This is a genomic window from Streptomyces sp. WI03-4A (genome assembly GCF_033792105.1).
Classification (GTDB): domain Bacteria; phylum Actinomycetota; class Actinomycetes; order Streptomycetales; family Streptomycetaceae; genus Streptomyces; species Streptomyces collinus_A.
The window spans coordinates 109,724-165,802 of the sequence record NZ_JARAUO010000008.1 but is presented as its reverse complement, the minus strand read 5'-3'; the positions used below and the strand labels follow the sequence as shown (position 1 = coordinate 165,802).

The following is a 56,079-nucleotide window of genomic DNA, read 5'->3' as shown; positions in this document are numbered from 1 at the left end:
CGGCCGTCCTCACCGTCGCCGGGGACCTGGACCTGCACACCGCACCCACCCTGCGCGCCCGCGCCCTGACCGTCGTCACCCGCGACGTCCCGCACCTCGTGATGGACCTGACCGGCGTCGACCACGTCGACTCCACCGGCCTGAGCACCCTGATCACCCTGCTGCACGCGACGCGGGAAGCGGGCGGCTCGCTCCGCCTCGCCCAGATCCCCGGCCGCCTGATGCGGATGGTGACCCTGACCGGCATCTCCCACCTGCTGCCCGTCTACACAACCGTCGCCGACGCCCTCACCGACCCCACCGGAGCAGCCGCCCCCGAGGCCGCGGCCGAAACCACCCACGGCGGCGCGGCCCAAGCCGCCGGCCTGCCCGGCTGACACCAGGTCACCTCACCGCCGCGACGCGCCCTCGCACGGCGGCAGCCGGGGCGCCGGCTCCGTGTCCGCGATGCAAGACCCGCAGGGGAAAACGTTGACCGGCGCGGTGGACCTCTGCTGAACTCTCGTCCCATGAACCCGCGCGTGGACCTCACCCGGCGGCGCCACATCGATCTGGCGCACGTCTCCAGCGCGTTTTGTTGTCGCTGACCCGGCACACGGCCCCCGGCACCGCCGTCCCGGCAGGCTGAGCACCCGCCCGGCACGCCCTCGCACGCGGTGACCCGGCAGTCCTCGCAGTCTTCGGGCGGCTCGATCCGCCCGGCCCCACCTTCCGCCTGATCCCCGCTGATCTGCGGCCCCTTGCGCCGCTGACCGGCGGGGCGATCGCGCGCCGCGACCGACTGCCCCTGCACCGCGGACGGCACCGCCCCGCCAACCGCCCCCTTTTGCCCGGCCTCTGAGCCGCACGCTCACGCCGACTCCCCACCCCTCAGCACCCGGTGGCGCGCCCGCGCCCCCTGCCTCCAGGAGGACTTCTTTCATGCCTGTGTCCCTCCGCAAGCTCACCGGCCGTATCGGCGCGGTCGTCGAGGGTGTCGACCTCGCCGCGACGCCCGACCCCTCGACGGTCACCGCGCTGCGCGACGCCCTGAGCGCGCACAAAGCGCTCGTCTTCGACGACGTCGACCTCGACAACGCCGGCCACGAACGCGTCGCCGGCTGGTTCGGCGACCTCACCACCGCCCACCCGAACGTGCCGGCCGCCGACGGCACCGTGAACGTCCTCGCCGTCGACAGCGAGACGTCCAAGGCCAACGAGTGGCACACCGACGTCACCTTCGTCGTCAACCCGCCGCAACTCACCACGCTCCGCACCCTGGTGAGCACGCCGTACGGCGGCGAGACCCTCATCGCCAACACCGCCGCGGCCTACCGCGACCTGCCCGCACCGCTGCAGGCCTTCGCCGACTCGCTGCGCGTGGTGCACACCAACAGGTACGACTACGCGCGCCCCGCCGCGGCGACCACGCAGCGCCAGGAGTACGACCGCGTCTTCGTGGCGACACCGTACGAGGCGGAGCACCCGCTCGTGCGGGTGCATCCGCTCACCGGCGAACGCGGCCTGTTCATCGGCGCCTTCGCCAAGCGGATCGTGGGCCTGCCGCCCGCCGACTCGGCCGACCTGCTGCGCCTGTTCCAGTCGTACGTGACGCGTCCGGAGAACATCCTGCGCTGGACCTGGTCCCCGAACCAGCTGCTGATCTTCGACAACCGGATCACCCAGCACTACGCGGTCGACAACTACGACGACCACCCGCGCCGCCTGAACCGGGTGACGGTCGCCGGCGAGGTACCGGTCGGCACCGACGGCCGCCGCAGCGAACAACTCATCGGCGATGCCTCGCACTACACCAAGGTCCTCGCGGTGGCGGCGTGAGCGACGTCCGTATTCCGGCGCCGGCCCTGGCCAAGAACCCGGACGCCCTAAGACCGAAAGAGCCTGAGCGTGAGGTGTTCGTGCCCGACGGCGCCCGCCGCCGCACACCGCTCACCGCGCTGCGCGAGCGGCTGCGCTGGCCGCTGGGCATCTACACGATCCCGGTCGTGATTCTCATCGCCTGGGAGGTGCTCGCCCGGGCCGGAGTGCTGCCCGCCACCAGTGCCCCGGCACCGACGTCGATCGCCGACTCCGCGGTCGACCTGTGGCACCAGGGTGTCCTGGGCCCGGATCTGGCCATCTCGCTGCAGCGGGCCGGCACCGGACTGGCGCTCGGCCTGAGCGTGGGCATCGTCGCCGGGGTGCTCGGCGGGCTGCTGCGCAGCGGCGAGTACCTGTTCAACGGGATCGTGCAGGTCTTCAACACGATCCCCCTCCTCGCGGTGCTGCCGCTGATGATCGTGTGGTTCGGCATCGACGAGCTCACGAAGGTGCTGCTGATCTCCTTCGGGGCCGGTGTCCCGATGTATCTCAACCTGTTCGCCGCGATCCGGGCCGTCGACCAGCGCCTGATCGAGATGGCCCGCACCACGGGCGCAGGCCGGCTGCGGCTGGTGACCCGGGTGCTGGTGCCCGGAGCCCTGCCCGGATTCCTCGTCGGCCTGCGCTTCTCCCTCGCCTACAGCCTCCTGGGCCTGGTCGCCGCCGAAACGGTCAACGCCGACAAGGGACTCGGCTTCCTCATCACCCAGGGACAGACCTACCTGCAGACCAACCAGGTCTTCGTCGGCCTGGTGATCTACTCACTGCTCGGCCTGCTCGCCGACCAGCTCGTCCGCGCTCTGGAGCGGCTGCTGCTGCGCTGGCGGCCCAGTTATGAGGCGTCATGAGCAGCACGACCGTGACCCAGCGCCGTGGCACCGGGGCCGTCGTCGAGCAGGTCGTCCGCCGCTTCGGTGAGCGGACCGTCCTGGACCACCTCGACCTCACCCTCGCCGACGAGGAACTGGTGATCCTGCTCGGCCCGTCCGGCTGCGGCAAGAGCACCCTGCTGCGGCTGCTCGCCGGACTCGACCGGCCCGACGCGGGACGGGTCGAGGTCCCGGCCAAGCGGGCGATCGTCTTCCAGGCCGACCGCCTGCTGCCCTGGCAGCGCGTCCTGCGCAACGTCACCCTCGGCCTGCACGGCGCGGACGCCGAACAACGCGCCCGCGACGTGCTGGCGGAAGTCGGTCTCGCCGGCCGGGAGAAGGCATGGCCCAAGGAGCTCTCCGGCGGCGAGGCCCAACGCGTCTCCCTCGCCCGCGCCCTGGTCTCGGAGCCCGAACTCGTGCTGCTCGACGAGCCGTTCGCCGCCCTGGACGCCATCACCCGGCTGCGTATGCACGACCTCGTACGGGGACTGCGGACCAGACACCACGCCGCCATGCTGCTCGTCACCCACGACGTCGACGAGGCGATCGCTCTCGCCGACCGCATCGTCGTCATGAGCGACGGCCGTATCGGCGCCTCCCACGAGGTCCACCTCAGCCCCGCGGACCGGGAAGCGAGCACCGCCCGAGAAGACCTGCGCGCCCGGCTCCTTCGCGACCTCGGCCTCGCCGGCCGGCACTGACCTCCCCGCCAGCACCCACCCCAGCTCAAGAAGGCACGAAACCCCATGCATGACACAACCAGCCGCGTCATCGGCGCCGCCGCATCGCTCACCCTCGCCGGTATCCTGGTCGGCTGCGGCACGCAGTCGCACACCGCCGCACCGCTCAGCGACGCCGCCCACGCCGGCGACACCAAGCACCCCGAGTGGAGCAAGTACACCTTCACCGTCGGCGACAACGGCGGTGACGGCAGCCAGGCCCTGGCGAAGCTGACCGGCGTGTTCGACAACGCCCCCTACAAGGTCAAATTCGCCCGCTTCACCTTCGGTCCGCCGCTGGTGCAGGCCGCCGCCTCGGGCGACATCGACCTCGGCAGCGTCGGCGACGTCCCCCCGATCACTGGCGCCGCGAAGGAGTACGGCTTCAAGATCGTCGCCGTCAACCGCTCGCTCACCCCCGACCAGGCACTGGAGAACATCATCGTGCCGAGGGGGTCGAAGCTGAAGACGGCTGCCGACCTCAAAGGCAAGAAGATCGCCATCCCGCAGGGCAGTTCGGCCCACGGCCTGGCCCTGAACGCCCTCACGAGCGTCGGCCTCACCCCCAGGGACGTGAAACTGGTCTTCCTCGACCCCGCGGCCGGCGCGACCGCGTTCAACACCGGCAAGGTGGACGCCTGGTCCATCTGGAACCCGCAGTCGGCGATCGCCGTCAAGAACGGCGCACGCGTCCTGGTCAAAGGCATCTCGCCGATCGACCAGACCAGCAACTACTACATCGCCAACGACAAGCTGCTCAAGGACAAGACCCGGCGGGCGGCCCTCACCGACGTACTCAAGCGGCTTTCACGGGAGTTCGCCTGGGCGGTGAAGAACCCCGACCAGTACGCGCAGGCACTCTCCCAGGAACAGGGCATCCCGCTGTCCGACGCCAAGGCGGAACTGGCCGCCTACTCCAACCGGCTCACCCCCATCAAGCCCTCCGACATCCAACTCGAGCAGAAACTCGCCGACGCCTTCCACGAAGCCGGGCAGATCACCAAGAAGGTCGACGTCACGTCGATCACCGACAACCTCCTCCCGGCCGGCTACGACAGCTCCCAGCTGAAGGTCACCTCATGAGCACCACACGACCCCAACTCCACCTCAACGCCTTCCTCATGGAAGCAGGCCACCACGAAGCAGCCTGGCGGCTTCCGCACAGCAACCCCCGCGCGGACTTCGACCTCACGCACTGGATCGAGCTGGCCCGGCTGGCCGAGCACGCCAAGTTCGACTCCCTGTTCCTCGCGGACGGCCCCGCCCTCATCGGCACCGGCGAATTCCGCCCCCCGGGCCAGCTCGAACCCCTCACCCTGCTGACCGCCCTGTCCCAGGCGACCAGCAGGATCGGCCTCATCGCGACCGTCTCCTCCACCTACAACGAGCCCTACAACCTCGCCCGCCGCCTGGCCTCCGTCGACCACATCAGCGGCGGCCGCGCCGGCTGGAACATCGTCACCTCGGCCGGAGCCGACGAAGCCGCCAACTTCGGTCTCAAAGACCGCCCCGGCCACGCCGAACGCTACGCCCGCGCCGATGAGTTCCTCCGTGTCGCCAAGGCCCTGTGGGACAGCTGGGAGACCGAAGCCGTCCTCGCCGAGCAGACCACGGGACACTACGCCGACCCCGCACGGCTGCACCGCCTCGACCACGACGGCACCTACTTCAAAGTCGCCGGCCCGCTCAACGTCGAGCGCCCCCCACAAGGCCACCCGCTCCTCGTCCAGGCCGGCTCCTCCGAGGACGGCAGGAACTTCGCCGCCCGCCACGCCGAGGCCATCTTCACCGCCCACACCGTCTACGAGCGCGCCGCCGCCTTCTACACCGACATCAAGGCCCGCACCAAGGCCGCGGGCCGCGACCCGGACACCGTCATCGTCCTGCCGGGCATCGTCCCCTACATCGGCTCCACCGAGGCCGAAGCCCGCACACTCGCCCGGGAGTTCGACGAGCTGCGCGTCCCGGAGTACGGACTGCGGCAGCTGGCCGCCGTGTTCGAGACCGATCCTGCCGTCTTCGCACTCGATGGGCCCCTGCCCGACTTCATCCTCGCCCGGCCCAAGCTCGAAGGCGCACAGAGCCGCTCCGACCTGATCATCGACCTCGCGGTACGCGAACGGCTCACCGTCCGCCAGATCATCTCCCGGCTCGGCGGCGGGCGCGGCCACTTCGAGTGCGTCGGCACGCCCGAGCAGATCGCCGACACGATCATCGCCTGGTTCGAAGGCGGTGCCGCCGACGGGTTCAACATCATGGCACCCGCCCTGCCCTCGGGCCTGGCGGCCTTCGCCGAGCACGTCCTGCCGATCCTGCGCGCCAAGGGCCTGTTCCGCGAGGAGTACGAGGGCACCACCCTGCGCGAGCACTACGGGCTCCCCGTCCCCGCCAACCAGTTCCACAGCTGACCCGCCCGCCCCCGGCCGCCCTCCCAGGGCGGCCGGCGGGACGGCCACCGCCCCGGCTCCCCCCGTGCCATCAGCGCATCTAGGCTGGCGCGGTGACCGAAGACCAGGAGCAGGAGCAGGAGCCGGTGCAGCCGTCGGGCGTGTGGGCCACGGCGGTCGGGGTGGCCCGGGTGCGGGCGCTGGAGACCGAGCGGGCGAACCCGCTGTTCCGCGATCCACTGGCCCGGGCCTTCGCCGCCGCGGGCGGCCTGTGGCCCTCCTCGCCGCCACCGCCCGAGGGCGACGAGGCCGCACGCCGCCGCCGGCTGGCCGTGGCGTTCTCCATCGTCATCCGGACGAAGTTCCTCGACGACCTGCTGCGGCAGGCCTCCGCCTCCGGAATCCGCCAAGTCGTGCTGCTCGGCGCCGGCATGGACAGCCGCGCCTTCCGCATCGACTGGCCCGAGGGGACCCGGCTGTTCGAGGTCGACACCGCCGAACCCCTGGACTTCAAGGCCGCGGTGCTGCGCCGGGAGCGGGCCGTCGCACGCTGTCAGCGGATCCCCGTCGCGGTGGACCTGCGCGAGGACTGGCCGGGCGCGCTGGCCGCCGCGGGGCACGACCCGGCCGAGCCGACCGTGTGGATCGCCGAGGGGCTGCTGATCTATCTGCCCCTGGACGCGGTGGACCTGCTGCTGGCCCGGATCGGCGGACGGTCGGCGCCGGGCAGCCGGATGGGGCTGACGCTGGGCTCGCGCGGCGTCATCGAGCGCTTCGGCGCGGACGCCGTATCGGGATCGGCGGCCTCCCTGTGGGTCTCGGAGATGCCCGACGACCCGGTGGGCTGGCTGGCCGGCCACGGCTGGCACGCCGAGACCCACACCCTGCGCGAACGCGCCGCCGCCTACGGCCGCCCGGCCACCACCCCGCCGAGCCACGAGGAAGGGCCCGGCGGGCTGGTCTCGGCGGTCCGCCGGTAGCGCGCCCTCCCGCCCGTTTCCCACAGCACCGGGTGCTCAGCCGGGAAAGACGGCCCCCGCATCCGCCGCGCCGTGCCGCCGCTCGCGCGCGTAGCGGCGGGCCAGGGCGTGGAAGGCCTCCTTCGGCTCCCAGTGCCAGCCGGAGGCGGGGTCGAAGGGGCGGTCCCGGAGGGTCTTGGTGATCGAGTAGCTCGCCAGATCCAGGTCGTGCAGCGGGTCACCGGGGCGGTGCGGGGCGTCGGGCGTCACGAACTCGAACGCCATCGCCGCATACAGGCCCAACGAGGAGAACACGTCGAGGAGTTGCATGAGGTAGGCGGCCTGGGTGCGCTCGCTGCGCACCAGTTGGCCCTTGATCTCCTCGGGGTTCTTGTCGTGGTCGACCACGTCCCAGCCCATGCCGGCGGTCTCGGGCGCGCCGGCGTAGGCGCAGGTGCCGAACTCGGTGACGGCCAGCGGCTTGCCCCACCGCAGATACCGCCTCAACTCCCGCACATAACCGGCAGGGTCGGGAAAGAACGAGTAGTAGTCGATGCCGACGATGTCGAACAGCCGCCAGTCGACCTCGTCGTCCTGGGCCGCGGCATAGCTCAGCCGGCCGCGGAACACGGATCGTCCCACCGCGGCGGCCTTCGCCGTGAACCGGTCGAGGCGGCGCTGCATCGCGACGGGGTCCACCCGACCCGCCTGGAGGTTGCGGATCCGTTCGAAGACGTTCGCGCCGGGCACGATGCCCGGCACGAACAGCCAGAACTCGCAGCCCACGCTCAGCTCCACGACGGCCCCCTGCCGGCGCAGCCGCTCCGCGAGGCGGCCGGTCTCGGCGAGGTGTTCCAGGATGTCCCGCCCGGGCACGTCCCCGAGCGTCGGCTGCAGCCAGATACGCAAGCCCCGCTCCGCGGCCTCACCAGCGGTGGCCGTCAGCCGTTCGACGCCGTCACCGGTGACCTCCACGGTGTCGGCGTGCAGCCGGTCGCGGATCACGGCCATGTCCCGCCGCATCCGGGCCGCAGCGAACGCCGTGCCCGGCGTCTCGCCCTCGCCGACGGTGTAGACGACGCCGCGGTGCCCCAGCCCCGGCCGCGGCCGCGCCCCCACCCCCGCCCCCGCCGCCCGGGCGGAACCCGCCGGGAGCCCGCCCGCGGCCACCCCCACGCCGGCCATGCCGGCGAGGAACCGGGCCCGGGTGAGCCCCCGCCCCCTGTGCACACGCTCATCCGGCTTCCGCATACGGCCAACCGTGCCCGGACCCGCCCCACGACGCCGTCCGCCGACGGTCTACGGCACCGGGCCCGCCGGTCTAGGGCCCGTCAGCCGAAAGGCGACCACCGGGCAGCCGAAGGAGGGATTGCTCGCGCAGCCGAACGTCGAGGCCCCGCGGGCAGATGCCCCGATCCGGCGAGCCACCCGCGGCAGGCTTAGCCCAACAAGATGGTGACATGGGAGTGTCTGTGCTGCTGTCCGGGCGTGTCCAGCGCACCATGAGGCAGGCGCCCCGCCCGGGTTGCCACGGCTCCTTATCCCAGTACGCAGTTCGCCACAGAAAGCAGGTCAGCATGCGCGCCGGACGCCGCTTCAGTCCGCTTCCCCGCTACCGAGGCGTGTGGGCCGCCGGCCTCGCGGCCCTGCCGGCCCTCCTCGCCCTGAGCACGGCCACGCCCGCCGCGGCGGCCGATCCCGCTCACCACAAGGCCCAGCAGCCTGCCCGCTACGTGCAGGTGTCCAACACCCAGACGTGCAACCCCGACGGCTTGTGCACCATCACCGCCACCTGTCCCTCCGGGACGGTGGTCACGGGCGGCGGTGTCTCCGAGACCCCCCTGATCAGCAGCGGCGTGTACCTCATGGAGACCGAGCCGACCGGCAGCCGCACCTGGCGAGGCACCCTGCGCAACGCCAGCCAGTTCCCCGTCCAGGTCACCGTCACGGCCGTCTGCGCCCGCATCCCCGGCGTCTGACCCGGCCCCGAGGAGCTGATCAACCTCGCTGAGAAGTCGTCTCACCGCTCCTGCGGCCGGCAGTCCGCGTCAGGGTCCCCGACGCGGACTGTGGGCTGTGACGGGCGGACGGTCACCTCGCAGCCGGCACGCGCCCAGCCCACGTCGCCCTTCACGTCCTCAACTTCCCAGGCTCCCACAGCCGCAGGCACTGGCCTCGGGCTTCGGGGTACACGCTGGTGGTGCGCGGCGCCCGACACGCGCGCAAGGGGTGCGAGGCGCCGTGGCACGGTCCGTGCGGGAACGACCGGAAGGCCAGGGGTATGGCGCGTACGCGGGCACAGGCCAGTACCAGGCATCCCAGGCATGAGCGCAGGGGAGAGGCACGGCTTCCGGCGGTGGTCGCCACCCTCGCCGCGATCGCCCTGTACCTGGTGCTGCCGCAGCAGCTGCTGATCGCTCCTCGCTACGTGCTGCCCGCCCTGGAATGCCTGCTGCTCATCCCGCTCATCGCGATCAACCCCAAACGGCTGACCCGGCAGACGAAGACGTTCCGCGTGCTGTCGCTGACGCTCGTGGGCGTCATCGCGGTCAGCAACCTCGTGGCGCTGGCCATCCTCATCCATGAGCTGCTCTACGCGGGGGTGAAAGACGGCCGGTCCCTGCTGGTGGCCGCACTGCAGGTGTGGCTCACCAACATCATCGTCTTCGGGCTGGCCTACTGGGAGCTGGACCGGGGCGGCCCGGTCAGCCGCACCCAGGCACCCCGCTCCGCCCTGCCCCTGGCGGACTTCCGCTTCTCCCAGGACGAGAACGACGACGCCGTCCAGGAAGTCGCCGACGGTGCCAGTGCCACCTCGGACTGGGTCCCCACGCTGATGGACTACCTGTACGTGTCCACCACCAACTCCACCGCCTTCAGCCCGACCGACACCATGCCGCTGTCGACCCGGGCCAAGGCCATGATGGGCATCCAGAGCATCTCCGCCCTGCTGACCTCGCTCCTGGTGATCGCGCGAGCCGTCAGCATCCTGCACTGAAGGCGCCGCCCACCGGTGGCGCATCCCCTTGCGGCGTGCAGGCACCGCACATTCGGCGTACCCGCCCATCCTCAGGGCGCCGCTCCGTGCCGCTCCGTGTTGCTCCCCGATGCCCGGTGAGGACACTGAAGACAAGGCGAGGGGCAGGAGGTGCTGTGTGGCCGCCACGCGGTACAGGGCGGCGGGTGCTCCTGGCGGCGTTCGCCCTCCTGGCGCTGCTCGCCTGCGGCGTCGGCGGGTTTTCGCTGCTCGGGTTCCCCCTGCCGGACGCCGTCTACATGACGGTGATGACGCTGACCACGGAAGGGTTCTCCGGCGCCGACCGGCTCACCGAGGCCGGCAAGCTCTTCACCGCCGCGCTGGCGGTGGTGGGTGTCGCCGTCTTCGTCGCGGTCCTGGGGCTGATCGGGACGGCGCTGGTGGAAGGGCGGTTCGGGCCTGCGGGAAGGAAGCGGCGCATGCAGCATCGCATCGACGCGCTGCGGGACCATTTCATCGTCTGCGCCTACGGGCGGGTCGGCCAGGCCGTGGCGCGCGAGTTCGAGGCCGAGGGCGTCCCCTTCGTCGTGATCGAGAACAAGGCCGCCCTGGAAGAGCAGTTGCAGCGGGAGCGGGTGCCCTACCTGATCGGCAACGCCGCCTCCGAGCAGGTGCTGCGCCGCGCGGGCATCGACCACGCCCGCGGCCTGGTCTGCGCGGTCGACTCGGACGCCGAGAACGTCTACATCACCCTGATCGCCCACTCCCTCAATCCCTCTTTGGCCATCGTCTCGCGCGCCTCGGAGGCGGCGTCGGCCGAACGCCTCACCCATGCCGGCGCCAGCAGCGTGGTCTCTCCCTACATCACCAGCGGCCGGCGGATGGCGCTGCTGGCGGTCCGCCCGCACGTGGTGGACTTCCTGGAGTTCACCCGGGCCGGCAGCTCCGATGTCCGGATCGAGGAGATCCGCCTGGATGCCGGCTCCCGCCTGGTGGGCAGGCCTCTGCGCCAGGCCTGCGGGGGAGCGCTGCCCCTGCTGATCCGCCGCGCCGACGGCTCGCTGGAACCCCACCCTGATCCCGAGACCGTCGTGCAGGCCGGCGACACCATGATCGTGTTCGGTGACCCCGGCGCCCTGCGCCCCATGGAGGACGAATAGGCCGGGGGAGTCGGGAGGCCCGGTAGCCGGGGGAGGGCTGCTAACTCGCCGCTTTCCTCCGGCTCGTCGCGGGGGCGCCTGGTCGCGCGGACGGGTTCCGTGATTGCGCGTCGGATCGAGCGGCGTTGAGCGGCGGTTGTGGCGCCCCAGATGCCGTCGTCCTCACCGTGGTCGAGTGCCCAGGTGCGGCAGTCGATGATCACAGGGCAGCGGCGGCATATGGCTCGGGCCAGGGACGCCTCCGCATCGGGAGCCAGGAGATCCGAGAGCGGGAAGAAGATGTCGGGGTCCTCTCCGACGCAGGCCGCACGATCGCGCCAGTCAGGCCTTGCCGGATCTCCGCTGGATGTGCAGGTCACTACAAACCCCTTCCCGGCTGTCTGCGGGCACGACGGATCATCGCTGCGGCGCACGCAGCGCCGCAGTTCCGGCAGGGGTTTGGAGAATATTAAACAGGTTGCGACCGGTTTCGTCATGACCGGGTGCCCTGAGAGTCTCCCGGGCCGGGGCACCAGGGGGAGTGCGGGGGCTGAAGCCAGGGGCGCCCCGCGCTCAGCATCCACAGGTATCCGGGTGTGCCGTTGGGCGACCTGTTCGGCGCCCGTGCCGGGCGCGGCGGCAGGGCAAGGCCCGGCTGGGTCAACCGTTCGGCTGGACTGCCGCGTTCCCGAACGCCGCCGCGGTGCCGCCTTCGTCCCTGGCGGACGCGATGCCGGCGCACCGCATCGGCAGGACCACGCCATGGGTTCCGGCTTCGTCCGGTACGCGCTGGTGGGCGAGCAGATCAATGATCCCGTAGACGTAGGTGCCCGTCCGTCATTCCTCTCTCCTGCGCGGGGCCCGCTCACCTTGCCGCTCCCGGCCCTCGCCACGTGCCTGGTTGAAGGCGTCGGACATGGTCTCCGCGGCGCCGGAGAGTGCGCCCTTGGCCTTGCCCCGGCTGCCGGACTCGGACAGCTGTCCGTCCCCGGACTGGGTGAGCTTTCCGGTGAGATCCGTGAGCCCGGCCGGCTTGTGGGGCCCGGCTTCCAGATCGAGGCGGTTACAGGCCTCGGCGAAGCGGAGGTAGGTGTCGACGCTGGCGACCACGACCCGAATGTCGATCTTGAGTATTTCGATCCCCACCAGGGAGACCCGCACGAACGCGTCGATCACCAGCCCGCGGTCGAGGACGAGTTCCAGGACGTCGTACAGGCCGCTGGAGCCGCCTCCGCCGCCCTGCTGCGTGGTCACGGTCATCGCGACCATCCCCTTGCCTTCTGTCGGTGGCCCCCCTCGGCACGCACTGCTTCGGCAGCAAGACCGCCCGCCTCGCTGCCGCCGGCCGCGGCGCGGCTTTCGCCTGCGAGTAGCCCCCACCACCCGGGGCGAAACGCCGGTACGCGGCCGGCGGAGCGGGCCGTGTACCCGCTGTTCAGCCGGGGCGACGCTGCTCGGTTCGCCTGTCCTGGACCGAGGACTGCGCGAACAGTCGCTGGGCCACGGCTGCCGGTGCTCCACGCTCGTACGGTACGAAGCCCCGTACCGCGCGTCGTACCGCGCGGTACGGGGCCCAGGCCGTGTCAGGGGTGCTCTCTCGGCGACGCTGCGCTGTGGTGCGCGGATGCTTCCGCAACCTGCCTGAGCCCCCGGGTCGTGGGAGCATCCCCGACTTTGGCGGGCTGCTCGTGTACGTGGCCCTCACGGTGGTGGAAGTGGGAGGGCGGGAACCTGTCGCCGGCACCCGAGCGGGCGCCGCTGGATTTCGCCCCGGTCGGGCCGGGAGCGCCCGGGGTGGGGGTCTTGTGCTCCGTCACCGTCTCCCCAGCCGCGGCTGTTCCGGCACGGGGCTGCGCTCGCTGATCGCGCTGCGCTCGCTGTTCTGGCTGCGCTCGCTGTTCGGGCTGCGCCTGCTGTTCGGGCTGCGCTCGCTGATCGCGCTGCGCCTGCTGTTCGGGCTGCGCTCGCTGTGCTGGCCGCGGCTGGGTCAGCCATGCGACGGCCGCGCCGGTGAGAGCGACCGGCCATTCCACCACCCCGGTCACGCCGAGCACTCCGGCCCCGGCGTAGACCGCCATCCGGCGGCCTGCCGGGGAGATCGCGCCGATCTGGTCCAGTGCGTTCTCGGCGGCCCTGCTGACCTGCTCGGCCCCGGGCAGGCGGCACAGTGCGGAGGTGAGTGTGCGCCCCCACTGGGGAAGATCCGGCCAACTCGTTCTGGCCTGGCTCATCGTGGACTGCCTCCTCACGCTTTTGAGTTCGACGCCCGCGTACGGGGCCGGATGGTGGCACCGGCAAGAACGGCCTAGCTGTGAGTCCAGGACGAGCGGGTCGCCGCTGCTCCCCGGTGCATGCGGGACGATTCGGCTGCTCGGGCGGCGGCGCTGGCGGCCAGGGCGAGCAGGAGTGCGACGGCGCCGGTGATGACGTTGTTGGTGATGGTCTTGGTGGTGCTGACGTCGCCGGCCACGACCCAGGGCGCGATGATCGTCCATGCACCCAGGGCGCAGGCTCCCCAGGCCATGCCGTGGGTGCGTTCGTAGGCCCGGCCGAAGCCGCCGCTCATCAGCAGGGCGTAGGCGAGGCCCACGAGGAGGTTGTTCACGGCAAGAGTGGACAGGCCGTTGAACCCGGTGATCCACGGCGATGCTGCCAGGTAGATGCCGGTGAGGAAGGCCAGCGTGCCGACGGCCTGGCCTTGCGGGGTGCTCGTGGCGCGTTCGGCCGTTTCGTGCCGGGCGCGCATGTCGACGATGTCGGGGTGGGTCTCCATGGCCGGCCCGCGAGAAGTGGTCATTTCCAGTCACCTCGGCATGAGAGCGGATATTCCGCCCCCGGGTACCCAGTGGCCGTGGGACAACCGGTGCGCAAAGGGTCCCATGTCGCCTGGTTCGGCGGCACCGCCCGCTCGGCGCACGTCGTCCCCCTGCGAGACCGGCGCCCTCGCCCACAGTGTGACGGCGCTTAGCCTGCCCTGCGCTCGAAGGGGAGCTCCGACCGTACCCGGCAGCGAAGGGGCGGCCCGCACGATCTGCGCCGGGGACTGGCATCCAGGACGGGCTCGCCGGGAATCCGGGACGGGTGGGAGGTGCCTGTGCTGGACGGTGAGGGGTTGGGCCTGGATGAGGTGCTGCGGGCGGCGGAGGACGCCGCGCCGGTGGAGTCGGTCGACGTGGTGGCCCGCAATCTGGAGAAGCGGTTCTCGGCGAGCGAGGTGTCGTTCTGGCTCGTGGACATGATCGGGCAGGAGGCCGTACGGCTGCCCAGAGCCGGTACGGCCGCCCAGAGACGCGGTGAGACACAAAGACGCGAGCTGTCGGGCAGCGTTCACGAGCAGGTGCTGCGCTCCCAGCGCCTGCACCAGGAACCGGACGAAGAAGGCGGCTTCCGGCTGGTGGCCCCGGTGACCAACCGCGGCGACTGCCTCGGCGTCCTGGAGATGGTCGTACCCGAGGCGGACGACGCGGTGCGAGACGGGGTGGCGCAGGCCGCGCACGCGCTGGCGTACATCGTGGCCACCGACCGCCGCTTCACCGACCTCTACCACTGGGGCCGGCGCACGACCACGATGAGCCTGGCCGCGGAGATCCAGCATCAGCTGCTGCCCTCGGCGTCCTGCTGCGAGGCGGCGCACTTCACCCTGGTCGGCGGCCTCATCCCGGCCGACGAGATCGGCGGCGACACCTATGACTACGCCCTCGACCAGGACGCCCTCTACCTGTCGATCACTGATGCGATGGGGCACGACACAGCCTCCGCGCTGCTGGCCACGCTGACCGTGAACGCCCTGCGCGGTGCCCGCCGTGCCGGGCGCGGCCTGATCGAGCAGGCCTACGCCGCCCACCGGGCGATCACCCGTCACGGCCGCGGCATGACCACCGGCCAACTGCTGCGCGTCCAGCTGGAAACCGGCATCTGCGAACTGGTCAACGCCGGCCACCCCTGGCCGCTGCGCCTGCGCGGCGGGAGTGTGGAGGAGCTGACCCTCAGGGTGAACATGCCGTTCGGAGTGCCCGCCCCGGTCGCCTACCAGGTACAGCAGCTGCGTCTGGAGCCCGGTGACCGCCTGATCCTGCTCACCGACGGCATGCGGGATCGCGCGGCCGCCGCCGTCGACCTGCCCGCCCTCGTCCACGCCACCCGCGACGAGCACCCCCGTGACGTGGTCCGGGCCCTGACCTCGGCGGTGAACACAGCCTGCCGGGGATCCCTGTCCGACGATGCCACCTTGATGGTCCTCGACTGGCACGGCAGCGGTACGGGACAGCGCCACACCAGCGGCGGCTCCAACGGCACCTGACACCGGCCGGCGGCCCGGCCGAACGATGCGCGCCACATGAGCCGAACGGTGCGCACCACATCAGCGTTCTGCGTGCTTTATCCGTTTCCGGGTAGGTGGTGCTCCAAGGCGATCTGGGGCCAGGTCGCCCGCACATTCCGGCCGCTGCTGTCGTGCTGCCTTGTCTCTGTGCGGTGGCGGACGGAGCCGCAGATGACCACCGTTGTCCTCTGCGTCGTGGCAGGGGAAGCCTGCCGAGGACGAACTCACCACAAGGGGCATCGACCGGGATCTGTGCCTGTGCTCCCGCGCCGGGGAGGTGGCGACAGTGATACGACGAAACGCCTTGACGGGGGGGCTGGAACAGCAGATCGGCTCGCCGGGCGCTGGCGAGCACGTCGAGCGCAGGGCGATCGTGCGGATCCTGGAGGCTCGGCTCGACCAGCTGTCCGTACGCGCCCACCGCCTCACCTCACGATCGACGGACAGGGCCCAGGCCCGGAAGAAAGCGGAGAGGAACGAGCCCATGCCGCTTCCTCGCGAGCCCAGTCGAACCCCGCAACCCGCCCCGGGCCGTGGGGTGAGCCCTGGCGAAACCCCTCCCGCTGAGGCGAGCGCCACCTCCGCGATCTCCTATTCGGAGCCTGAGCTGCGCGTGGGGTGGGGGCCAGTACCGCTCGTACTGATCATGCTGGTGGTGGCGCTGATGGTGGTCGGGTTGATCGCCATGGCGGTGGCATTGATGGCCTAGACGCCCACTGCGGGCCTCCCACGGGTCTGATGCTCCTCTGGAACGGCCGGATGCCACGTCGTCGGCCATGACGATCTCCAGGCCGTGCCGGCCGACCCGGCCGGCGTCCGCGGCCCGGACGATCGGCAGCACCGGGTGCCGGCATCACGCCCAGCAGGGGCTCCGCACCGGTGGAGGTGCGGGTCAGCCGGTGGGTGGGCCGGTCGGGGGACGTACGGGAGCGGCCGGGCGGGCTGAACTGAATACACGAAAGGCCGACCGGCCCCAGTCCCCCCGAACAGCTTCCGAAGGATTTCTCATGCTGAACGCCCGTCGTCACCTGGCCGCCCGTATCGCCGGTATCTCCTGCATCGCCGCTATCGCCGCCGGAACCCTCGGTGTCGCCAGCGCGGAGGCCGCGCCCATGATGCAGCACCACAGCGCCTCGCACGCCAGCCACCACCAGCAGCACCACGGCAAGAACAACACCAGCAACAGCAAGAACAGCAACAGCAGCAAGAACGCCTCGTCGAAGAACGCTGCTGCCATGCCGAAGGGCGGCAACACCCAGGGCGGCACCCAGGGTGCCGGTAACGGCAACACCCAGGGCGGCACCCAGGGTGCCGGTAACGGCAACACCCAGGGCGGCACCCAGGGTGCCGGTAACGGCAACACCCAGGGCGGAACCCAGGGTGGCGGCTCCGGCAACACCCAGGGCGGCACCCAGGGTGCCGGTAACGGCAACACCCAGGGCGGCACCCAGGGTGGCGGCTCCGGCAACACCCAGGGCGGAACCCAGGGCTGATCACTGACAGGCCGGTGCCCCGCGGAGACAGTCTCCGCGGGGCACCGGCCTTCTCGTCGCGTGTCGACGATGGGTGCAAAGGGCCGCCCCGGGCTCGCCCCCTGCGGGTCAGTGCATGAGCGGGACGGCGGAACGGGCGCGGTCCCACATGCCGTGCAGCTGTTCGAGGGGCCGCTGTTGTTCGCCCTGCAGGGCGTTGAGAACCACCAGGCATCCGGTGAGAGCGGGCACCACCCACTGCACGCAGGCGAGGTGGCGCTGGGCTCTGTCGGCGTCGAAGGGGTGCTGGGCCGCCTCCGCGAGATCCTGGGGGTCGACGGAGGTGGCCAGTTCGATCTGTCTGCCGAGGACGCGTGCGTAGGCGGTGGCGGCCAGTGCCGCGGCGGTGACGGCCGTCTTCGCCGCCGAGGAGGCGGCAACGCCTTTCTGCTTGGCGAGGCGGTGGGCGTTGACGGCGAGCAGGCCGCTTCCCCCGTACAGGTGGGCGCCGATCGCGGCGGCGCTGACCGGCATCCACTTGGCCCAGCCGGCCGACGCGATCCGTGCCCTGGCCGCATCCGTGGCGCCCTCCTGACGTGCCGCGCCGTTGAGACCGACCGCGCCCATCAGGGAGCCGCCGAACCATGCTGCCAGTCCCAGATCGTGCAGGCTGCGGATGGCGGTGTGGCGTCCGGACATCGAGGTGCTCCCTTAAAGGACGGCAGAGGTGACGAGGTGTGTCCACCCTCACCCGGCCCTGGGCCGGTCGCTATCACTGATGGCCCGGACGGGCGCACCCGTAGGCCGTTGGACCCGGGTGATCCGGCTGCGTCCCGAGTGATCGGACGCATGACTGCTGGCAGAGCTGGCCATCTGGGGACCGCCCACGGCCACGAGTCGTGCGCGGCCGTGGTGGCCCAAGTCCTGCTACAGCTCGAATTCGAGGTCGATCAGGTCGGTGAGTTCGACTTCGAGTCCGTGGGCGCGGCGGCCGTTGTCGCGGAAGTAGACCTCGCCCAGGGCTTCGGCGGCGATCTGGCGGAGCCGGTCCTCGGTGAGGCCGGCTTCCTGGGCCTGGAAGAGGCGTGCGGCGTGCCCGGGAGGCAGGGCGAGGGTGAGGTGGCGTGTGCGGGCGTCGTCGGTGCTGCCGGGGGCGGCGGTGTAGCCGAACCGGGCGCGGACGTCGATCATGATGCCGCCGGTGGTGGCCGCGGCCTGCTTCGCCTTGGCCCTGATCTGCGGCTGCCAGCGCACGCGGACCTCACGCTGCAGGCGGTCGGCGAGCTCCGGCCGGGGCTTTTTGATCTGGTTCTTCACATAGCGTTCGACGGTGCGCTGACTGATCCCGAGCAGCTCGGCCACGCGCCGGGTGCTGCGCCGGTGCTGCCTGACCAGATAGCGCATCTGTGCCCCGGCGGTCTTCGGGATGGGGCGCGTGAACGCGCCCTGGACCGCCTTGTCGAGTCCTTCGCCGACCGTCGCCATCGCCGTGACCGTCCTATTCTCCGGTGTCCTTGGCGGTGACCTCGCCGGTCTTGATGTAGCGGGCGAGGTTCGCGACGTGGCCGTCGCCGGCGAGGCGCTCGAGCACGTCGGCGCCCCACAGCACGCTCTGGGTGCCCTCGTGCTTGACCATCCCGGGGGAGACGCCGAGCCGGAAGCTGCCGGGTACGGTCTTGCCGTCGGCGCCGTAGGGCAGGACGTCCAGCGGGCCGGGCCCGTCGGCGGCGTACACGGCGCAGTCCGAGAGGACCGCGACCGGATAGCGGCCGGTGGCCGCGGCCAGGGCGGCCATCTTGCGGTGCATGTTGATCCGGGCCCGGGAGATCACGGTGGCCCGGATGTCGGGGCGCCAGGTGGGCCGTGCCAGGGCGGGCCACGCCTGCCCCGGCTTCCAGCCGCCGCCGCGCGCCCTCTCCTGCAGCTTGCCGATGCCGCCCTTGACGGTCATCTTGACGGCGCCGAGAACGAGCGCCAGCTCCGGGTCACGACTGCGGTAGCCGTCCATCGCCTTGAGGAACTCGGCCGGGGACAGCTTCTCGCTCACTCCCAGGTCCGCCATGGTGGCGACATAGGCGTCGCGCAGCCGCTTGTACCAGCCGTCCAGGAACCGGCCGCTCTCGCGGCGCACCCACGCCTCGAGAGGCGCGACGTCGTAGCCGAGTTCGACGGCGTAGGCCACGGTGGGCGTGGCGTACCAGGCGGGGCCCTCGGGCGGCCGGCCGGTCGGCGTGAACGGGCTGGGGAGCAGGGCGCCCTCGAGGTCGCGCCACTGCTTGCCCACCTTCACCCGGTTCAGGTCGACGTGGGAGAGGTCGACCAGCCAGGAGCCGGGCAGCGCCGCATCGAACGCCGGGTCGGTGACGTGCACCGGTGGCGCGGCCAGCCCGACGACAGCGCCGTTGGCGGCCGCACCGAACGCCAGGTTGACGTCGATCCCGACCAAGTGGCGTCGCATGCACTCCTCGTCGGTCATCTCCCGCGCCCAGTCGTAGGCCTCCTCCAACAGCTTCTCGCCGGGGCCACGTACATGGAACCGCGGAAGGTCGGCGAGGACCGGGTGTCCGTCGGGCGCCTCGCACGGCGCCGGGTCGAGGGGCTGCGTTCCCAGGGAGCCGGGCCGGTGCTCGCGGTGCCGCTTGCCGTCGGCGTCCGGGGCGCCGGCGCGGGTCGGCGGGTTGAGCGCCGTCATCAGATGCAGCCCCGTTACCGCGGTGGACCCGACCGGCGTCATCACCCTGGACGCGTACACGCCCAGCACCCGCGCAAGCTCCGCGGGCTCCAGCTGCGCGGCATGGCCCCACGCGCGGTCGTCGAGGGCGTGCCAGGAGGGGATGCACACCTGCACGCACCGCCGTCGGCCGCCCTGGGCGGGGCGGTAGATCCGCGCCCACGGTCCCAGCCCCCGCTTGGTCAGCTGCCACTCGGCCCGCTGCAGCTGCTTGACGACCTTGTGCCCCTCCGGGAGCCGCCCGGAAAGCCGCTCTTCGTGCGACAGCTCGGCGGGCAGGCCGTAGCGCTCGCACGCCGCCTTTGTGAGCACCAGCAGGGGATCGGCGTCCTTGCCCGAGCTGTGCAGCCGCTCCGCCCCGAGCCGGCCTTCTGCGAGCGTCCATTCCACCAGGGCGGGCAGGGACTTGGCGGGCACGTCCACGATCAGGCCGCCGACCCCGTAACCGGTCACGTTCCGCTCGGCGTCTGCGTCGAGGACGAGCAGCGGACCGTGCGCGTACGCGCCGCCGGGCACGGAGGCGTGCGCCGGGGCGGCCTTCGCACCCGACGGGCGACGTGCGGCGGATGAGGGCCGGGCAGAAGGCGCCGGACCTGACGTCGCAGCCGGTGCGGGAGCAGCAGCGCCGCCCGCGGGCGCGGAGGCGGCGGGCGGGGCGGAGGCGTCGGGCGGGGCCGGGGCTGCGGTCTCAGGAGCCGCTCCCGTGGGTGCGGACGGCGCGCTGAGCGCTGGACTGGTGTCCTTTCCTGACGCACCGGTGCTCTCAGGGGCGGGATAGAGCTGCGTGAGCTGCTTGAGCAGGCGCGCGTACGCCTCCCGCTGCGGCGGCCGCGGCTCGGTCTTGCCCATCTCCCAGTCTCCGACGGTCGCGCGTCGCACACCCAGGGCGGCGGCCACTTCGTCAAGGGTGAGCGCATGCGCCTGGCGCAACCGCCTGCGCTCCGCCGGCGGGGGCAGCGGGGACCGTGACGCCACCAGCGCATCCACCGCGTGGAACAACTCGGACATGAAGCACCTCCGCGACGCCTCTCGTAACCCCGATCCTAACCCTCCCAACCGTACCTACGGCGTACGTAGACCGTGCGAAGCGAGGGTGTCCGCCCGCGGGCCCGCTCCCTCCGGCCCGGTGTGCCGTGGGGGACTCCGCCGCGGTGACCGCCCCCTACGGGGGCCTCGCGCCCGGTCGTCGTCTCGCCGCCGGCGTCTGCTCCCCTTCACCGGCTTCCCGGGCGCCCAAGTGCCCCGCCCCGCTGGCACCTTCACCGGCTTCCCGGGCGCCCAAGTGCCCCGCCCCGCTGGCATCCTCGACAAAGCCGTTTCCTGACCGCGCCGGACGAGGGGCACAGCCGATGCTCGACCACGACAGTCTCCGCCGGCGACGGGCCTGTGCCCAGGCCCTGGCCGGCGGGGTGCGGGAGGCTTCGGCCGAGGCGGTCCTCCGGCGGGTCTGCGCCCTCCAGGCCCAGGACGCCATGGCCGCTGACCTGGGCATCCGGGTGAGGGGGCGGGACATCACCGCATCCGCGGTGCGCACCGCGTACGAGCAGGAGCGCAGCATCGTCCGCGGCTGGTACCTGCGCGGCACCCTGCACACCGTCCGCGGCGAGGACGCCCGCTGGATCCTGCGGCTGCTCGCCCCCCGGATCCTTGCCGCGACCGGCCGCCGCTACCACCAGCTCGGCCTGCACGAGGATCTGCGCCGGCGCGCCGACCACCTCCTGCGGCAGGTCCTCACCACGCACGGCCCCCTCACCCGGGCCGAGCTGACCGGCCACCTCACCGGTCTCGGCATCCCGCCCGACGGGCAGGCGCCCTTCCACCTGATCCGCCACGCCGCACTCACCGGCATCCTCTGCCACGGCCCCCGGCGCGCCGGTGAGGCCACGTATGTGCTGCTCGACGACTGGCTGCCCGCCCGCGGTGGGGGCGCCCCGTGGGACGCGGACGCCGCTCTCGCCGAGCTGGCCCGCCGCTACCTGGCCGCGCATGCGCCGGCGGGCGCGCAGGACTTCGCCGTCTGGTCCGGGCTGCCGATCTCCTGGGCCCGCCGGGCCTGGGGCACGCTGGCGCGGGCCGGTGTGCTCACGTCCGACGGCGACCTCACCACGCTCGCCGGGCAGGCGGGGGAGCGGGAGCGCCCGCCCGAGACTCCCGACGCTGCCGAGGCTCCGGACGTGCGGATGCTCCCCGCCTACGACAACTACCTGCTCGCCTACCGCACCCGCGACGTCTGCGTGCCCGTGGCGCACCAGGCCCGCGTCTGGCCGGGCGGCGGGATCATCCGGCCCACGGTCGTCGCCGACGGCCTGGCCGTGGCCACCTGGGCGCGCCGCGACGCGGGGCGCTCGATCACGGTGCACCCGTTCGAACCCCTGTCGCCGCAGCTCGAATCGGCCGTGGACAGCGAAATCAGCGCAGTGAGCCGCTTTTTCACCCAGTCCGGTTAACACCCAGTCCGGTCAAGGGGAGCCCCGGCTCACCGTGCGGGAGTGGTGGGCTGGTGGCGGCACGGCCCGGGGACAGCCCGGGAAAGCCGCCGGGCGACGGCGTGGACAGACGGCTCGCGGGGGGAAGGGGGAGTACTGATCGTGGCCGGGGTATCTGCTTACTCTGGCGGTGTTCCGGAGCGGCAGGACAGGACGCATAGCGGTGGCGGGCGAGAGGGACGCGGCTCTGGCCGGGAGGTTGGCCGCACTGGCACGAACCGGTTTGTCGGCGTCGGCGGACGCGGCGATGGACCGGTTCGCGCGGCTGGTCGCGAACGTGCTGGATGTGCCGGTGGCGCTGGTGGCGCTCGCCGAGGACGGCCGGCAGGTCTTCCCGGGCATGGCCGGGGCGGGCCGGCCGTGGTCGGTGTCCCGGCAGGCCGCACTGGCCGACTCCGTGTGCGCGTACGTGGTGGAATCCGGCGCCCCGCTGGTGGTGGCCGATGCCCGTACCGATCCCCGGACGCTCAGCGGACCGGTGGTCACCCACCTGCACGCGGCCGGTTACATGGGCGTGCCGCTGACTGATCCCCGCGGTGTCGTCCTGGGCGCGCTGTGCGCGGTCGATCCCCGCCCGCGCCGGTGGAGCGAGCGGGAGGTGCAGGCGCTCGAGGACCTGGCCGCCGCGTGCGAAGCGGAACTGCGGCTGCGGATCGTCTCCCGGCAGGCCGAGGAGGCCCGCGCCGAGACCGCCGCGCTCCTGGCGCGTTCCGAGCTGGTGCTGCGGGCCTCGGAAGTCCTGGCCGACACCACCGGGGTGGAGGAGGTCCGCACCCAGGTCGGTGAGCTGATCACCAGCGATCTCAAGCCCGTCTACGTCGGCTTCAGCCTCGAACCCGTATCCCGCCCGGCCCGTGCCCGCAGGCAGCCGCGTGCCCACGCCCAGGCGCCGCAGGTCGACCCGGACGGCGGCGCCTGGCCCACGGCCCGCGCCGTGCAGGACAAGCGCCTGGTGGAGGTGCACGGCGCCGGCGAAGTCCGTGCCGCCTACGGCCGTCACGCGGCCGCCCGCTGGGAAAGCCTCGGCTTCGCCTCCATGGTGTGCCTGCCGCTGACCGGCACCCACCGCACGTTCGGAGCGCTCGCCCTGGCCTGGGACACCCCCCACCGTCCCGATGTGGCCGAACGCGCGGTCCTGTACGCCGTCAGCGGCTACGCCGCGCAAGCACTGGAGCGGGCCCTGTTCCTCGACGACCGCATCGACGTCGCCCGCCAGCTCCAGGAGGCCATGCTCACCGACCTGCCCACCGTCGACGGCCTGGAGATGGCCGCCCTGTACCGCCCCGCGGCCGCGCAGGACATGGTCGGCGGCGACTGGTACGACGCCTTCACCCTCAAGCGCGCCCCCGACGGCGAAGCCGCCGCGCTCGCGGTGACGATCGGCGACATCACCGGCCACGACATGCGCGCCGCGACCCTGATGGGACAAGCACGCAGCATGCTGCGCCAGGCCGACCACGACCACCCCGACGGCGGCCCCGTGACCGCCGTCCAGGCACTGGAGAGCGCCAACACCGCACTGGACCTCGACCTGTCGGGCACCCTCGTCCACGCCCACCTCACCCCCGCCGCCGACGGCTGGACCCTGACCTGGACCAACGCCGGCCACCCCGCCCCCCTGCTCGCCCGGCCCGGCCTCTCCTGCGAGCAACTCGACGGCCACGACCTGCTGCTCCACCCCAGCCTGCACGGCCACCACCGCACCCAGCGGCGCCTGCACCTGCCCGCCGGCGCCACCCTCCTGCTCTACACCGACGGGCTCGTCGAACGCCCCGGCCAGGACATCGACGCCGGCATCCAGCGCGCCTGCGCCCTCCTGCGCGAGGGCAGCGGCCGCCCGCTGGAGGAACTGCTGGAGACGATCGTGGACCGCGTCGCGGGCGACGCGCCCGGCGACGACGTCGCCCTCCTCGCCCTGCGTGTGACCCACCCGCACCACGCCGATCCGGCATAGTGCGGCCCCCACGATTCGGCCCGGAGCAGCGGGGCGTAGCTGCGGGGATCGCAGGTAGGGTTGCTGCCGTCACGCCGGGAGGTGTGTGGTGTGCCGGGAAGTCTGGTCGGCGATCTGACCGTCATGCCGGAAAGGCCACGCCGTGCCGCCTCAGTGTCCTGCCTCGAACGATCTGATCGAGGAAGTCTTGCGTCGTTTCGAGCTCTATGCACGGATTCGTGCCGGGCGGGACAGCCTGCTGCATACGCAGCGCAGTTCGGCCCAGGACGAGGACATGGCCTTCCAGGAGCTGGAGGCCGCCATGGTCCGGCTCCGTGAGAGGCAGGGCTGAAAAAAGAGGGGGCGCACAGGCAGCCGTGTGGACCCTTGGTGCGATCCAGCGCCGTCGGACATCCGCCGCCGCATGAACCGCGACTACCCGGGTACACGCGCGGGGATGTTGTGATTGGGGGGGGGCGAATGACGCTCGTAAGGAAACCGGACCCGGCGTCGGCGGACGGCGCGGCGCCGGACAGGCCGGTCATCAAGACCAGTGCCGCCCTGGTCGGAGACGGCACGGACATCGCCCAGGGCCGTCACCTGGCAGCCGCCTTCCTCACCCGGGTCCAGGCCGAACACGGCCTGCCCGTCTCCCAGCGCGCCATGGACCTCACCCAGCTGGTGGTCAGCGAACTGGTGACCAACGCCCGTAAGTACGCTCCGGGACCGGTGCTGCTGGACCTCAAGATCACCGGTGGCACGGTCGAGGTCGTCGTGTGGGACTCCGAGCCGGTGCTGCCGGTCGCCCGGGCCGCGGACGCCGGCCGGGTCGGCCAGCACGGCCTGGAGATCGTGATGGCCGTCGCCCAGGGCTTCGAAGCGCAACGCGAGCCGGTCGGCAAACGCATCACCGCCCGCATCGCCCTGGCGGACGACCCGGGCGGCGCCCTCTCCGGACGCCGGCCCCTGTAGCATCCGGCCGCTTTTCAGAAGGGACGCGAGTCGTCACGCGCCGGACCGGGGCGGCGGAACGGTTGGCCCGGCTGATGCCGGGGAGTTGAGCTGCTCGGGCGTGCCGAGGGCGCGGTTCGAGGATTGAGAGACTGTGGTCATGGACATTGCCCGAAGGAACCATGTGACCGTCACCGGCAACCCCGAGGGGCGTGCGGTGGTGCTGGCGCACGGGTTCGGCTGTGACCAGAACATGTGGCGGTCGACGGTTCCAGCGCTGGCCCGGGACTACCGGGTGGTGCTGTTCGACTACGTGGGCTCGGGCCGTTCGGAGCCGACCGCCTTCTCGGAGGAGCGCTATGCGTCGCTCCAGGGGTACGCGCGCGACGCGGTCGAGGTGTGCGAGGCGCTCGACCTGCGCGACGCGGTGTTCGTCGGGCACTCGGTCAGCTCGATGATCGGGGTCCTCGCCGCCGGCATGGCTCCGGAGCGGATCGGCGCGCTGGTGATGGTCGCGCCGTCTCCGCGCTACATCGACGACGACGGTTACCGGGGCGGGTTCAGCGCCGAGGACATCGATGAACTGCTGACGTCGCTGGAGTCGAACTATCTGGGCTGGTCGGCGGCGATGGCCCCGGTGATCATGGGGAACGCGGAGCGGCCGGAGCTGGGTGTGGAGCTGAAGAACAGTTTCTGCGCCACCGACCCCGACATGGCACGCGTCTTCGCCCGGACCACGTTCCTGTCCGACTCACGCGACGACCTGAAGAGCGTGCGGGTGCCGACGCTGGTACTGGAATGCACCCAGGACGCCATCGCCCCGCGCGAGGTCGGCGCCTACGTCCACCACGCCATCGCCGGCTCCACTCTGGTCACCCTGGACGCCACCGGGCACTGCCCGCACCTGTCCGCGCCCGAAGCCACCAACGAGGCGATCCTCGCCTTCCTGGGGGACCTGCGATGATGTGCCGCGCCGACCAGCAGGGCGACCCGCAGGACGCGGACGACGGCACACTCGACACCGCGGCCTTCGCCGCGCTGCTCGAGGACAGTGCCGAGGACCTGTACGACCGTGCCCCGTGCGGGTATCTGTCGACGCTCATGGACGGCACCATCGCCAAGATCAACGGCACGCTGCTGGCCTGGATCGGCCGGGAACGCGAGACGGTGGTGGGCCGGATGCACTTCGCCGATCTGCTCACCGTGGGCGGCAGGCTCTACCACGAGACCCACTTCGCGCCGCTGCTGCGGATGCAGGGCGAGATCAGCGGGATCGCCCTGGACATCAAGCAGGCCGACGGGGGCCGGATACCGGTGCTGGTCTCCTCGGTCGTCAAACAGGGCAGCATGGGCGAGCCCCTCCTCATCCGCACCACCGTCTTCGACGCCCGGGACCGCCGGGCCTACGAAGAGGAACTCCTGCGCGGCCGGAAGGCGGCCGAGGAAGCGCGCAGGCAGGCCGAAGCCGACCGCGCGCGGCTGCAGGAAGCCCTCGCCGTGCTCCAGCAGTCGCTGCTGCCCGACACCCTGCCGAAGCTGGCGGGGATGGAGACGGCCGCCTACTACCACACGGCATCGCCCGACCGGCTGGGCGGCGACTTCTACGACGTCTTCCCCATCGACGGCAAACGCTCCGGATTCTTCCTCGGCGACGTGTGCGGCAAGGGCCCCCAGGCCGCCGCACTCACCTCCCTGACCCGCTACACCCTGCGTGCCGCCGCCTTGCACAACGCCGATCCCGTCTCCGCCCTGACCACGCTGAACACCGTGCTCCACGAGCGCTACGCCGGCAGCGGAGACCCCCGCTACTGCACCGCGATCTACGGCACGCTCGTCCCCGACGCCACAACCGGGCAGGTCGCCGTCCACCTCGCCTCCGGCGGCCACCCGCCCTGCCTGGTCCTGCGCAGCGACGGCACCGCAGGCTTCCTGCCCACCCCCGGCGGCCTCCTCCTCGGTGTCCTGCCCACGGCACGCTTCGCCACCGCCACCACCGTCCTCGGCCCGGGCGACACCCTCCTGCTCTACACCGACGGCCTCACCGAAGCCCGCACCGGCCAGGACCGCACGAGCCTGTACGGCGACGACGCCCTGCTCGGCTTCGCCGCACGGCACGCCGGGCAGCCGCCCCGCACGGTCGTCCGGGCCCTGACCGGCCTGCTGGACGGCTTCGGCGCAGGCCTCGAGGACGACACCGCCGTCCTGGCCCTGGGCGTCCCGGCAGCCGACCCGCACCCCACAAGCAGCTCATGAGCCCGCTGAAGATCACCGCCCGTGACGCCGCAACCGGTCCGGTTCTGGCGGTCTTCGGCGAACTCGACTACGCCCACGCCGACGAACTGCGCGAACGGATCTCCCTGACCACCGTGCGGCCGGGCCAGCGTCTCGTCCTGGACCTGGCAGGCATGGAGTTCTGCGACTCCAGCGGCATCACCGCACTGCTCGCTGCCCGCAACCACGCCCTCGCCGCCCAGGCGGACATCGTCCTGGCGGCCGTACCGGCCCACACGATGCGCATCCTGCACATCGTCGGCCTCGACCAGATCTTCCCCCTCGCACCCGACAGCGAGACCGTCACCGGCGCAGATGCCGGCCGGGTGTGAGAACGAGGCTCGCGGGCATCACCCGCGAGCCCTGAACCCGGCGGTCACAGCCGGCGAGCGACGACGCCCGGCCGGCGGGGAGAATCGCCCCCATGCGGATTCTGATCATCACCGCCGGCTCACGCGGAGACGTCGCCCCCTACACGGGCCTCGGCCGGCGCCTGCGGGACGCGGGCCACCACGTCACCGTCGCGGCCCACCCCTCCTTCCAGGCACTCGTCGCCGGCTGCGGACTGGACCACCGGCCGATGCCGGGCGACCCGCAACAGCTCATCCGGGACTGGGCCCGGGCCACATCACGGGAGGAGACCCGCGCGCTGACGAGGGCGTACGCGGACGGGCTCGCCGACGGAGTGGCACAGGCCGTCGCGGCCGGAGCCGACCTGCTGCTCACGGCCTCCGGCCCGGCACCGCTCAGCCGCACCGCCGGCGAAGCGTTCGGCGTCCCCGTCCTCGGCACCTACCTCGTCCCGGCCCTCGCCACCGGACGGTTCCCGCTGCCCAACGCCCACAGCACCGACGACCTGGGCACCGAGGGCAATCTCGCCGCCGGCCGGGACGTGCTCAGACGCGCGGAAGCGGTCTTCGCGGGCGCCGTCACCGCACTGCGCACCCGCCTCGACCTACCGGCCGAGTCCCCGGCCTCGGCGGACGTCCGCCCGGTCTTCCACGGCTTCAGCCCGCAGGTGGTACCGCGCCCCGAGGACTGGCCGTCCTGGGCCCACGTGACGGGCTACTGGTGGCCCGCACGCCCCGACGGCTGGCACCCACCGGCCGAACTGGCCGACTTCCTCCAGGCCGGGCCGCCCCCGGTGTTCATCGGGTTCGGCAGCATGGCGGTGGGGCAGGGAGAACGGCTCAGCGAACTGGTGGCCGCGGCGGTGAAACGGGCCGGCGTGCGCGCGGTCGTGCAGGCGGGCTGGGCCGAGGTGAGCGGCCGCGGCGCCGACGTCCTGGCCGTCGGCGACGTCCCGCACGACTGGCTGTTCCCGCGCACCGCCGCCGTCGTCCACCACGCCGGGGCGGGCACCACCGCGGCCGGACTGCGCGCCGGCGTACCCGCCGTGCCGGTCCCCGTCATGGCCGACCAGCCGTTCTGGGCGGCCCGCCTGTGCGGACTGGGAGTCGCCCCGCGCTCGATCCCGTTCCAGGACCTCACCGCCGAAGCCCTCGGCGACGCGATCACGGCCTGCGTGTCCGAGCCGTCCCACCACCGCCGCGCGGCCGAACTCGCCCGCGCCATCGCCGCCGAGGACGGCAGCGCCCCCCTGCTCGCCCACATCGCCTCACGCGGCGCCGCGTGAGGCCGGCCGGCGCGGCTCAGTCCCCGAACCCCCACACCGCGAAGTCCGTCACCTTGCGGTAACCGATCCGCTGGTACAGGGCGTTGCTCGTGGGATTGGCAAGATCGGTGAACAGGAGCACATGGGCCGCCCCGCCCGCCACGGCGGCGCGGCTCACCTGAGCGGTCACCGCACCCGCGTAGCCGCGGCCGCGCAGATGCGCGGGCGTGTACACCGGAGCCACCCGCACCTGACCCGCCGACTCGGGGGTCACCCCGGCCATGGAGACCGGCACGCCGTCCGGGGCCTCCCAGAAGGTGACACCGCCCTGGGCGATGCGGCCGTCGGCCCACGGACCCGCCCCCTGTCCGGCACTCTGCCCGACCGCCTCCTTGAACGCGTCGTACCAGCGCATCAACAACTCCCGGTCGGCCGGCCCGGCCACCCGCGCCCGCCCCTCAGGAGCCGGCTCGGGAACACTCAACTCGTCCAGTTCGTAGAGCCGCTGACGCTGAGTGAGCCTGACCGCCGCACCGGTCTGCCGCTGCCAGGCGGCGGCGAGACCGGCCGCCGTGCCCTGTTCACCGGAGACCCCCGCGAGCCGATGACCGACGCCGGCCAGACGCGCCACCAGCGCCTCGGCCCCCTCGACACCGACAGGACTGAGATGAAGCGGGAACGGCGGCGTGTGCAGGAACGCGGCGCCGATCCGCCCGTCCTCACCGCGCGCCACCCCGAACAGGGGAGCCTCGTCGCTGTACAGATGCCGCCCCCGGCTGCACAGGGCAGCCAGCACCGTCAGCAGAACCGTGTGCAAGGCAGGCCGGGACCCCAGGAAACCACCCGCCCACTCCCTGAACTCGCGCGGGTCATCGGTCAGTTGCCAGTCATCAGGACGCATACGACCATGATCCGGCCCCACGGTCCCGCCCCGACACCCGTTTTCGTTCGCCCTGGGCAGGAGGCTGCGTGTGCGCGGTGGGGGACTGAGGACCGGACGGGCGTGTCAGCGTGCTGTCAGCCGGTCCTGCCACAGTTGTTCCTGTGAACGGCGCAAGGGGGCCAGCCCCCTAGGCCGGACACAGGGAGAGGTGCCCGGAGTGGTTGATCGGGGACCAGCGAGCTCGCCTCACGGTCGGGCCCCTTTGGGGGCCCACGCAGGTTCGAATCCTGCCCTCTCCGCAACAAACCCCTTCGGGTGTCGAAGCCGGGTGGAAGGCTGCCCGGCATGAGAGCTTCCAGCCGACCCGCTGGCTCCGAGGTCGGCCCGCGACTTCGCGGCGCGCTTTTGCCCCGGTGCCCAGCTCACCTAGTCAGAAATCGTCGGGGTCCTCCTCGACCTGTAGCCGTGCGGCGATGTCGGTGGCCCAGCCCAGAGCCCATGCCCGCAGAGCGTCGATCTGATCGGGCTGGAGCCCGTAGTCGGCGTAGTCCTGGTCATCCCACCACTCAGCGCCGGCGAGACGGTCGTGCAGGTCTTCCAAGCTGAACTCGTATCGGGCGTGACGGCGGCCGAAGTTCTCGAGCTCGGCTCGGGACCGGTGCTGGGATGCGGCGTGGACGTCGATCAAATCGCGCACCGCACCTCTGTCGGCAAGGGCGCGCACCTTAGTTCCGATCACGTCATCGAGCGACAGGACGGGGCCGTACTCGCTGGATGCGGGAGGGTGCCACAGCACCTCTTTGAGGACGTCGACCTCGCACTCTTCGCCTGTATCGGGGTCGGTAACAAGGAGCCGACCGGAGAGAGCACCAATCTCAATCTGTTCGACCTGCCAACCACGTTCCGTGAGCCCCTCACTCACGACCAAGCCGTGAGCTTGGACTGCGTACCCGCCAGTGATCACCAGTGGATACGGAGTCCCGATGTCGAGGATGTCGGTCAGGAGACGACGGTGCAGGTCGGAGAGGCTCACGCGGCAGTGACGGCCTTGTCCTTGTCCGCGGGCAGCTCAGGAAAGCGGGCCTCCCAGGCGTCGCGCAGGGGGCGGCTGATCAACGTCCGCAGAATTGGCCACTGGGCGATGAGCAGGCCGCGGTTGAGGAAAGCGACCAAGTCCTGCTGTTGCCCCTCCGCCAGTACGGTGCGGTAGAGGCTCATCCGTGACCGTGGCTGGCTGAGCCCGTACGAGCGACGACCAGACCATACGACGTGCAATGGCAGATCCACCGTGCCGGTTGTCGGCCCGGCGAGCTCCTCCAAGGACGTGGGAAGCCGCGAGGCGTACTGCTCGCGCAGCATCGTGTATGCGCTCGGCGTCGAGGTGGAGGGCACGGACATGCCTCTTAGTATCGCTCCACGAGCCTCACCATGACCACGGAACCGGACAGCCCGCGTGGAATAGCGGCAATGCCTGCAGTGGGCAGATAGACGCAAGCACGAGCAACGGCTCCAGGCTCAACCGTGCGGCCCGGCAGCAAACGAGGCCGAAGACCATGCAAAACGATCACGCTCAGATCGGCAGTGAGTACCGGGCAGCCAAAATCAATGAACGCGGTCTGCGGCGTCGGGCCCGCATGCAGGGTCCGCCACGAACGAACTCAGCCGATACGTGGTCGGCTGCACCAGACGGCCACACAGCGTGTCGATCCGGAGCGTCGATTCGTCGATCTGGATCTCCCCGGCACGCAGACGGCGCATATAGGTCTGCCACTCTTCCTCGTCTTGCGTCTCGAAGACCACTTCCCACCGTCCTGCGCCCACCGCGTCACGTGCCGCGAGCTGCCGTCTCGCGGCCTCTTGCCGTCGTTTCCTCTTCCGCTGTCCTGGCACCAGACCAGAATCGGCGACCGATGCCGGCACAGCAAAGCGAATAACCCCACCGAAGCCTCGCCGCGTCAGCGCGCTGTCAGCCGGTCCTGCAACAGTTAGTCCTGTGAACGGCGCAAGGGGGCAGACCCCGGGGCCGGACACAGGGAGAGGTGCCCGGAGTGGTTGATCGGGGACCAGCGAGCTCGCCTCACGGTCGGGCCCTTTTGGGGGCCCACGCAGGTTCGAATCCTGCCCTCTCCGCAACAACCCCCCTTCGGCAGCTCAGGGAAGTGGTCCTCCCAGGCGTCGCGCAGGGGACGGCTGAGCAACGTCCGTAGAGTCGGCCACTGGGCGATGAGCAGGCCGCGGTTGAGGGAAGCGACCAGGTCCTGCTGCTGCCCCTCCGCCAGTGCGGTCCGCTAGAGGCTCATCCGTGACACTCGCGGCGCGGGCAGCCCGGCCGTAGCCCTGGCCATGATGTTCAAGCTCGTCGAGCCCGCCCAGGCTCGCTGGCCGCGATCACCGGCGCCCACCTCGTCGCTCTCGTCCGCTCCGGCGCCAGATTCAAGAACGGCGTCTTGATCGAGCGCGCCGAATCCACGGCGGCCTGATCACATGTCACCCGATGCTTGGCAGTGCGAAGCGCCGGAAGTCCGGGACCGCCATGTACAGCGCCAGCATGACTGCCACCACCAGCAGGCCCCCGCCCGTGACCGCCCACATGGGACCGACCACGGAGGCCGCTGCGCCGTGGACCAGGCCCGCAAGGCGTGGGCCGCCGGCGGCTATCACCGTGTCGGCGCCTTGCAGACGACCTCGCAGCTCGTCGGTGACGACGCTCTGAAGTGCGGACTTGCGGTACGCGCTCAGCACAGTGAGCGCAGCGCCGGCCAGGACGAGCAGGGCCGAAGCCGCCGCCAGGGACCGGACCAGGCCGAACCCGGCGATGGCCCCGCCCCAGCAGCAGACCGCGCCGCAGATCGCGGCGCCATAGCGACGGTCCCGGGTGAAAGTCCCGGACAGCAGTCCGGCCAGCACGCTGCCGACCGGGATCGCCGCATACAGCACGCCCACGACGTCAGCGCCGCGCAGTCCTGCGGCGAGCTGCGGATACACCGCGTAGGGCAGGCCGAGGAAGAGCGCTGAGAAGTCGGCGGCGTAGGTGACGACCAGGACCTTGTTCATGGTGAGCAGTCGGAGCCCGGCCAACACGCCGTTCCCGCCAAGGCCGCGTCCGCCGGAACCTACAGGCGGCAGCGGCGGGAGGCGCCACACGGCCAGGAGCGTCGCTGTGAGCGCCACGGCATCGATCAAGTAGAGCGCGGGGCTCCCGACCACAGGCAGCAGCGCGCCGGCCAGCAGCGGGCCCGCGATTCCCGCTGACCAGGAAGCCGTCGACTGCAGCGTGTTCGCCGCCGGAAGGACTGCAGCGGGTACCAGGCGTGGGACGACTGCGCCGCCTGCGGCGGCGTTCGCGCCGAAGCAGGCCTGCTGCAGCCCCACAAGGACGAGCAGTAGCACCACCGAACGAAGGTGGGCCGCGGCTTGGAACCACAGCAGCAGCGAGGCCACCCCGATCCCGGAATTGGTGCACAGCAGCACCAGACGTCGGTCGGCGGTGTCCGCCACGGCTCCTCCCCACAGCGACCCGAGGACCATCGGAACGAAGCCGACAAGACCTGCGAGTCCGACGTCTGCGGAGGAACCGGTCAGGCCGTAGATCTGCATCGGCACGGCCACCGCCGTGAACTGAGCACCCGACGTCGTGATCGCACCCGCGAGCCACAGTCTGCGGAAGTCCCTGTGCCGCAGCGGCTCGATATCCATGAAGATCCGCATGGCCAAACGCTGGGGCTTGCCCCTGCGGCAAGGTCAAGGCCTGCCCACAGGAGGTCAATGACCGTGGTCTCTGGCATCGGGCTCGCATGCGTGTCAGCGTCCTGTCAGCCGGTCCTGCGACAGTTGGTCCTGTGAACGGCGCAGGGGGCCAGCCCCCTAGGCCGGACACAGGGAGAGGTGCCCGGAGTGGTTGATCGGGGACCAGCGAGCTCGCCTCACGGTCGGGCCCCCTTGGGGGCCCACGCAGGTTCGAATCCTGCCCTCTCCGCAACACGGTGGTGCCTTTCGGGCGCGCGATGAACACCACCGATCGGCCGTAGTCGGGGCCAGGGCCGCGCCGTCCCGCACCGGACAGCACAGCCCCGACCGTGCGACCCCGACCGCAGAGCACGGTTCCGGCCTTCGCGCCCCCGCCCCTGCGGCCGGGCCCACCCCTGCACCCCCGCCCCCGACGCCGGCCGGGCACACGACCCGCCGCCCCGCCCTGACGCTGTGTGCGCAACGGCGAAATGACGAGTCGTCACCGCATCGTCCGGACCGCCCGCACGCGGACGATCCCGGCCCGGCCCTGCCCGGGCCCCTGCCCGGGCGGCACTCAGGTGAGTGCGAGCTTCAACGCCGCGACCACAGGCCCCGAACTGGTGGAGGGGACCCGCCACCGGTAGGCGTCACCCTTGCCGTCGACGTACACGAGCGTGCCGCCCTTCTCGGCGTCGGTGATGTCGAAGGCGAGGGTGTTCCTGCGGAAGGTGCCGACCGGGACGGTCGGGCCGCCGTCGGCGAAGCCCGTGGGAGCGATCCTCGCCGCGCTCCTGCTGTTCCCGGCGCCGACGGTGTGTCCGTTGGCCGCCTTCCAGCGGAAGCCACCGGTCTTGGTCGTCGCCGTGACAGGGGTCCTGGAGCGGTTCTCGGCGCTGAAGGTGACGACGGCGTACAGACCGTGCTCCGCGGTGCCGCTGCTGGTCCTGCGGAGGTAGAGCACGGTGTCGGGGGTGATGCGCATGGTCCCGTGGCCCCCGGCACCGGCGGTGTCGGCGCTCTGGTTCAGCCTGAGTGTGGTGTGCGCACCCGGCTTCTGCCCGCTGTCGTGGTCGCCGCCGGTGCAGGCGGTGAGAAGTCCGAGGCAACAGGCGGCGATGAGGGAGGTGGAGACGGCGGTGCGGCGCATGATTCCTCTCGATGGCGGGGTGGCGAGGCTGTTCGGCCCGGCCGTAGGTGGCTTGCCGGTTCAGGGTCGTTGCTTGACCTTGTCGACGATGGCATGGCTTTCGAGCGTGAAGGTGCGCTTGTACGTCTTCCTCTTCCCGCCGCTGTCGGAGGTGCGGGTGTCGGCGTAGCCGAGGAAGTCGTAGGTGTTGTCGGCGAAGATGAGGACATCGCTCGTCGGCAACTGGTGGAAGGGGTCCTGGTAGGCGATCGCGATGCTCGCCCGCCCCTCGGTGTCCGTGACGCCAGCGGTCGCGGTGACGCCGGGAACCATGCCGAGCGCCTCGAACGCGGCCGCGCGCAGCCCCGGCGGCATCACCGGCGTCCGGTGCAGGAGCCCGACGAGGCCGAACTCGATCGTCGGCCAGTCCTGCGCCCTGATGTCGGCGATCGGCGCCGGCCTGCCGCCGGTCAGCTGCTTGCGCACGGTGAGGACCAGGCCGGCGGGATCGGTGGGCAGCTTCTTCAGCTCCTGCCACCGGGCGGGCGGCCAGATCGACTCGTTGGGCTTCAGCGGCTGTGACCACCAGCCCTTGCCCACCTCCATCGTCCACCCGCGCTGGGAGCCGTCCACCGAGCGCCAGTTCTCGTCGACGAAGGTCCGTGTCCGGCCCGTCGTGGTCTCCGTCTCCCTGACGACCTCCTTCGTGTAGATGAACTGGTCGTCACGCGGGGCGAGCCGCTTCTCGTGCCGCCGCTCCGTGGCGGCGGCGGCCTTGAGGACGGTGGCGGCGCTGACCGGTCGCAGACGCGGAGAGACGGGGCCCGGCGCCGCCGCGGGCCGCTCCTCGCGGATGGCGCCGACCACCACCACCGCACCACCGACGACGGCGGCCACCACGGCGGTCGCCAGGACGGCCCGGACGACCGGCCGGCCCAGCAGACGGGGCCGCAGCGGGACGACCGGCCGGCCCAGCAGACGGGGCCGCAGCGGGCCCGTGGACACGGCGGCTCCGGCATCCCGTTTCCTCCCGCCCACACCCCCGCCCGCCCCGCGCGAGCGGGCCGGAGCGTCATCCGGCCGCTGCCCGATCCCTGCCAGCATCCGCTCCCGCCCGGCTGCCAGCCCTTGTGAGTCGGGACGGGGGATCTCGGCGCGCATCCGTCGCAGCAGCGTCATGTCATCCATCCGCGCACTCCTCGCGTACCGCGGTGGGGTCCACCCCACCAAGAGCCTTCTGGACCTTCTTGCGCGCCCGGTGCAGCCGCGAGCGCACCGTGCCGACCGGGATCTCCAGCGCCTGCGCCGCCTCCTCGTAGGAGAAGCACTCCCAGGCGATCAGCAGGAGCACGTCCCGGTCGCCCTTGGAGAGATGGGCGAGCGCGGCGGCCAGCTGGCGGGTGACCGCGGTGGCGGCGACCCGGTCGTCGGTGCTGTCGTGGCAGTCCGCCACCACGGGATCGACGCTGGTCCTGGCCAGCGCGCGGTACTGCGTCACTTCGAGGCGCCGGTGCTGGGACATCAGGTTGCCGGCGATCCCGTAGAGCCACGGGCGGACCTCGCCCCGGGCCGGGTCGAAGCGCTGCCGGCGGTGGTACGCGACGAGGAAGGTCTCCGCCACGACGTCGTCCGCCAGCCCGGCGCCCAGGCGGCGCGCGACGTAGCGGTGGAGGTCGGGGGCGTGCCGGTCGTACAGCGCGGCGAACCCCCGGGAGGCGTCATGGTCCTGGAGCAGAGCCGCATCCTCGGCGGGATCTCGTCGACCCTCCGGTCGAGAGAGTGCTCTCACATGGAGCTCCTTGTGTGTCGTACCTCCGGGCCACTCGTGCGGACCGGTCAATCGCACTCCGCAGGAGCGGGCATTCGAGTTCACGCCGCAGGCCCGGGCCCGGAGGTGCCGCTCGGCCGACGAGGGCGGGGCACAGCGGGCGAAACGGGGTGAACGTCCCCTCGCCTTCCTGCGGTTCAGTGCAAATGACCGGTTTTCCGGCCGGGAGATCGTGACCGCGACGTGATCTGCCGCCCTAGTGCCTGCCCACCTCTCCTTCATGGCGGTCGAGTTCGGACAGCAGGCGGCGCAGCGATGCCCGGGTGGCGCGGATCTCCTCGTCGGGGATGGCCGCGAAGAGGGTGCGGTGCAGGTCTTCGGCCCGGGCGGTGACGCGGTCGAGTGCCTGCCTGCCGCGGGGGGTGAGGGTCAGCAGGGGGGAGCCGCGGTGGTCCGGGTTGGGCTCGAAGGCGGCGAGTTCGAGGGAGGTGAGGTCGTTGGCGACGCGCTGGATGTTCTGGCGGCTGACGCCGAGGCGGCGCGCGGCCTGCGGGACGGTGAGCGGGTCGTCGGAGGCGACGCTGAGGACCTGCCACCGGGCCTGGGTGAGGCCCTCCGCGGCGGCGGTCCGCTCGCCGAGCCGGCGCAGGGCGCCGGCCGCCTCGAAGACGTCGGCGACCAGTCGTGCTGTCTCGTCCGGCATCGCACCCAACCTCTCTTGACAACATGTTGCTAGCAAGACAATGTGTTGTCACAGTACGGGATCGGCCACCCGAAGGACAGACCATGCCCAAGATCGACCTCTACCGGAACGTCCACATGGGACAGCGTGCGCGGCTGTTCACCCTCGCCACCGAGCTCGGCGCCGCGGACCTCACCCCCGGCACGGCCGCCGCCGAGCAGGCGGAGCGCTGCCTGGCCATGACGCGGGAGCTGCGCGAGCACGCCGACCACGAGGACACCTTCATCCACCAGCTCCTGCGGGAGCGGGCCCCCGAGGCGGCCGACGCACTGGAGGCCGAACACCTACGCCTCGACGCCGCCTTCACGACCCTGGACGAGCAGGCACGCGCACTGCCCGGCACCCCCGCCGAGACCCTGCCGGAGGCCCAGCACGCGCTCTACCTCGCCCTGAACGAGGTCATCAGCGCCTACCTCGCCCACCTCCACCTCGAGGAGACGGTCGCGATGCCGGCCCTGTGGCAGTACGCCGGCGACGCCGAGCTGGCCGCCGTCTTCACCGCCTTCCGCGCCTCCCGCAGCCCCGAGGAAGCGCTGGGCGACCTGCGCCGGATGCTGCCCGCACTGCCGCCGGCCGTGCGGGCGGCGCTCATGGGCGGGGCCGTCGAGGCGGCACCGGCCCAGGCGGCCGAACTCCTCGCCGCGGCCACCACCACCCTCAGCCCCGGCCAGCGCCGACGGCTCTACGAGGACCTCGCGGTGCCGCAGGCCCCGGCGCTCCAGGGCCGGCCCTGAGACAGGGACAGGCAGGGCCTTGAACAGTGGTGCGACGGCTGGTGGGATGCGCGGCACGAACGGACACCGCCACACCGGAGGTTCACCGTGCTGCGAGCGTTACTGAGGGCCGCCGCGATCGCCGCCGCGCTGCTCATCCCCGCCACCACCACCGTCCCCACCACCGCCACCGCCTTACCGCGGGCCGGGAGCGGCGGCCAGGACATCCCCCGGCTCACCGACCGGCAGGGACGCGTCCTCACCCTGCGCGGCTGGAACATCGAGGACAAGACCCATCGCGGCGAGCAGGCACTGACCGCCATCACCGAGCGCCATCTGCGTGACCTGCGGGCCCAGGGCTTCGACTTCGCCCGGCTGCTGGTCTTCTGGGACGACCTGGAACCGCGGCCCGGACACTACAGCGAAGGCTACCTGCGAAAGGTCGGACGCATCCTGGACTGGGCCGACCGCTACGGCGTGAAGGTCGTGATCGACGCCCACCAGGACGTCTTCGGCCCGGCCTTCGGCCACCGCGGCATCCCCGCGTGGGCGACCAGGACCGACCAACTGCCGTTCACCGCGCACCCGGACGACTGGTTCGCCGAATACTTCGAGCCCGCCGTGCAGCGCGCCTTCACCCACCTCTACGAAGACCCGGATCTGCGAAGCGCCCAGACACGGATGTGGCGCACCCTCGCCGCCCGCTTCGCCCACCACCCGGCCGTCCTCGGCTACGACCTGATCAACGAGCCGATGGGCGAGGCGCGTCCGGGGGAGGACCTGGCGACGGCGGCCCGCCGGATCGAACGCGATCAGCTGACCCCGATGTACAACCGCCTCGCCCACGCGGTGCGTTCGGCCGACCGGGACGCCTGGGTGTTCGTCGAGCCCACCCCGATCGTCGGCGAGGGCGTCCCGACCGGGCTGGGCCGCGTGGAGGACCCGCGCGTCGTGTACGCGCCGCACTTCTACGACTCCGCCATGGAAGCGGGCTCCGACTACGACCCCGGCGCCGGCTGGATCGAGGCGTACGAGCGGGCCGTCACCGCCTACCCCGAGCGGTACCGGGTGCCGGTCGTCGTCGGTGAATGGGGGCCGCCCGCCAGCGGCCTGCCGCACATGAGCCGGTTCTACCGTGACGCCATGGCCTCGCTGGGCCGCTACACGTCCGGCTGGGCGGGCTATGTGTGGTGTTACGGCGGCGGGTACTGCGCGGTCGACGACGCCGGCGTGTTCCGGCCCAACAAGGAGCTGACCGTCGAGCCGTACGCGCCAAGCGTCGCGGGCCGGGCCGTCCGCGCGTCGTACGACCCCGGGCGGGGCGTGTACGAGCTGACGTACCGCGCGGGGGCGCGGGGCTCGCGGGTGACCGTGCTGTCCGTGCCGCCGGGCACCTGGCGGATCACGGCCACGGGCGGCGCGAGCGTCGTGCGCGGGCCGGACGGGCCGGCCCGGGTGCTGGCCGCCCCCGGCAGCCGGGTGACGGTCACGATCGAACGCGGCTGACGCGGCTGACGCGGCTGACGCGGCGGACGTGGCGCGGCAGCCGGAAACCAGCAGACCGCAGACCCGCAGACCGCCGACCCGCAGACCGCGTACGGCTACGTGGTCGGGACGAACAGGGCGTTGATCGTCCGGTTCGCGTTCATGGTGAGCTGGTAGCTCGGGTTGTTCCCCTCCAGCTCGATGCCGTCGACCGCCCAGGCGTCGAACCGGAAGCCGGGGTTGGCCACGGCGGTGACGGTGACCTGCGTACCGGGGTCGTACGGGCCGTACTCGCTGACCCGGACCGTGCCCGCGCCCTCGGGGTCGTGGGAGAGGTTGAGGGAGTGGCGGTTGGTCACCAGGGAGGTGCGGTACGCGGACACGGCGTCGACGTTCTGACGCGCGAAGGCTGCGTTGTTGTTGTTGGCGTTGCCCAGCGCCTCGCCGTTCCAGGTGCGCTCGGTGTTGGAGTAGGCGTTGACCACGTTGCACGGGACCGGGCAGGCGTTGCTGTAGGCCATGAGCGTACGGTTCTGCCCGCTGGCCGTGACGAAGCCGTAGTTGAACGTGCCCGCGGGGGTGGTCCCGCCCTGCCTCGTGACCGTCAGGCGGTCGTGCTGCAGCCCGAAGTTGTGGCCGATCTCGTGCGCGAGGTTCTCCCAGGCCGTGATGGACCCGAGGCTGGTGACCGAGAACGCGGCGCCGGCGGTCGACGCGGACGCGTTCGGAGTGGGCAGGTTCGCCGCCCCGGAGCTGTCCTCGAACGGGACGGCGGCGATCAGCGCCACCAGGTCAGCGCCGTAACGCTGCCGCTGGGCGGAGGCGGTGGAGCCGAGGGTCAGGTTCGTGGGGTTGCTGATCATGGCCAGCAGCGTGTTCACGTTCTCACGGGGGACGTTGGTGGCCGCGGTCTCGTACGTGTTGACCACGTGCACGCTGGCCGGCACGCCGCTGAAGGCGAGCGCCCTGTTGAGCTGGTTCACCCCGTAGGTGATGCGGGTCAGCACCGCCTGGACACTGCCCGCCGTGGCCACCGTGGCCGGCGTGTAGCCGACGACGATGTCGATGGCGGCCGGGTCGTTGGGCGTGGCCCGCGCGGCGGCGGTCCGCGAACTGTACGGCTTGCCGGAGACGGGAACCGTGTCGACACCGCGCCCGCTGGGCGGCAGCTTGAGCGGGTTGATCTCCTGCAGCAGGTACTTGCCCGGGTGCTTGGGCACCGGCTGGTACGAGTAGTCGCGGGAGCCGTCCGTGATGACGCCGGAGAGGGTCACCGGCCCCTTCTTCTTGGCGCAGGCCCCCAGGACGGTCACGGAGATGGTGTGCTGCGCGTTCTTCGGGTCGTGGCCGCTCCAGAACACCGAGCCGTCCGCACGCCGGCTCTTGAAGTCCTGCACGGCGGTGAAGCCCTTGCTGTGCTTGAAGAGCGGGAACGTGACGCGATCGGGTGTGCCCTGCTTCGTCTTGCACAGGGAACGGAACGCCTGGGCGTCCGTGCGCTGCACGGCGGAGCGCACCACCCAGGGCTCGTGCTTGCCCCCGCCCGCCTGCGTGCCCGCCAGGGCGGCGGGTGCGGCCAGGGCGACTGACAGGGTCGCGGTGAAGGCGGTCGCCGCGGCGCAGGCGACTAGCGAAAAGCGAGGGCGCATGGGGGAGGTGGCCTCTCAAGTGGGGGTTTTCGCCTTGTATCCCGTGTCGGCGATCACGCCATGCCGCTCTGCCGGTTCCGCACGGCCGACCGGGCAGTGAGATTCACCCGTACTGTCGCGGCACCCGGTCCGGTCACCGGGTACGGAAAGTGCCGCTGTAGACGTCCGTACGGTTGTGCGGCGCGCCGGAGTGGGTCTGGGTGAGCACCGCCCGTACCCCCGTGCCGGCCGCCGCCAGGCCCTGGTAGTCGCCGAGGAAGTAGCCCCCGGCGAACGGCGCCTGCAGCCAGTCGAAGACCGGCGAGATCCGCCGTTCGCTGCGGCGCCCGGGCTTCCCGTGCGGCCAGGTGGCCAACTGGTAGGCGGTGGGCAGGGTGGTGGTGTTGCCCGGCTTGAGGAAGCGCAGGTCGTAGTAGGTGAGCGCGAGGGTGCCCCGCTTGTCGACGGCGATCGAGGGGGAGAAGGCCGGCACGCCCTTCGGGCTGACCAGCTCGGGTGCCCGCCAGGTGCGTCCGCCGTCGGTGGAGCGCACGAGCTGGACGGAGTCGAACTTGCCGGCGGAGAAGTCCGAGCCCTCGTAGGCCATGTACAGCGCACCCGTGCGGGCGTCGACGGCCGGGCTGGGCAGGGTGGACCCGGCGCGCAGCGTTTTGGCGGGGTCGTTCGGGTCGACCTCGGGGACGGAGGTGTCCCGGGCCACGGTGACCGGGGCGCTCCAGGTCCGTCCGGCGTCGTGCGAGGTGACCGTCGCGTAGTGGGCTTCGGTGACGGTGTTCAGGTCGTCGGAGTAGGTGAGCGAGTCGTAGAAGTCGTGCAGGGTGCCGGTGCGCCGGTCGACGACGATGACATGCCCGATGGTCTGGGTGTTGGGCACGGCGTCGGTGCGGACGAACGGCCGGGCCTTGCTCCAGGTGCGGCCGCCGTCGCGGGTGAGGGAGATGTAGCCCGGGCCGTCCAGGGAACTGGGGCCGGGCGGGTCGTTGTCGAGGCGGTCCCAGACCTGGTAGGCGGTGCCCTTGCGGACCGGGTCGGCGGTGAGCGAGGGCTTGTCGTTGAAGAACGGCTGCTCCTCGACGTGCGTGGTGGTGAGGTGGTGCCAGGTGCGGCCGCCGTCGCGGGAGGTGGCGGCCAGGAGGGCGCTGCGGGTGCTCCGCGTGAAGTCGACGCCCTCCCCGCCGGCGTAGACGGTGCCGTCCGGTCCGGTGCTCACCCAGGGGTCGGAGGCCCGTTCGAAGTCCGCGCCGCCGGGGGCGCACAGGCTGAACGGCAGCGTGCTGCGGTGGAAGCTGCGGCCGTCCGTGCTCCAGGCGGCCGCCAGGCCGCGGGCGCCGCCGTCACTCCAGCGGTCCTGCTGGAACACGGTGACCACCCGCCTGGCATCCCGCGGGTCGACGGACAGGTACGGCTCGACCTCGGTGCCCGGGTAGACGACGCTGTCGGGGGACTGCGCGCCGATGGTGCACTTGGCGTACGGGTCACCGGGGGACACCTTCACCAGCGGCGTGCCGCCCACCTGGTGGTCCGCCACGGCGGGAGCCGCGCCGGCGAGCGTGGCGAGCAGCAGGGTGCCGGTGGTGAGGGCGCTCAGGGGCAGCAGGACGCGCATACGGGATCTCCTCCGGGCCCGGCGGCCGGGCTACGCGACCGCCGTCGTCGGGCGGCCTGGGGCACGGAGGACGCACCGGAACACCGGAACACGGGGATGAGAGCGACTCCGCTTGATCCTTCTCGGCGCCGCGTCCGGCGCGCTTGATCGGCCGAAGGGCGGAGTCCTTCAGCGGAGTCCTTCTGCGGAGTCCTTCGGCACAGTCCTTCTACGGGCCGGCGGGAGGCACGAAGCACGGCGGAGCCGACCGGCGGCGTACCGTGCCGGTCGGCTCGCGTCCGTGGCCGTCTCGCCCTGTGCGGGCGGTGCCACACTGGAGGGCGTGGCGGAGACGGACCGACAGCTCACCCAGCGGCTGGAGCGGGTCATCGTGGACCTGCTGGAGCGCCGTGCCGAGACCGCTTCGATCTGTCCGTCCGACGCCGCGCGCGAGGCCTACGAGGGGGACGGCGAGGGCTGGCGGGACCTGATGGAACCGGCCCGCCGAGCGGCCTGGCGGCTGGTGGCGGCCGGCGAGGTCGAGGTGACCCAGGCCGGGCGGCCCGTCACCGAGGCCGAGGTGCGCGGCCCCGTACGCATCCGCCGCGCACGCCGGTAGCGGCACCGGCACACGCTCGTTCGGTGGCCGGCCGGGACCGGCACGCTCGTTCGCTGGCCGGCCGGGCCGGGTGGAGCCGGGGTGTTCGCGCCGCCGGATCGCCGCTGATCGCCGCTGGATCGCCGCCGGGCTCCTGCCGGGGGCGGCCCCGGCAGGAGCCCGGCGTCCGTGGAGCGCGGGCTACCACGTCACCGGCAGCTCCAGGGGGAAGCGCCGGATGGTCTCCGTGTCCCAGCGCAGCTCGCTTTTGGGCACGGCCAGACGCAGCCCGGGGAAGCGGGTGAGCAGAGCGCCGAGGGCTACCTGGAGTTCCTCCACGGCGAGCGGGGCCGCGACACAGTGGTGTCCGCCCCAGCCGAACGTCATGTGGGGGCGCGAGGGGCGGTCGGGATCGAACGCGTGAGGTCGCGGGAAGACCTCGGGATCGCGGTTGGCGGTCAGGTAGGACACGTGGACGAAGTCGCCGGCGCGCACCAGGGTCCCGTCGATCTCGACGTCGGCCAGCGCGAGGCGCGGGATGCCGACGCCCTTGCGGAAGGGAATGATGCGCAGCAGTTCGTCGAGCACCTCGGGCAGCCGCTCGGGGTGCGCGACGAGGCGCTCCCACCAGTGCGGCTGGGTGAGCAGGGTGTAGCTGATGTTGCTGATCTGGCAGGTGGCCGTGTCGTTGCCGCTCAGCAGCAGCGTCATCGCCAGTACGGCCAGTTCGTCGTCGCTGAGCGGCTCGTCGGAAGCGGCGGCCAGGGTGCTGATGAGGTCGTCGCCCGGACGGTCGCGCCGCTGGCGCACCAGACGGCCGAAGTAGGCGCGCAGCTGGCGCTTGGCGTCGGCGGACTCCTGCTTGCGGCCGGGCGCGGTGGTCAGCATCCGGTGGGTGTACTGCAGCAGGGGGGCACGGTCGGCCCGGTCCACGTCCAGCAGTTCGCAGATGGTGTGGTGCGGCAGCTTCAGGGACAGGTGCGTCACCAGGTCGGCGGGTGGGCCGTGGGCGGCCATCTCGTCCAGGAGCGCGCCGGTCACCTGCTCGATGGCCGGCCTCATGCGCCGTACCCGGGGCTTGGTGAACGCCTGCGTCGCCGCTCTGCGCAGACGCTGGCTGTCGGGCGGGTCGATGACGTTGATCGATTCGGGTGAGACGATCGGCTCCGGCGTCAGTCTCGGGTAGTCCCGGCCGACGATGGCCGCCCGGCTCAGGCGGGGATCGGTCGTCACCTGCTGCACCCCGCCGTAACTGGTGACCAGCCAGGCCTCGCTCTCGCCGTGGGGGAGGCGGATGCGGGTCACCGGGCCCTGCTCCATGAGGTCGGCGAGCGCGGGATCGAACGCGAGGTCCTCACTGAAGTCGAAAGGACAGCCGATCGCGTCGGTGCTGCCCCGCTCCGGGCCCGTCCCGTCCGGCCCGCCGTCCGTCCGGCCGGACGTCTGCCGACCGGTATCCGGGCATGCCGTCTCATCTTCGGGCATTCGTTCCATATTCGTTATTTTGTAGTGGGTGGTCGTCCCCTGCACCCCCAGTCCGCCCCGAACGGTCCCCTCGGCCCGCCCACCCACCACCCGAGCCCCGGACCACTGCCCCGGCCCCCGGCCCGCCCGTCGGGCGACGCGTCAGACGCGGACGCCGAACATGAACGGGCCGCCGATGGTGTCCATCGACTCGTACCGGACGACCGTGCCGGTGCGCGGGGCGTGCAGGATCTGCCCGTTGCCCGCGTACAGGCCCACGTGGTGCAGGTCGTTGAAGAAGAAGACCAGGTCGCCGACCTGGAGCTGGCTGCGCGTGAGCCGGGTACCGATACCCGACTGCGCCTCGGAGGTGCGCGGTATGGACACGTCGGCCTGGGCGTAGGCCCAGGAGGTCAGGCCCGAGCAGTCGTAGGAGGAGGGGCCGGTGCCACCGCGGACGTAGGGCTTGCCGAGCTGGCTCTGGGCGGCCGCGAACGCGGCGGCGGCCCGGCCGGTCGCGGGGGCGTGGTGGCCGATGTCCACCCGCTCGGCGGAGGAGCGGCTGGCGCGCTGCTGCTCGGCGTCGAGCGCCGCCTTCTCCCTCGCGGTCAGGGTGTTCAGGAGCTTCCGCGCCTCGGCGAGCTTGCCCTGGACCTCCTTCTTCTTGTCGCCCAGCTCGGTGCGGGTGGCGGCCAGGTCCGTGAGCTTCTCGGCGGCTTCGGCACGCTGCTGGGCGAGTTCGCGCTGCTTGTCCTGGATCTTCTTCAGCGCCTGGACCTGCTGGCCGCTCAACTGGTCGAGCGTGGCCGCCTTGTCGAGGAAGTCGTCCGGGTCGGAGGAGAGCAGGAGCTGCACCGAGGGGTCGAGGCCCCCGGAACGGTACTGGGCGGATGCCATCGAACCCAGGCCCTCGCGCAGCCTGTTCAGCTCCTGCCGGCCGCGGGCGACGCTGTCCTGGATCGTGGAGATCTCCTTCTGCAGCTTGTGCTGCTTGTCGTTGGCCCCGTTGTACTTCTCGGTGGCCTGCTCCGCCTGCTCGTAGAGACGGTCGACCTTCGCCTTCACCTCGTCCTTGCCGAGCTTCTCGCCCGGCGCCGCGTGGGCGGCGTTCGCGCTCAGCGCGACGGCGGCGGCGGCCGCGGTGGTCAGCACGCTCACGCGCGTGCGGCTCGGCTGTTTGGGCCGGCGATGGGACGTCACGGAAATCGGACTCCTGTTCCTTCGAGCACCAGCCGGTGCGCCGGTGGCCTGAGCGGGGGGTGGTCCTGCACAAGAGCGGGGGATGGTCCAGCCAAAAAAAGGGGGAGGGGAGTAGCGGCGTCCCCCGTCACCGAAGAGTGGATCACGGGCCTTCGGAGATGGACCATGCAGAACTACCGGCAGAAGTAACCCCCTTGCCCCCCCCCCGCGCCAGGGCGGGCGAAAACCCCTGTGCGCCGGTCCGCACACCTCTGCGATCATCCCCGGATGGCGCACCGTCTCGAATCGCTGGTCATCCGGCACACCCACCGCCTCCCCTCTCCGAAGGGCCCGACCGGAGAAGGGGCCGTCGCCGCGCGGCAGTTCGACGCGGCGCTGACGTCCGCGGGCTTCAAGCTCTCGGCGGAACTGCTGCAGCGGCTGTCGCACCTGTCCGAGGCCGCGGTCGTGGACACCGCCCGGCACACGCTGGCCACCGTGCGCGAGATGGCCGGCGACCACGTCCGGCACAACGTGTACTTCCTCGACTTCCCGGCCAACGTGCCGGACACCGAAGAGTTCTGGATGCGCTGCCTGGCGACGGCGCTCGGCGACGAGCAGGCCCGCGAGAACGTGCTGACCCAACTGGCGCGCGGGGTGCTGGACCTGCTCAGCCTCCCCGCCTACGGCCGCTACCAGCACACCTATGAGGACATGCTCGCGGCGCAGGACGAACTGGTCGCCTCGGCGGGCGACCGGATCACCGTCCTGCACCTGGGCCGGGACCTGGACGACGAACTCACCGACCTGTACCTGGCCCTGGCCGGCAGCACGACCCCGCTGGGCGAGGACGACCTGCGCGACCTCAAGACGCTCGCCGGGCGGTGCGCCTCGGGCCCCCAGCCGGAGGCGATCCCGGTCCGGGAGAACCGGGCGCTCGTCAACGAGGCCCGGCTCGGCGCCGGCGCCGGCCTCCTCCTCGACACCGTCACCGACGTGCTGCGGCTGGCCTGCGCCCTGTCGGGCGGCGACGTGACGCTCACGGAGCCGACCCGGTTCACGGCGCTGTCGCGGCCGGTGCGCCGGGCGCTGCTCGCGGGTCTCGACGCCGTCGTCGCGGCGAACCCCGCCAAGCTCGCCGACGTACACACCCACCGCGAGCCGTTCAAGCGGCTCGGCGAGCGCCTGCACCCGCATGAGTACCCGCGCTGGCCGCACGCCGCCGACGTGTTCGCGGTCGCGCGCGGCGAGAAGCAGGCCCCCTCCTTCGACAGCCGGCTCGAGAAGCTGCTCGACGAGGCGGACATCGCCGGTGCGGCGAAGCTGCTCACGCCCGCTCCCGGCAAGCTGTTCCGCACCCTGGACCTGCTGCTGCGCATCGCCGCCGACCAGGAGGAACGGGACGCGGTGGTGGCCGCCGCCGTGCAGGCCGCTCCCGACGTCTCCGGCCGGGTCCTGCTCTCGGTGCGCGAGCACCTGCACAACCGGGCACGCGAGAGCGACAACCCCCGCATCTTCGTCAACCGCCGCGGCCGCGCCTGGGTGAGCCCCGACTTCCGCGCGCCGCTGCCGGCCGCCGACCGCGACCGCCTGATCGCCGCCCTCGATGCCGAGATACGCCGCCGGCTCCCGGCGCCCGGCCGGCTGCTGCTCGACCCCGACGTCCTCGACGTCGCGCTTCCGCTCAGCGGCCGGGCCACCGCGCCCGGACTCGGCGTCCTGCCGCGCGGTTCGGTCTCCGCGGTCGAAGGCGAACGCCTGCGCTTCTTCGTGTACTGGAAGGAGAGCGAGGAGCGCACCGACTACGACCTGTCGGCGCTGCTCCTGCACGCCGACTACAGCACCGACTCCTGGCTCTCCTACACCTCCCTGACGGCCGTGGGAGGCAGGCATTCGGGCGACATCACCGAAGCACCCGAGGGGGCCTCGGAGTTCATCGACCTGTCCCTGGACCGCGTGCGCAGCACTTTCATCGTCCCGCAGGTCAACATCTACGCCGGTGAGGGCTTCGAGGAGGTCGAGGAGTCGTTCTTCGGCTTCATGCTGCGCGAGGGCGATCAGAAGGGCCGGCCGTTCGAGCCGCGCACGGTGCGGATGAAGTCGGAGCTGCGCGGGACGGGCCGGGTGGCGCTGCCGCTGGTGTTCCAGCGCACCGAGGACGGCCGGTGGCGCGCGAAGTGGCTGCACCTCTACCTGAGGGGCATCTCCTCGGCCAACCGGGTCGAGGAGAACCAGGTGTCCGTGTCGAAGGTGGTGCGCGCCCTCGTGGAACGCGAGCAGCTCACCGTGCGTTACCTGGTCGAGCTGATGACCGGCGACGCCACGACCGTGGAGCTCCTGGACGGCGAAGCGGTCCCGGACGAGCCCGTGACGTACATCGGCCTGGAGCGTCCCGAGGGGCTGCACCCGGACTCGCGGATCATCACCTGCGTAAACCTGCGCGACGTGATCCCTACCTGACTGCTAGCGTTGGCCTCACGGCGAGGCCATGAAGGGGCTTCCTTCTCAACTCCTTTCTGAAACGAGTTCCTTCGCTTTCCTCGCCGTCCGCTTCGACCGGGAGGCGCCCCATGGGGTGCCTCCCGTTTTCGTGTGCGCCGGTGACCGGCTTCCCGGGTGGTCATCCCGGGCCGGGGCCGCCGTCCGGAACCGGCAGGAATGTGACGTGCCGATGGGGGAAGTGAGGCTCTGGCGGAGGAAGTGACCATTGGGTAGTACGACTGCCGTATGGTCTCCGTGGCATATTCACTTATCTGTTTCGGCGAGGACCACGTGGCCACTGACAGTAATACGCACCCTCTGATCGAGACACTGGCCGCACAGCGGGACACGTTCCTGGCCCAGTGGGCCCGGGTGGTCGGTGACGACCTGCAGGGCAGGCTGAGCATCGCCGAACTTGGGCGGGAACTGGGCGAGTTGTACGACGCCGTCCTCAAGGCCCTCACCGAGGGCGGCATGAACGGCCGGGCCGAGCAGTTCGGCGAGACGCGCAGCCTGCTCATCGAGCTCTCGCGCAGCCGCGCCCGGCAGGGCTTCACCCCCACCGAGACGGCCCGCAGCGTCTTCGCCCTCAAGGAGGTGCTGGAGCCCGTCCTCGCCACCGACGAACAGGGGGCCCGCACCTACCTGCAGTTCGCCCGGCTGCTGGACGACCTCGGCCTGCTCACCACCGAGGCGTACATCCGCACCCGCGAGGAGATCATCTCCTCCCAGGCCGAGCAGCTCCTCGAACTCTCCACGCCCGTCGTCAAGCTGTGGGACGGCGTCGTCGGCGTCCCCCTGGTGGGCACCCTCGACTCGGCCCGCACCCAGGTCGTCATGGAGAAGCTGCTGCAGATCCTCGTCGACAGCGACTCCACGCACGCCATCATCGACATCACCGGCGTGCCGACCGTGGACACCCAGGTCGCCCAGCACCTGCTGAAGACCGTGGTCGCCGCCCGCATGATGGGCGCCCGGTGCATCATCTCCGGCATCCGGCCGCAGATCGCCCAGACCATCGTGGCCCTCGGCATCGAGTTCGGTGACATCCCCACCAACTCCTCCCTCGCCGACGCGCTGCGCCAGGCGCTCAAGGAGATCGCCCAGGACGCCCAGGACGACGTGCGGGGCCTGCTGTGACCGACCGCGTTCCCGTCCTCAAGATCGGTGAGATCCTCCTGGTCTCCATCCAGTTCGACCTGGAGGACCAGACGGTGCTGGACCTCCAGGAGGACCTGTCCCACCGCATCGTCGACACCGGCGCCAAGGGCGTCGTCATCGACATCTCGGCGCTGGAGATCGTCGACTCCTTCGTCGGACGCATGCTCGCCACCAACGCCTCGATCTCCCGCATGCTCGGCGCCGAGACGATCGTCGTCGGCATGCGGCCCGCGGTCGCCATGACCCTCGTCGAGCTCGGACTGTCCCTCAACGGCGTCCGCACCGCCCTCAACCTCGAACGCGGGCTGAAGCTGCTACGGCGTCTCACCGCAGGCCGCGCATGAGAGACTACGGCCCGTTCGCCGACACCGCCGAGAGCGTCGCGGTCGACCACAGCAGCGACGTCGTCAACGCACGCCAGGTGGTGCGCACCCTGGCCCAGCGCGCGGGCCTGTCCCTGGTCCACCAGACCAAACTGGTCACGGCGGCCAGCGAACTGGGCCGCAACATGCTCATCTACGGCGGCGGAGGCGTGGTGCGCGCCGCCATCGTCACCGACACCGGCCGCTCGGGCGTCCACGTCGAGTTCCGCGACCAGGGGCCCGGCATACCGGACGTCGAGGTGGCGATGCAGGACGGCTGGACGTCGGGCAACGGCCTGGGCCTCGGCCTCAGCGGCGCCAAACGCCTCGTCGACGAGTTCGACATCGCCTCCAGCGAGAAAGGCACCACGGTGCGCATTGTGAAGTGGGGCCGGTGAACACAGGCCTCGTCGCCGAGGCCGGCGATGTCCACTGGCTGCGCGCGGACATCGCTCTGGCCGCCGCCGCACGCCGCCAGGCCGGACAGCTGGCCCGCGCCGTCGGCCTGTCCGACGAACGCGTCTCGCGCGTCGAGCTGTGCGTGACGGAGATGGCCACCAACCTTCTCAAGCACGCCCACGACGGCTCCCTCGCCCTGCGCGTGGTGCGCACCCGCGACCGCGCCGGCGTCGAGTGCCTCTCGCTCGACAACGGCCCCGGCATCGACGACGTGCAGCGCGCGCTGCGCGACGGCACCTCCGCCTACGGCAGCCTCGGCATCGGGATGGGCGCCATCGAGCGGCTCGCCGACGTCAGCGGCATCCACTCCCTGCCCGGCCGCGGCACCGTCCTGTGCGCGCAGTTCTGGACGGACGGCCCCGCACCCGAGCCCGAGCCCGTCGCGACCGGCGGCCTGACCCGCCCGATCAGCGGCGAGCAGCTGTGCGGCGACACCTGGGCCGTCCGCGCCCTTCACGGCCCCTGCGCGCCGGCCCTGCTGCTGCTGATGTGCGACGGGCTCGGGCACGGCCCCCTCGCCGCCCGGGCCGCGGACCAGGCCCGGGCCGCCTTCCGCGCCAGCCGGCACATCAACCCCGAAGCCGTGCTGCGCGACGTGCACGAGGGACTGCGGGGAAGCCGCGGAGCCGCGGCCGCGATCGCCCTGATCGACCTGGCCGACCAGCGCGTCCACCTCAGCGGCGTCGGTAACATCACCGCCCTGCTCGCGCACGGCGACAGACGCAACGGACTGCTCTCGACCCCCGGCATCGCCGGCGTGCAACTGCCCCGCGCCCGCACCCACACGATGCCGTTCCCGCCCGGCACCGCCCTGGTCATGCACTCCGACGGCCTCAGCGACCGGTGGAAACCGCACGACTTCCCCGGCCTCTTCACCCAGGACCCCTCCCTGGTCGCCGGGCAGTTGCTGAACCAGACCGCGGTCCGCAGGGACGACGCCGGGATCGTCGTGGCCCTGCACCGGCCCTCATGACCCCAAGGCGATCCGCGCACGACGTGCTCACGATCGCGCTGCGCAAGCCGGGCGACGTGATCACACTGCGCCGCTGCACCCAGTCGATGTGCCGGGCCGCAGGCCGCACACCATCGCACCGGCCGGACGAGAGACAACGACGCTGGTCAACCCCTCCGCGTGTCACACGAGGCCGACACGGCAGCCCCTCCACACAATGAGGCGATGGCACTCGAAAGGACACGACCGTGGCCGGTCCGCCACCGCACCCGCCGCACCGGCCCGACCGCGGACGGCGGCCGGACATGACCGGACAGTCCCCCCGCGACGAGAGCAGCCGGCACGAACCCCAGCCGGCGGCCTACGGCGAGTCCCGCTGGCCGATGGCCGCAGCCGTCATCGCCGCCGCGGTGCTGACCCTGCTGCTGCCCGACGACCTGCGCCTGGGGCCCCGCTGGGCGCTCCCCGTCGTCGAAGGGCTGCTCCTGGTGGCGCTGATCACCGGCGACCCGGGCCGCATCAGCCGCCGCTCGGCCGCCCTGCGCGCGATCTCGATCGCCCTGGTCGGCGTGCTGGCGTGCGGCGCCATCTGGTCCACCTTCCGGCTGACCGACGACCTCGTGCACGGCGGCAACGAGACCAACTCCGCCGACGCCCTCCTGCAGGCCGGCGGCAGCGTGTGGGCCATCACCGTCCTCGCGTTCTCCCTGCTGTACTTCGAACTCGACAGCGGCGGACCCGCCGCCCGGGCCCACGACGTGCCACCCACCCCCGCACTCGCCTTCCCCCAGCACCTCAGCCCCGAACTGAACGCCCCCGACTGGCGCCCCCGCTACATCGACTACTTCTACCTCGGCTTCACCAACGCCACCGCCTTCAGCCCCACCGACGTCATGCCCCTGGCCCCATGGGCCAAGATCGTCATGGCCGTCCAGTCCGTCGTCTCCCTGCTCATCCTCGGCCTCGTCGTCGCCCGAGCCGTCAACGTCCTCGCCTGACGAGCAGCCGCACCCCCAGCAGCGCCCGCAAGTCCGCACGACGTGACAACATATTCGAACACGCGATCTAATACGGGTGTGGACGCCACCCCCTTCCCCGACGACCTGCTGCAGACGCAAGCCGCCTTCAACGCCACCTACGCAGCGCTCGCCGCGCCCCACCGCCGCGACACCACCGCCCTGCGCCGCCGCCTGCTACGCCTGTCCGTACGCCTGTGGTGGCACCCGTACTGGAACACCGCCCACTCGGTACCGGCGGCGCACACGCAGCTGCGCCAACTGGCCCGCACGCGGGAAGCGGCGCGGGCGGCGTGACGACCGGGGTCCGTCGTCGGCTGGTGGAGGTGCGGGTCAGCCGGTCGGTGGGCCGGTCGGGGGACGTACGGGAGCGGCCGGGCGGGCTGAACTGAATACACGAAAGGCCGACCGGCCCCAGTCCCCCCGAACAGCTTCCGAAGGAATCTCATGCTGAACGCCCGACGTCACCTCGCCGCCCGTATCGCCGGCATCTCCTGCATCGCCGCTGTCGCCGCCGGAACCCTCGGTGTCGCCAGCGCGGAGGCCGCGCCCATGCACCACAGCGCCTCGCACGCCAGCCACCACCAGCAGCACCACGGCAAGAACAGCAACAGCAGCAAGAGCAGCAACAGCAAGAACAGCTCGGCGAAGAACGCTGCTGCCATGCCGAAGGGCGGCAACACCCAGGGCGGGACCCAGGGCGCCGGCAACGGCAACACCCAGGGCGGCACGCAGGGCGCCGGCAACGGCAACACGCAGGGCGGGACCCAGGGTGGCGGCTCCGGGAACACGCAGGGCGGCACGCAGGGCGGTGGCTCCGGCAACACGCAGGGCGGGACCCAGGGCGGTGGCTCCGGGAACACCCAGGGCGGGACCCAGGGCGGCGGTTCCGGGAACACCCAGGGCGGTACGCAGGGCGGTGGCTCCGGGAACACCCAGGGTGGGACCCAGGGCGGTGGCTCCGGCAACACGCAGGGCGGTACTCAGGGCTGATCACTGACAGGCCGGTGCCCCGTGGAGACAGTCTCCACGGGGCACCGGCCTGCGGCCTGTGAGGGCTGTGGCCGGTTTGGTAGGAACACACAATCTCGCCCAGCCGAGGGATAGCCACGGGTGGCTCACCGCGTCGTGGGGGTCGTGAAGAAGGGGAGGGTCGATGGAGGCCTCGAGCCACGATGAATTCCGGGAGTTCGTAGCGATGCGCTCCACCGCGCTGCTGCGGCTCGCGGTGCTGCTCACCGGCGGGGACCGGCACGCAGCGGAGGACCTGCTGCAGATCGCGCTGATGAAGGCCTACGGGCGCTGGACGCGCATCGAACAGCCCGAGGCGTATGTCCGCCAGATCCTGTACCGCCAGCAGGTAAGCCGCTGGCGGCTGCGCAGACACCACGCCGAGACCACGGTGGGGGTGCTGCCCGAGCCCGGTGGACCGGCGGGCGCCGGGGCGGAGCCGGAGCTGCGGATCGCGTTGTGGGCGGCGCTCGGCCGTCTGTCCAAGCGCCAGCGCGCCGTGGTCGTACTGCGCTACTTCGAGGATCTGCCCGAGGCCGAAGTCGCGGCGCTCCTGGGCATCCCGGTGGGCACGGTGCGCAGCACGGCGCACCGCTCGCTCGCCAAGCTCCGTGCGCTCGTACCGGAGCTCGAGCCCGACGGGCCCGCGGAACAGCTGCGACCGCTCAGTTACACGGCGAAGGAGATCCAGGGATGACGACACAGCGGGTGGAGGAGAAGGTCCGCGAGACGCTGCACGCGGTCGCTCTGGACGGGGTGCTGGCACCGGGGGACCTGGCGCAGCAGGTGGTCCGGCGGCGCAGCCGGCGCCGTTTCTCACAGGCCGCGGGTACTGCGGTGGCCGTCGCCGCGATCGCCGCGGGAGCGATGCTCGGCCCATGGGGCAGCGGTGTGGCCGAACAGGGCCGCCCGGTGCGGCCGGCGGCGTCGCCGCAGGGCTGGCACCCGTGGCAGAGCAGCGTGGCGGGAGTCAGCGAGCGGGGCTGCCTGGCGGACGGATCCGCGCTGTACTGCAGCGGGTCGAAGTACGACGTGGTGAAGGTGGACGCCAACACCGGCGAGCGGCTGTGGAGCGTCAAGGTCAACGGCGGAGGCGACGGGATAGACCACCCCTTCGCCGTGCGCGACGGCGTGGTCTACGCCTACCGCAACCACACGGCCAAGCACGAGCCCAACGGGGACTACGCCGGCGGCACCGATGTGATGGCCGTCGATGCCGCCACCGGCCGGCGGCTGTGGTCGGTCAAGATGCCGCAGGACGACCGCACCGACCAGGCCGCCATGCTCATCGACGGCGCGCTGTGGGCGAACACCCCGTCCCTGCGCACCATGTCGGCCCTCGACCTGCGGACCGGTGAGACGAAGTGGAGCCACACCCGGGCCAAGGGTGAGGTGTGCCAGCGGGCCGTGCTGTCCGGTGTGCCCTACCTGCTGTGCTCACCGGACACCGAGGAAGTGCACGACACCGACCTCCTCCGTCTCGACCCCGCCACCGGCAAGGCCCACAAGGTCACCACCCTGCCCGGCCGGCAGGAGCTGCTCAGGACCTCGAACGACCGGATGGTCCTGGCCTCGACCACCAGCACGGCAGCCGACGACTTCCAGCTGACCAGCGTCAGCGGATCCGGGGCACGCACGCCACTGCCCGACCAGGCCAAGGGGCACATCGCCAGCTGGGCCGTCGCCGGTGACCGTCTGATCTCCGTGTCCTGGAAGGGCCAGGCCTCCGCCTACTCGCTGACCACCGGAAAGACCATGTGGACCGGCCCGGTGGGCGTCACGATGCCCGGCAAGGACACCACGGCGTCCCTCGCGCCCCCCGTGGTGTCGACGAGGCAGGCCACCGTGTACTTCTTCAGCCCGGCCGGCGACCTGTCCGGCCTCGACCTGCGCACCGGCAAGCAGGTCTGGCACGCGCACATCGACACCGGCACACCGCAGCCCGGCGGCCTCTCGGACAGGCCACAACTCCAGCTGTACCAGGACGTGCTGATCGCCAGGAACGGCAGCAAGATCTTCTCCCTCCTCCCACCGACCGGCCACTGACGCGAGCGACGGCAGGCCGGGGCGATACGTGGGGCGCCCCGGCCTGCCGTCCCGACCCAGGCGCCCAGACGGACCCCTCGGGGGTCACCACCACCCTCACGATGGCCCGATGTGGCTGGCTGGCGGGCGGGTTCTCGCCCGCCGGGCCGCGCCCTAGACTGCGACCGCTCCGAAATCTGACGATCTTTTGGAGGGTGTGCAGGATGAACCGAGCTCTCATGACCGCATTGGCGGCGGCAGCGTTGATCGTGTCCGGGGGCAGCACCACCGCCTCCGCTTCCGATGCCCCGCCGCGCACCACGCACGGTCCTTGCCAGTACACCCAGACCCCGGACGAGCCGGCGGCGCGGCCGGTTCCCCTGCCGCCCGATCCACGACACACCCCCGGTCACGGCACGGTCGGTGCGGCGGTCAGGACCAGCCAGGGCCCGCTCCCGCTGCGTCTGGACCGGGCGAAGGCTCCGTGCACGGTCCAGAGCTTCGTCCATCTGGCGCGGCACCGGTTCTACGACCGTACGGTGTGCCATCGGCTGACGGCGTACCCGACGCTGAAGGTCCTGCAGTGCGGCGACCCGACCGGCACCGGCGAAGGCGGGCCGGGCTACAAGTACAAGGACGAGCTGCCGGTGGACCTGCCGCCGGCACCGAGCGATCCGACCGGCGCCCGTCGCCTCTACGGGCGCGGCCTGCTGGCGATGGCCAACGCCGGGCCGGACACGAACGGTTCGCAGTTCTTCGTCGTCTACGGCGACTCCGCGCTGCGACCGAACTACACGGTCTTCGGCACGGTCGGTGCCGCCGGCCTGAAGACGCTCGACAAGATCGCCGCCGGCGGCATCGAACCAACTGCCCAGGACCCGGCGCCCGTCGACGGCACGCCCGCGCTGCGCACCGAACTCCTCAGCGTCCGGCCGTCCTGCCGGTCCTGACGCATCGCGGCGCGGTCAGCGCGGTCCGGCTACGCGACTGGCCGCGCA

The 56,079-nt window shown here is 71.8% G+C and carries 54 protein-coding genes and 6 pseudogenes (1 of these 60 running past the window's edge); 38 read left to right on the top strand and 22 right to left on the bottom strand.

The window, feature by feature from the left end; all coding sequences use genetic code 11:
- From PV343_RS12060 to PV343_RS12030, 7 genes are all read left to right on the top strand, one after another.
- A protein-coding gene (locus PV343_RS12060; RefSeq protein WP_319146848.1) for an STAS domain-containing protein crosses the window boundary here: on the top strand, positions 1-377 show its 3' portion. 55 nt of this gene lie to the left of the window's left edge; only the last 377 of its 432 coding nucleotides appear in the window; its start codon lies beyond the left edge, outside the window; the stop codon is at positions 375-377.
- 544 nt (positions 378-921) lie between these two features.
- On the top strand, positions 922-1,818 hold the full coding sequence (locus PV343_RS12055; protein WP_319146847.1) for a TauD/TfdA dioxygenase family protein: 897 nt from the start codon (positions 922-924) through the stop codon (positions 1,816-1,818).
- The gene (locus PV343_RS12050; protein WP_319146846.1) at positions 1,815-2,708 is read left to right on the top strand and encodes an ABC transporter permease; all 894 of its coding nucleotides are present in this window, start codon (positions 1,815-1,817) and stop codon (positions 2,706-2,708) included. Before PV343_RS12055 ends, PV343_RS12050 begins: the two co-directional genes overlap by 4 nt.
- Positions 2,705-3,433 carry an ABC transporter ATP-binding protein gene (locus PV343_RS12045; protein ID WP_319146845.1) on the top strand — a complete coding sequence of 243 codons (729 nt, stop codon included), beginning with the start codon at positions 2,705-2,707 and terminating at the stop codon, positions 3,431-3,433. The genes PV343_RS12050 and PV343_RS12045 overlap by 4 nt, the downstream gene beginning before the upstream one ends.
- Positions 3,434-3,478: 45 nt before the next feature.
- A complete protein-coding gene (locus tag PV343_RS12040; RefSeq protein WP_319146844.1) occupies positions 3,479-4,534 on the top strand; it encodes an aliphatic sulfonate ABC transporter substrate-binding protein in 1,056 nt (351 codons plus the stop codon).
- Complete coding sequence (locus PV343_RS12035; protein ID WP_319146843.1) at positions 4,531-5,859, top strand: LLM class flavin-dependent oxidoreductase; 1,329 nt, start codon at positions 4,531-4,533, stop codon at positions 5,857-5,859. The genes PV343_RS12040 and PV343_RS12035 overlap by 4 nt, the downstream gene beginning before the upstream one ends.
- Before the next feature lie 140 nt (positions 5,860-5,999).
- Positions 6,000-6,818: a class I SAM-dependent methyltransferase gene (locus PV343_RS12030; protein ID WP_319146903.1), complete on the top strand. Its 819-nt coding sequence runs from the start codon at positions 6,000-6,002 to the stop codon at positions 6,816-6,818.
- 36 nt (positions 6,819-6,854) lie between these two features.
- Here the strand turns inward: PV343_RS12030 and PV343_RS12025 are convergent, their stop codons facing one another.
- A complete protein-coding gene (locus tag PV343_RS12025) occupies positions 6,855-8,048 on the bottom strand; it encodes an abortive phage infection protein (RefSeq protein WP_319146842.1) in 1,194 nt (397 codons plus the stop codon).
- A 326-nt stretch (positions 8,049-8,374) separates the two neighbouring features.
- Here PV343_RS12025 and PV343_RS12020 point away from each other — a divergent pair, with 326 nt between their 5' ends.
- The 3 genes from PV343_RS12020 (at position 8,375) to PV343_RS12010 (ending at position 10,934) form a co-directional block, all read left to right on the top strand.
- Positions 8,375-8,776, top strand: a complete 402-nt coding sequence (locus PV343_RS12020) for a hypothetical protein (RefSeq protein ID WP_319146841.1) — start codon at positions 8,375-8,377, stop codon at positions 8,774-8,776.
- 377 nt (positions 8,777-9,153) lie between these two features.
- A complete protein-coding gene (locus tag PV343_RS12015; protein ID WP_319146840.1) occupies positions 9,154-9,795 on the top strand; it encodes a hypothetical protein in 642 nt (213 codons plus the stop codon).
- Positions 9,796-9,980: 185 nt separating this feature from the next.
- Positions 9,981-10,934, top strand: coding sequence for a TrkA family potassium uptake protein (locus PV343_RS12010; protein ID WP_319146839.1), 954 nt, complete (start codon positions 9,981-9,983; stop codon positions 10,932-10,934).
- 128 nt (positions 10,935-11,062) lie between these two features.
- Here the strand turns inward: PV343_RS12010 and PV343_RS12005 are convergent.
- The 4 genes and pseudogenes from PV343_RS12005 to PV343_RS11990 form a co-directional block, all read right to left on the bottom strand.
- A pseudogene (locus PV343_RS12005) lies at positions 11,063-11,410 on the bottom strand (WhiB family transcriptional regulator); the annotation flags it as partial.
- A gap of 340 nt (positions 11,411-11,750) precedes the next feature.
- Positions 11,751-12,173 (bottom strand): gas vesicle structural protein GvpA, encoded by a 423-nt coding sequence (locus PV343_RS12000; protein WP_319146838.1) that lies wholly within the window; start codon positions 12,171-12,173, stop codon positions 11,751-11,753.
- Between the two features lie 323 nt (positions 12,174-12,496).
- The gene (locus PV343_RS11995) at positions 12,497-13,144 is read right to left on the bottom strand and encodes a hypothetical protein (protein WP_319146837.1); all 648 of its coding nucleotides are present in this window, start codon (positions 13,142-13,144) and stop codon (positions 12,497-12,499) included.
- 74 nt (positions 13,145-13,218) lie between these two features.
- Positions 13,219-13,686 carry an SPW repeat protein gene (locus tag PV343_RS11990; protein ID WP_387954922.1) on the bottom strand — a complete coding sequence of 156 codons (468 nt, stop codon included), beginning with the start codon at positions 13,684-13,686 and terminating at the stop codon, positions 13,219-13,221.
- Between the two features lie 324 nt (positions 13,687-14,010).
- On the opposite strand from PV343_RS11990, the gene PV343_RS11985 reads away from it, so the two are divergent.
- Together PV343_RS11985 and PV343_RS11980 are read left to right on the top strand one after the other, a co-directional pair.
- Entirely contained in the window at positions 14,011-15,213 is a 1,203-nt protein-coding gene (locus PV343_RS11985) for a PP2C family protein-serine/threonine phosphatase (RefSeq protein ID WP_319146902.1), read from the top strand.
- A gap of 505 nt (positions 15,214-15,718) precedes the next feature.
- Positions 15,719-15,943: a DUF6480 family protein gene (locus tag PV343_RS11980; protein ID WP_319146901.1), complete on the top strand. Its 225-nt coding sequence runs from the start codon at positions 15,719-15,721 to the stop codon at positions 15,941-15,943.
- A 63-nt stretch (positions 15,944-16,006) separates the two neighbouring features.
- Here PV343_RS11980 and PV343_RS11975 read toward each other — a convergent pair.
- Positions 16,007-16,078: pseudogene (locus PV343_RS11975) on the bottom strand (ATP-binding protein); the annotation flags it as partial.
- Positions 16,079-16,241: 163 nt separating this feature from the next.
- Here PV343_RS11975 and PV343_RS11970 point away from each other — a divergent pair.
- The gene (locus tag PV343_RS11970; protein WP_319146835.1) at positions 16,242-16,727 is read left to right on the top strand and encodes a hypothetical protein; all 486 of its coding nucleotides are present in this window, start codon (positions 16,242-16,244) and stop codon (positions 16,725-16,727) included.
- A 108-nt stretch (positions 16,728-16,835) separates the two neighbouring features.
- Here the strand turns inward: PV343_RS11970 and PV343_RS11965 are convergent, their stop codons facing one another.
- The 3 genes from PV343_RS11965 to tap all read right to left on the bottom strand — a co-directional run bounded on the left by PV343_RS11965 (position 16,836) and on the right by tap (position 20,445).
- Positions 16,836-17,405 carry a hypothetical protein gene (locus PV343_RS11965; protein ID WP_319146834.1) on the bottom strand — a complete coding sequence of 190 codons (570 nt, stop codon included), beginning with the start codon at positions 17,403-17,405 and terminating at the stop codon, positions 16,836-16,838.
- A gap of 228 nt (positions 17,406-17,633) precedes the next feature.
- Complete coding sequence (gene tpg, locus PV343_RS11960) at positions 17,634-18,191, bottom strand: telomere-protecting terminal protein Tpg (RefSeq protein ID WP_319146833.1); 558 nt, start codon at positions 18,189-18,191, stop codon at positions 17,634-17,636.
- Between the two features lie 13 nt (positions 18,192-18,204).
- The gene (gene tap / locus PV343_RS11955; RefSeq protein ID WP_319146832.1) at positions 18,205-20,445 is read right to left on the bottom strand and encodes a telomere-associated protein Tap; all 2,241 of its coding nucleotides are present in this window, start codon (positions 20,443-20,445) and stop codon (positions 18,205-18,207) included.
- A gap of 341 nt (positions 20,446-20,786) precedes the next feature.
- On the opposite strand from tap, the gene PV343_RS11950 reads away from it, so the two are divergent.
- The 7 genes from PV343_RS11950 to PV343_RS11920 all read left to right on the top strand — a co-directional run bounded on the left by PV343_RS11950 (position 20,787) and on the right by PV343_RS11920 (position 28,714).
- Positions 20,787-21,884 (top strand): winged helix DNA-binding domain-containing protein, encoded by a 1,098-nt coding sequence (locus PV343_RS11950; protein ID WP_319146831.1) that lies wholly within the window; start codon positions 20,787-20,789, stop codon positions 21,882-21,884.
- A gap of 169 nt (positions 21,885-22,053) precedes the next feature.
- Positions 22,054-23,877 carry a SpoIIE family protein phosphatase gene (locus PV343_RS11945; protein ID WP_415923487.1) on the top strand — a complete coding sequence of 608 codons (1,824 nt, stop codon included), beginning with the start codon at positions 22,054-22,056 and terminating at the stop codon, positions 23,875-23,877.
- Between the two features lie 459 nt (positions 23,878-24,336).
- Positions 24,337-24,828 (top strand): ATP-binding protein, encoded by a 492-nt coding sequence (locus PV343_RS11940; RefSeq protein WP_319146829.1) that lies wholly within the window; start codon positions 24,337-24,339, stop codon positions 24,826-24,828.
- Positions 24,829-24,967: 139 nt separating this feature from the next.
- Positions 24,968-25,771, top strand: coding sequence for an alpha/beta fold hydrolase (locus PV343_RS11935; RefSeq protein WP_319146828.1), 804 nt, complete (start codon positions 24,968-24,970; stop codon positions 25,769-25,771).
- On the top strand, positions 25,771-27,060 hold the full coding sequence (locus PV343_RS11930) for a PP2C family protein-serine/threonine phosphatase (protein WP_319146900.1): 1,290 nt from the start codon (positions 25,771-25,773) through the stop codon (positions 27,058-27,060). Before PV343_RS11935 ends, PV343_RS11930 begins: the two co-directional genes overlap by 1 nt.
- Positions 27,057-27,410, top strand: coding sequence for an STAS domain-containing protein (locus tag PV343_RS11925; protein WP_319146827.1), 354 nt, complete (start codon positions 27,057-27,059; stop codon positions 27,408-27,410). Before PV343_RS11930 ends, PV343_RS11925 begins: the two co-directional genes overlap by 4 nt.
- A gap of 92 nt (positions 27,411-27,502) precedes the next feature.
- Complete coding sequence (locus PV343_RS11920; protein ID WP_319146826.1) at positions 27,503-28,714, top strand: glycosyltransferase; 1,212 nt, start codon at positions 27,503-27,505, stop codon at positions 28,712-28,714.
- 16 nt (positions 28,715-28,730) lie between these two features.
- Here the strand turns inward: PV343_RS11920 and PV343_RS11915 are convergent, their stop codons facing one another.
- Complete coding sequence (locus tag PV343_RS11915; protein WP_319146825.1) at positions 28,731-29,594, bottom strand: GNAT family N-acetyltransferase; 864 nt, start codon at positions 29,592-29,594, stop codon at positions 28,731-28,733.
- Between the two features lie 184 nt (positions 29,595-29,778).
- Here PV343_RS11915 and PV343_RS11910 point away from each other — a divergent pair.
- Positions 29,779-29,875, top strand: a pseudogene (locus PV343_RS11910).
- Positions 29,876-30,006: 131 nt separating this feature from the next.
- On the opposite strand, the gene PV343_RS11905 reads toward PV343_RS11910, so the two are convergent.
- From PV343_RS11905 to PV343_RS11895, 3 genes are all read right to left on the bottom strand, one after another.
- On the bottom strand, positions 30,007-30,609 hold the full coding sequence (locus tag PV343_RS11905; protein ID WP_319146824.1) for a nucleotidyl transferase AbiEii/AbiGii toxin family protein: 603 nt from the start codon (positions 30,607-30,609) through the stop codon (positions 30,007-30,009).
- On the bottom strand, positions 30,606-30,974 hold the full coding sequence (locus PV343_RS11900; RefSeq protein WP_319146823.1) for a hypothetical protein: 369 nt from the start codon (positions 30,972-30,974) through the stop codon (positions 30,606-30,608). The genes PV343_RS11905 and PV343_RS11900 overlap by 4 nt, the downstream gene beginning before the upstream one ends.
- 204 nt (positions 30,975-31,178) lie before the next feature.
- A complete protein-coding gene (locus tag PV343_RS11895; RefSeq protein WP_319146822.1) occupies positions 31,179-31,376 on the bottom strand; it encodes a hypothetical protein in 198 nt (65 codons plus the stop codon).
- A 233-nt stretch (positions 31,377-31,609) separates the two neighbouring features.
- Between PV343_RS11895 and PV343_RS11890 the strand changes: the two are divergent.
- Both PV343_RS11890 and PV343_RS40395 read left to right on the top strand, forming a co-directional pair.
- Positions 31,610-31,706: pseudogene (locus tag PV343_RS11890) on the top strand.
- A gap of 177 nt (positions 31,707-31,883) precedes the next feature.
- Positions 31,884-32,056, top strand: a pseudogene (locus tag PV343_RS40395) (IS256 family transposase); the annotation flags it as partial.
- 7 nt (positions 32,057-32,063) lie between these two features.
- Here PV343_RS40395 and PV343_RS11885 read toward each other — a convergent pair.
- Positions 32,064-33,284, bottom strand: a complete 1,221-nt coding sequence (locus PV343_RS11885; protein ID WP_319146821.1) for an MFS transporter — start codon at positions 33,282-33,284, stop codon at positions 32,064-32,066.
- Between the two features lie 171 nt (positions 33,285-33,455).
- On the opposite strand from PV343_RS11885, the pseudogene PV343_RS11880 reads away from it, so the two are divergent.
- Positions 33,456-33,552, top strand: a pseudogene (locus PV343_RS11880).
- Positions 33,553-33,879: 327 nt separating this feature from the next.
- On the opposite strand, the gene PV343_RS11875 reads toward PV343_RS11880, so the two are convergent.
- The 4 genes from PV343_RS11875 to PV343_RS11860 form a co-directional block, all read right to left on the bottom strand.
- Positions 33,880-34,452 (bottom strand): hypothetical protein, encoded by a 573-nt coding sequence (locus PV343_RS11875; protein ID WP_319146820.1) that lies wholly within the window; start codon positions 34,450-34,452, stop codon positions 33,880-33,882.
- A 60-nt stretch (positions 34,453-34,512) separates the two neighbouring features.
- Positions 34,513-35,619, bottom strand: coding sequence for a CU044_5270 family protein (locus PV343_RS11870; protein WP_319146819.1), 1,107 nt, complete (start codon positions 35,617-35,619; stop codon positions 34,513-34,515).
- Positions 35,612-36,220 (bottom strand): RNA polymerase sigma factor, encoded by a 609-nt coding sequence (locus PV343_RS11865; protein ID WP_387954842.1) that lies wholly within the window; start codon positions 36,218-36,220, stop codon positions 35,612-35,614. Before PV343_RS11865 ends, PV343_RS11870 begins: the two co-directional genes overlap by 8 nt.
- A gap of 235 nt (positions 36,221-36,455) precedes the next feature.
- Positions 36,456-36,902: a MarR family winged helix-turn-helix transcriptional regulator gene (locus PV343_RS11860; RefSeq protein WP_319146818.1), complete on the bottom strand. Its 447-nt coding sequence runs from the start codon at positions 36,900-36,902 to the stop codon at positions 36,456-36,458.
- Between the two features lie 83 nt (positions 36,903-36,985).
- Between PV343_RS11860 and PV343_RS11855 the strand changes: the two genes are divergently transcribed.
- On the top strand, positions 36,986-37,675 hold the full coding sequence (locus PV343_RS11855) for a hemerythrin domain-containing protein (protein ID WP_319146817.1): 690 nt from the start codon (positions 36,986-36,988) through the stop codon (positions 37,673-37,675).
- 87 nt (positions 37,676-37,762) lie between these two features.
- Positions 37,763-39,160, top strand: a complete 1,398-nt coding sequence (locus PV343_RS11850) for a glycoside hydrolase family 5 protein (RefSeq protein ID WP_319146816.1) — start codon at positions 37,763-37,765, stop codon at positions 39,158-39,160.
- 95 nt (positions 39,161-39,255) lie between these two features.
- Here PV343_RS11850 and PV343_RS11845 read toward each other — a convergent pair whose 3' ends face one another.
- Positions 39,256-40,788: a M12 family metallo-peptidase gene (locus PV343_RS11845; protein WP_319146815.1), complete on the bottom strand. Its 1,533-nt coding sequence runs from the start codon at positions 40,786-40,788 to the stop codon at positions 39,256-39,258.
- Positions 40,789-40,921: 133 nt separating this feature from the next.
- The gene (locus tag PV343_RS11840; protein ID WP_319146814.1) at positions 40,922-42,394 is read right to left on the bottom strand and encodes a sialidase family protein; all 1,473 of its coding nucleotides are present in this window, start codon (positions 42,392-42,394) and stop codon (positions 40,922-40,924) included.
- 322 nt (positions 42,395-42,716) lie between these two features.
- Here PV343_RS11840 and PV343_RS11835 point away from each other — a divergent pair, with 322 nt between their 5' ends.
- Positions 42,717-42,992 (top strand): DUF3253 domain-containing protein, encoded by a 276-nt coding sequence (locus PV343_RS11835; RefSeq protein ID WP_319146813.1) that lies wholly within the window; start codon positions 42,717-42,719, stop codon positions 42,990-42,992.
- A 180-nt stretch (positions 42,993-43,172) separates the two neighbouring features.
- On the opposite strand, the gene PV343_RS11830 is transcribed toward PV343_RS11835, so the two are convergent.
- Together PV343_RS11830 and PV343_RS11825 are read right to left on the bottom strand one after the other, a co-directional pair.
- Positions 43,173-44,456 carry a cytochrome P450 gene (locus tag PV343_RS11830; RefSeq protein WP_319146812.1) on the bottom strand — a complete coding sequence of 428 codons (1,284 nt, stop codon included), beginning with the start codon at positions 44,454-44,456 and terminating at the stop codon, positions 43,173-43,175.
- Positions 44,457-44,597: 141 nt separating this feature from the next.
- On the bottom strand, positions 44,598-45,635 hold the full coding sequence (locus PV343_RS11825) for an NlpC/P60 family protein (RefSeq protein WP_319146811.1): 1,038 nt from the start codon (positions 45,633-45,635) through the stop codon (positions 44,598-44,600).
- Positions 45,636-45,902: 267 nt separating this feature from the next.
- Between PV343_RS11825 and PV343_RS11820 the strand changes: the two genes are divergently transcribed.
- The 11 genes from PV343_RS11820 to PV343_RS11770 all read left to right on the top strand — a co-directional run bounded on the left by PV343_RS11820 (position 45,903) and on the right by PV343_RS11770 (position 56,031).
- Entirely contained in the window at positions 45,903-48,074 is a 2,172-nt protein-coding gene (locus tag PV343_RS11820) for a TerD family protein (RefSeq protein WP_319146810.1), read from the top strand.
- Positions 48,075-48,386: 312 nt separating this feature from the next.
- Positions 48,387-49,235: an STAS domain-containing protein gene (locus PV343_RS11815; protein WP_387954930.1), complete on the top strand. Its 849-nt coding sequence runs from the start codon at positions 48,387-48,389 to the stop codon at positions 49,233-49,235.
- A complete protein-coding gene (locus PV343_RS11810) occupies positions 49,232-49,600 on the top strand; it encodes an STAS domain-containing protein (RefSeq protein ID WP_319146809.1) in 369 nt (122 codons plus the stop codon). The genes PV343_RS11815 and PV343_RS11810 overlap by 4 nt, the downstream gene beginning before the upstream one ends.
- A complete protein-coding gene (locus PV343_RS11805; RefSeq protein ID WP_319146808.1) occupies positions 49,597-50,016 on the top strand; it encodes an anti-sigma regulatory factor in 420 nt (139 codons plus the stop codon). Before PV343_RS11810 ends, PV343_RS11805 begins: the two co-directional genes overlap by 4 nt.
- Complete coding sequence (locus PV343_RS11800) at positions 50,004-51,050, top strand: ATP-binding SpoIIE family protein phosphatase (RefSeq protein WP_319146807.1); 1,047 nt, start codon at positions 50,004-50,006, stop codon at positions 51,048-51,050. Before PV343_RS11805 ends, PV343_RS11800 begins: the two co-directional genes overlap by 13 nt.
- Positions 51,051-51,334: 284 nt before the next feature.
- Positions 51,335-52,027: a hypothetical protein gene (locus PV343_RS11795; RefSeq protein WP_319146806.1), complete on the top strand. Its 693-nt coding sequence runs from the start codon at positions 51,335-51,337 to the stop codon at positions 52,025-52,027.
- Between the two features lie 78 nt (positions 52,028-52,105).
- Positions 52,106-52,342 (top strand): hypothetical protein, encoded by a 237-nt coding sequence (locus PV343_RS11790; protein WP_319146805.1) that lies wholly within the window; start codon positions 52,106-52,108, stop codon positions 52,340-52,342.
- 150 nt (positions 52,343-52,492) lie between these two features.
- Complete coding sequence (locus PV343_RS11785; RefSeq protein ID WP_319146804.1) at positions 52,493-53,038, top strand: hypothetical protein; 546 nt, start codon at positions 52,493-52,495, stop codon at positions 53,036-53,038.
- 163 nt (positions 53,039-53,201) lie between these two features.
- Positions 53,202-53,753: a SigE family RNA polymerase sigma factor gene (locus PV343_RS11780; RefSeq protein ID WP_319146803.1), complete on the top strand. Its 552-nt coding sequence runs from the start codon at positions 53,202-53,204 to the stop codon at positions 53,751-53,753.
- A complete protein-coding gene (locus tag PV343_RS11775; RefSeq protein WP_319146802.1) occupies positions 53,750-55,102 on the top strand; it encodes a PQQ-binding-like beta-propeller repeat protein in 1,353 nt (450 codons plus the stop codon). Before PV343_RS11780 ends, PV343_RS11775 begins: the two co-directional genes overlap by 4 nt.
- Before the next feature lie 203 nt (positions 55,103-55,305).
- Complete coding sequence (locus PV343_RS11770) at positions 55,306-56,031, top strand: peptidylprolyl isomerase (RefSeq protein WP_319146801.1); 726 nt, start codon at positions 55,306-55,308, stop codon at positions 56,029-56,031.
- Positions 56,032-56,079 lie beyond the last annotated feature (48 nt).

Coding starts and splice junctions, on each gene's coding strand:
- PV343_RS11900 (WP_319146823.1), bottom strand. CDS start 30,974: ATGTCCGTGCCCTCCACCTCGACGCCGAGCGCATACACGATGCTGCGC.
- PV343_RS11995 (WP_319146837.1), bottom strand. CDS start 13,144: ATGAGCCAGGCCAGAACGAGTTGGCCGGATCTTCCCCAGTGGGGGCGC.
- PV343_RS11950 (WP_319146831.1), top strand. CDS start 20,787: ATGCTCGACCACGACAGTCTCCGCCGGCGACGGGCCTGTGCCCAGGCC.
- PV343_RS11965 (WP_319146834.1), bottom strand. CDS start 17,405: ATGTCCGGACGCCACACCGCCATCCGCAGCCTGCACGATCTGGGACTG.
- PV343_RS11930 (WP_319146900.1), top strand. CDS start 25,771: ATGTGCCGCGCCGACCAGCAGGGCGACCCGCAGGACGCGGACGACGGC.
- PV343_RS11830 (WP_319146812.1), bottom strand. CDS start 44,456: ATGCCCGAAGATGAGACGGCATGCCCGGATACCGGTCGGCAGACGTCC.
- PV343_RS11840 (WP_319146814.1), bottom strand. CDS start 42,394: ATGCGCGTCCTGCTGCCCCTGAGCGCCCTCACCACCGGCACCCTGCTG.
- PV343_RS11770 (WP_319146801.1), top strand. CDS start 55,306: ATGAACCGAGCTCTCATGACCGCATTGGCGGCGGCAGCGTTGATCGTG.
- tap (WP_319146832.1), bottom strand. CDS start 20,445: ATGTCCGAGTTGTTCCACGCGGTGGATGCGCTGGTGGCGTCACGGTCC.
- PV343_RS11860 (WP_319146818.1), bottom strand. CDS start 36,902: ATGCCGGACGAGACAGCACGACTGGTCGCCGACGTCTTCGAGGCGGCC.
- PV343_RS12025 (WP_319146842.1), bottom strand. CDS start 8,048: ATGCGGAAGCCGGATGAGCGTGTGCACAGGGGGCGGGGGCTCACCCGG.
- PV343_RS11855 (WP_319146817.1), top strand. CDS start 36,986: ATGCCCAAGATCGACCTCTACCGGAACGTCCACATGGGACAGCGTGCG.
- PV343_RS11925 (WP_319146827.1), top strand. CDS start 27,057: ATGAGCCCGCTGAAGATCACCGCCCGTGACGCCGCAACCGGTCCGGTT.
- PV343_RS11915 (WP_319146825.1), bottom strand. CDS start 29,594: ATGCGTCCTGATGACTGGCAACTGACCGATGACCCGCGCGAGTTCAGG.
- PV343_RS11785 (WP_319146804.1), top strand. CDS start 52,493: ATGCTGAACGCCCGACGTCACCTCGCCGCCCGTATCGCCGGCATCTCC.
- PV343_RS11990 (WP_387954922.1), bottom strand. CDS start 13,686: ATGGAGACCCACCCCGACATCGTCGACATGCGCGCCCGGCACGAAACG.
- PV343_RS11805 (WP_319146808.1), top strand. CDS start 49,597: ATGAGAGACTACGGCCCGTTCGCCGACACCGCCGAGAGCGTCGCGGTC.
- PV343_RS11820 (WP_319146810.1), top strand. CDS start 45,903: ATGGCGCACCGTCTCGAATCGCTGGTCATCCGGCACACCCACCGCCTC.
- PV343_RS12040 (WP_319146844.1), top strand. CDS start 3,479: ATGCATGACACAACCAGCCGCGTCATCGGCGCCGCCGCATCGCTCACC.
- PV343_RS11870 (WP_319146819.1), bottom strand. CDS start 35,619: ATGGATGACATGACGCTGCTGCGACGGATGCGCGCCGAGATCCCCCGT.
- PV343_RS11980 (WP_319146901.1), top strand. CDS start 15,719: ATGCCGCTTCCTCGCGAGCCCAGTCGAACCCCGCAACCCGCCCCGGGC.
- PV343_RS11780 (WP_319146803.1), top strand. CDS start 53,202: ATGGAGGCCTCGAGCCACGATGAATTCCGGGAGTTCGTAGCGATGCGC.
- PV343_RS11775 (WP_319146802.1), top strand. CDS start 53,750: ATGACGACACAGCGGGTGGAGGAGAAGGTCCGCGAGACGCTGCACGCG.
- PV343_RS12020 (WP_319146841.1), top strand. CDS start 8,375: ATGCGCGCCGGACGCCGCTTCAGTCCGCTTCCCCGCTACCGAGGCGTG.
- PV343_RS12045 (WP_319146845.1), top strand. CDS start 2,705: ATGAGCAGCACGACCGTGACCCAGCGCCGTGGCACCGGGGCCGTCGTC.
- PV343_RS11845 (WP_319146815.1), bottom strand. CDS start 40,788: ATGCGCCCTCGCTTTTCGCTAGTCGCCTGCGCCGCGGCGACCGCCTTC.
- PV343_RS12055 (WP_319146847.1), top strand. CDS start 922: ATGCCTGTGTCCCTCCGCAAGCTCACCGGCCGTATCGGCGCGGTCGTC.
- PV343_RS12000 (WP_319146838.1), bottom strand. CDS start 12,173: ATGACCGTGACCACGCAGCAGGGCGGCGGAGGCGGCTCCAGCGGCCTG.
- PV343_RS11920 (WP_319146826.1), top strand. CDS start 27,503: ATGCGGATTCTGATCATCACCGCCGGCTCACGCGGAGACGTCGCCCCC.
- PV343_RS11795 (WP_319146806.1), top strand. CDS start 51,335: ATGACCGGACAGTCCCCCCGCGACGAGAGCAGCCGGCACGAACCCCAG.
- PV343_RS11940 (WP_319146829.1), top strand. CDS start 24,337: ATGACGCTCGTAAGGAAACCGGACCCGGCGTCGGCGGACGGCGCGGCG.
- PV343_RS11935 (WP_319146828.1), top strand. CDS start 24,968: ATGGACATTGCCCGAAGGAACCATGTGACCGTCACCGGCAACCCCGAG.
- PV343_RS11885 (WP_319146821.1), bottom strand. CDS start 33,284: ATGCGGATCTTCATGGATATCGAGCCGCTGCGGCACAGGGACTTCCGC.
- PV343_RS11970 (WP_319146835.1), top strand. CDS start 16,242: ATGCTGAACGCCCGTCGTCACCTGGCCGCCCGTATCGCCGGTATCTCC.
- PV343_RS12035 (WP_319146843.1), top strand. CDS start 4,531: ATGAGCACCACACGACCCCAACTCCACCTCAACGCCTTCCTCATGGAA.
- PV343_RS11875 (WP_319146820.1), bottom strand. CDS start 34,452: ATGCGCCGCACCGCCGTCTCCACCTCCCTCATCGCCGCCTGTTGCCTC.
- tpg (WP_319146833.1), bottom strand. CDS start 18,191: ATGGCGACGGTCGGCGAAGGACTCGACAAGGCGGTCCAGGGCGCGTTC.